At 40.4% G+C, this 57,671-nt stretch carries 46 protein-coding genes (1 of these 46 running past the window's edge); 18 read left to right on the plus strand and 28 right to left on the minus strand.

Translation table 11 applies throughout. The annotated features are described in order from the left end of the window. A protein-coding gene (locus PESP_RS06795) for a universal stress protein (RefSeq protein WP_089347339.1) crosses the window boundary here: on the plus strand, positions 1 to 687 show its 3' portion. The gene continues 177 nt to the left of window position 1, outside the view; 687 of the gene's 864 nt are visible here — the last part of the coding sequence; its start codon lies beyond the left edge, outside the window; its stop codon occupies positions 685 to 687. Between the two features lie 137 nt (positions 688 to 824). Continuing rightward, positions 825 to 1,694 (plus strand): alpha/beta fold hydrolase, encoded by an 870-nt coding sequence (locus PESP_RS06800; protein WP_089347340.1) that lies wholly within the window; start codon positions 825 to 827, stop codon positions 1,692 to 1,694. A 66-nt stretch (positions 1,695 to 1,760) separates the two neighbouring features. Here PESP_RS06800 and PESP_RS06805 read toward each other — a convergent pair whose 3' ends face one another. Beyond that, a complete protein-coding gene (locus tag PESP_RS06805; protein WP_089347341.1) occupies positions 1,761 to 2,153 on the minus strand; it encodes a DUF2750 domain-containing protein in 393 nt (130 codons plus the stop codon). A 220-nt stretch (positions 2,154 to 2,373) separates the two neighbouring features. Here PESP_RS06805 and PESP_RS06810 point away from each other — a divergent pair, with 220 nt between their 5' ends. The 8 genes from PESP_RS06810 (at position 2,374) to PESP_RS06845 (ending at position 18,482) form a co-directional block, all read left to right on the plus strand. Then, positions 2,374 to 3,417 carry an alkene reductase gene (locus PESP_RS06810; RefSeq protein WP_089347342.1) on the plus strand — a complete coding sequence of 348 codons (1,044 nt, stop codon included), beginning with the start codon at positions 2,374 to 2,376 and terminating at the stop codon, positions 3,415 to 3,417. Positions 3,418 to 3,612: 195 nt separating this feature from the next. Beyond that, positions 3,613 to 5,886: a TonB-dependent receptor domain-containing protein gene (locus PESP_RS06815; RefSeq protein ID WP_089347343.1), complete on the plus strand. Its 2,274-nt coding sequence runs from the start codon at positions 3,613 to 3,615 to the stop codon at positions 5,884 to 5,886. Positions 5,887 to 5,946: 60 nt separating this feature from the next. Next, entirely contained in the window at positions 5,947 to 6,939 is a 993-nt protein-coding gene (locus PESP_RS06820; protein ID WP_245852157.1) for an alkaline phosphatase D family protein, read from the plus strand. A gap of 159 nt (positions 6,940 to 7,098) precedes the next feature. Beyond that, positions 7,099 to 10,401 (plus strand): exodeoxyribonuclease V subunit gamma, encoded by a 3,303-nt coding sequence (gene recC / locus PESP_RS06825; protein ID WP_089347345.1) that lies wholly within the window; start codon positions 7,099 to 7,101, stop codon positions 10,399 to 10,401. Beyond that, positions 10,388 to 13,951 carry an exodeoxyribonuclease V subunit beta gene (recB, locus tag PESP_RS06830; RefSeq protein WP_089347346.1) on the plus strand — a complete coding sequence of 1,188 codons (3,564 nt, stop codon included), beginning with the start codon at positions 10,388 to 10,390 and terminating at the stop codon, positions 13,949 to 13,951. Before recC ends, recB begins: the two co-directional genes overlap by 14 nt. Further along, positions 13,948 to 15,909 (plus strand): exodeoxyribonuclease V subunit alpha, encoded by a 1,962-nt coding sequence (gene recD, locus PESP_RS06835; RefSeq protein WP_089347347.1) that lies wholly within the window; start codon positions 13,948 to 13,950, stop codon positions 15,907 to 15,909. The genes recB and recD overlap by 4 nt, the downstream gene beginning before the upstream one ends. Before the next feature lie 333 nt (positions 15,910 to 16,242). After that, entirely contained in the window at positions 16,243 to 17,304 is a 1,062-nt protein-coding gene (locus tag PESP_RS06840; RefSeq protein ID WP_089347348.1) for a hypothetical protein, read from the plus strand. Between the two features lie 110 nt (positions 17,305 to 17,414). After that, positions 17,415 to 18,482: a hypothetical protein gene (locus tag PESP_RS06845; RefSeq protein ID WP_089347349.1), complete on the plus strand. Its 1,068-nt coding sequence runs from the start codon at positions 17,415 to 17,417 to the stop codon at positions 18,480 to 18,482. Between the two features lie 80 nt (positions 18,483 to 18,562). Here PESP_RS06845 and ttcA read toward each other — a convergent pair whose 3' ends face one another. The 11 genes from ttcA to ccoN all read right to left on the minus strand — a co-directional run bounded on the left by ttcA (position 18,563) and on the right by ccoN (position 28,607). After that, positions 18,563 to 19,477, minus strand: a complete 915-nt coding sequence (ttcA, locus tag PESP_RS06850; protein WP_089347350.1) for a tRNA 2-thiocytidine(32) synthetase TtcA — start codon at positions 19,475 to 19,477, stop codon at positions 18,563 to 18,565. Positions 19,478 to 19,580: 103 nt separating this feature from the next. After that, positions 19,581 to 20,507 carry a universal stress protein UspE gene (gene uspE / locus PESP_RS06855; protein WP_089347351.1) on the minus strand — a complete coding sequence of 309 codons (927 nt, stop codon included), beginning with the start codon at positions 20,505 to 20,507 and terminating at the stop codon, positions 19,581 to 19,583. A 108-nt stretch (positions 20,508 to 20,615) separates the two neighbouring features. Further along, a complete protein-coding gene (locus tag PESP_RS06860; RefSeq protein ID WP_089347352.1) occupies positions 20,616 to 21,353 on the minus strand; it encodes an FNR family transcription factor in 738 nt (245 codons plus the stop codon). Between the two features lie 65 nt (positions 21,354 to 21,418). Further along, positions 21,419 to 22,090, minus strand: coding sequence for a sulfite exporter TauE/SafE family protein (locus PESP_RS06865; protein ID WP_089347353.1), 672 nt, complete (start codon positions 22,088 to 22,090; stop codon positions 21,419 to 21,421). Next, on the minus strand, positions 22,083 to 22,250 hold the full coding sequence (ccoS, locus tag PESP_RS06870) for a cbb3-type cytochrome oxidase assembly protein CcoS (RefSeq protein ID WP_002963071.1): 168 nt from the start codon (positions 22,248 to 22,250) through the stop codon (positions 22,083 to 22,085). Before ccoS ends, PESP_RS06865 begins: the two co-directional genes overlap by 8 nt. Further along, the gene (locus tag PESP_RS06875) at positions 22,247 to 24,622 is read right to left on the minus strand and encodes a heavy metal translocating P-type ATPase (RefSeq protein ID WP_089347354.1); all 2,376 of its coding nucleotides are present in this window, start codon (positions 24,620 to 24,622) and stop codon (positions 22,247 to 22,249) included. Before PESP_RS06875 ends, ccoS begins: the two co-directional genes overlap by 4 nt. Before the next feature lie 9 nt (positions 24,623 to 24,631). Continuing rightward, positions 24,632 to 25,123, minus strand: a complete 492-nt coding sequence (locus tag PESP_RS06880; protein WP_089347355.1) for a FixH family protein — start codon at positions 25,121 to 25,123, stop codon at positions 24,632 to 24,634. Positions 25,124 to 25,264: 141 nt separating this feature from the next. After that, positions 25,265 to 26,299, minus strand: a complete 1,035-nt coding sequence (ccoP, locus tag PESP_RS06885) for a cytochrome-c oxidase, cbb3-type subunit III (RefSeq protein ID WP_089347356.1) — start codon at positions 26,297 to 26,299, stop codon at positions 25,265 to 25,267. Then, positions 26,296 to 26,481: a CcoQ/FixQ family Cbb3-type cytochrome c oxidase assembly chaperone gene (locus PESP_RS06890; RefSeq protein ID WP_004588824.1), complete on the minus strand. Its 186-nt coding sequence runs from the start codon at positions 26,479 to 26,481 to the stop codon at positions 26,296 to 26,298. Before PESP_RS06890 ends, ccoP begins: the two co-directional genes overlap by 4 nt. Positions 26,482 to 26,486: 5 nt before the next feature. Further along, the gene (gene ccoO, locus PESP_RS06895) at positions 26,487 to 27,161 is read right to left on the minus strand and encodes a cytochrome-c oxidase, cbb3-type subunit II (protein WP_064386484.1); all 675 of its coding nucleotides are present in this window, start codon (positions 27,159 to 27,161) and stop codon (positions 26,487 to 26,489) included. 12 nt (positions 27,162 to 27,173) lie between these two features. Then, the gene (gene ccoN / locus PESP_RS06900; RefSeq protein WP_064386483.1) at positions 27,174 to 28,607 is read right to left on the minus strand and encodes a cytochrome-c oxidase, cbb3-type subunit I; all 1,434 of its coding nucleotides are present in this window, start codon (positions 28,605 to 28,607) and stop codon (positions 27,174 to 27,176) included. 339 nt (positions 28,608 to 28,946) lie between these two features. On the opposite strand from ccoN, the gene PESP_RS06905 reads away from it, so the two are divergent. The 3 genes from PESP_RS06905 (at position 28,947) to PESP_RS06915 (ending at position 34,344) form a co-directional block, all read left to right on the plus strand. Then, positions 28,947 to 29,372, plus strand: coding sequence for a hypothetical protein (locus PESP_RS06905; protein ID WP_089347357.1), 426 nt, complete (start codon positions 28,947 to 28,949; stop codon positions 29,370 to 29,372). A 797-nt stretch (positions 29,373 to 30,169) separates the two neighbouring features. Then, positions 30,170 to 32,890: a TonB-dependent receptor gene (locus tag PESP_RS06910; protein WP_089347358.1), complete on the plus strand. Its 2,721-nt coding sequence runs from the start codon at positions 30,170 to 30,172 to the stop codon at positions 32,888 to 32,890. A 101-nt stretch (positions 32,891 to 32,991) separates the two neighbouring features. After that, a complete protein-coding gene (locus PESP_RS06915) occupies positions 32,992 to 34,344 on the plus strand; it encodes a hypothetical protein (RefSeq protein WP_089347359.1) in 1,353 nt (450 codons plus the stop codon). A gap of 53 nt (positions 34,345 to 34,397) precedes the next feature. On the opposite strand, the gene PESP_RS06920 is transcribed toward PESP_RS06915, so the two are convergent. The 8 genes from PESP_RS06920 to PESP_RS06955 form a co-directional block, all read right to left on the minus strand. Then, a complete protein-coding gene (locus tag PESP_RS06920) occupies positions 34,398 to 34,649 on the minus strand; it encodes a DUF3862 domain-containing protein (protein WP_089347360.1) in 252 nt (83 codons plus the stop codon). A 17-nt stretch (positions 34,650 to 34,666) separates the two neighbouring features. Beyond that, entirely contained in the window at positions 34,667 to 35,503 is an 837-nt protein-coding gene (locus tag PESP_RS06925; protein WP_089347361.1) for a peptidoglycan binding protein CsiV, read from the minus strand. Next, positions 35,503 to 38,976, minus strand: coding sequence for a transcription-repair coupling factor (gene mfd / locus PESP_RS06930; RefSeq protein ID WP_089347362.1), 3,474 nt, complete (start codon positions 38,974 to 38,976; stop codon positions 35,503 to 35,505). Before mfd ends, PESP_RS06925 begins: the two co-directional genes overlap by 1 nt. Positions 38,977 to 39,026: 50 nt before the next feature. Beyond that, entirely contained in the window at positions 39,027 to 39,920 is an 894-nt protein-coding gene (locus tag PESP_RS06935) for a carbon-nitrogen hydrolase (protein WP_089347363.1), read from the minus strand. Then, positions 39,917 to 40,972 (minus strand): agmatine deiminase family protein, encoded by a 1,056-nt coding sequence (locus PESP_RS06940; protein ID WP_089347364.1) that lies wholly within the window; start codon positions 40,970 to 40,972, stop codon positions 39,917 to 39,919. The genes PESP_RS06935 and PESP_RS06940 overlap by 4 nt, the downstream gene beginning before the upstream one ends. 57 nt (positions 40,973 to 41,029) lie before the next feature. Beyond that, the gene (locus tag PESP_RS06945; RefSeq protein WP_089347365.1) at positions 41,030 to 41,638 is read right to left on the minus strand and encodes a PilZ domain-containing protein; all 609 of its coding nucleotides are present in this window, start codon (positions 41,636 to 41,638) and stop codon (positions 41,030 to 41,032) included. A 259-nt stretch (positions 41,639 to 41,897) separates the two neighbouring features. Next, positions 41,898 to 42,665, minus strand: coding sequence for a haloacid dehalogenase type II (locus tag PESP_RS06950; RefSeq protein ID WP_089347366.1), 768 nt, complete (start codon positions 42,663 to 42,665; stop codon positions 41,898 to 41,900). Beyond that, positions 42,665 to 43,315: a peroxiredoxin-like family protein gene (locus PESP_RS06955; protein ID WP_089347367.1), complete on the minus strand. Its 651-nt coding sequence runs from the start codon at positions 43,313 to 43,315 to the stop codon at positions 42,665 to 42,667. The genes PESP_RS06950 and PESP_RS06955 overlap by 1 nt, the downstream gene beginning before the upstream one ends. Positions 43,316 to 43,437: 122 nt before the next feature. On the opposite strand from PESP_RS06955, the gene PESP_RS06960 reads away from it, so the two are divergent. Then, positions 43,438 to 44,325, plus strand: a complete 888-nt coding sequence (locus tag PESP_RS06960) for a LysR family transcriptional regulator (protein WP_089347368.1) — start codon at positions 43,438 to 43,440, stop codon at positions 44,323 to 44,325. Here the strand turns inward: PESP_RS06960 and PESP_RS06965 are convergent. Beyond that, positions 44,305 to 44,820, minus strand: coding sequence for a DUF2937 family protein (locus PESP_RS06965; protein WP_089347369.1), 516 nt, complete (start codon positions 44,818 to 44,820; stop codon positions 44,305 to 44,307). The two genes, PESP_RS06960 and PESP_RS06965, sit on opposite strands and share 21 nt — an antisense overlap. A 119-nt stretch (positions 44,821 to 44,939) precedes the next feature. Between PESP_RS06965 and PESP_RS06970 the strand changes: the two genes are divergently transcribed. From PESP_RS06970 to PESP_RS06980, 3 genes are read left to right on the plus strand one after another with little or no spacing between them, the layout of a single operon-like run. Continuing rightward, positions 44,940 to 45,515, plus strand: coding sequence for an RNA polymerase sigma factor (locus PESP_RS06970; RefSeq protein WP_089347370.1), 576 nt, complete (start codon positions 44,940 to 44,942; stop codon positions 45,513 to 45,515). Further along, positions 45,512 to 46,588 (plus strand): FecR family protein, encoded by a 1,077-nt coding sequence (locus PESP_RS06975; RefSeq protein ID WP_089347371.1) that lies wholly within the window; start codon positions 45,512 to 45,514, stop codon positions 46,586 to 46,588. The genes PESP_RS06970 and PESP_RS06975 overlap by 4 nt, the downstream gene beginning before the upstream one ends. 8 nt (positions 46,589 to 46,596) lie before the next feature. Continuing rightward, complete coding sequence (locus PESP_RS06980; RefSeq protein WP_089347372.1) at positions 46,597 to 49,632, plus strand: TonB-dependent receptor plug domain-containing protein; 3,036 nt, start codon at positions 46,597 to 46,599, stop codon at positions 49,630 to 49,632. Between the two features lie 82 nt (positions 49,633 to 49,714). On the opposite strand, the gene PESP_RS06985 is transcribed toward PESP_RS06980, so the two are convergent. The 7 genes from PESP_RS06985 to PESP_RS07015 form a co-directional block, all read right to left on the minus strand. Further along, complete coding sequence (locus PESP_RS06985) at positions 49,715 to 50,104, minus strand: ExbD/TolR family protein (RefSeq protein ID WP_089347373.1); 390 nt, start codon at positions 50,102 to 50,104, stop codon at positions 49,715 to 49,717. A 294-nt stretch (positions 50,105 to 50,398) separates the two neighbouring features. Continuing rightward, the gene (locus PESP_RS06990; protein ID WP_089347374.1) at positions 50,399 to 50,842 is read right to left on the minus strand and encodes a ferritin-like domain-containing protein; all 444 of its coding nucleotides are present in this window, start codon (positions 50,840 to 50,842) and stop codon (positions 50,399 to 50,401) included. Positions 50,843 to 51,018: 176 nt separating this feature from the next. Next, positions 51,019 to 51,957 (minus strand): LysR family transcriptional regulator, encoded by a 939-nt coding sequence (locus tag PESP_RS06995; protein ID WP_089347375.1) that lies wholly within the window; start codon positions 51,955 to 51,957, stop codon positions 51,019 to 51,021. Positions 51,958 to 51,974: 17 nt separating this feature from the next. Then, entirely contained in the window at positions 51,975 to 53,693 is a 1,719-nt protein-coding gene (gene aceK, locus PESP_RS07000) for a bifunctional isocitrate dehydrogenase kinase/phosphatase (protein WP_089347376.1), read from the minus strand. Positions 53,694 to 53,889: 196 nt separating this feature from the next. Beyond that, positions 53,890 to 54,369 (minus strand): DUF4124 domain-containing protein, encoded by a 480-nt coding sequence (locus tag PESP_RS07005; protein WP_089347377.1) that lies wholly within the window; start codon positions 54,367 to 54,369, stop codon positions 53,890 to 53,892. 82 nt (positions 54,370 to 54,451) lie between these two features. Further along, on the minus strand, positions 54,452 to 55,948 hold the full coding sequence (locus tag PESP_RS07010; protein WP_089347378.1) for a DUF3413 domain-containing protein: 1,497 nt from the start codon (positions 55,946 to 55,948) through the stop codon (positions 54,452 to 54,454). Positions 55,949 to 55,953: 5 nt separating this feature from the next. Further along, on the minus strand, positions 55,954 to 56,166 hold the full coding sequence (locus PESP_RS07015; protein ID WP_004588923.1) for a YejL family protein: 213 nt from the start codon (positions 56,164 to 56,166) through the stop codon (positions 55,954 to 55,956). Between the two features lie 62 nt (positions 56,167 to 56,228). Here PESP_RS07015 and yejK point away from each other — a divergent pair, with 62 nt between their 5' ends. Then, entirely contained in the window at positions 56,229 to 57,245 is a 1,017-nt protein-coding gene (gene yejK / locus PESP_RS07020; protein WP_089347379.1) for a nucleoid-associated protein YejK, read from the plus strand. The last annotated feature ends 426 nt before the right edge of the window (positions 57,246 to 57,671 follow it).

Genomic DNA, 57,671 nt, shown 5'->3' on the forward strand with positions numbered 1-57,671 from the left:
GTAAAAGAGTTAGACTCAGTAGCAGGGCGTTTTGCAAGTACAGAGTCGGCTAATTTAAAAAGTGAATTTATTAACTTATGCGCCGAGCAAAAAGTAATATACACCGACACTAGCACCACGCATTTAACCCACCCAAGTGCTGCGTGGCACATAAATTTAGGGCTACGTAGCGAAATAATTGCAGAGCAAGGCAAAGTGGCCGATTTAATTATTATTCCGCAGTCTAAAAGTGGTAAGTCGACTTCTACCTTTGAAGCCTCGGTTATGCGAAGTGGTAAACCTATATTGCTTGTGCCAAGGCAAATGACTAACTTTGATATAAAAACAGTCGTGATTGGCTGGAACGCCAGTACCGAAGTATCCCGTGCGCTCACTTACAGTTTACCGCTTTTAAAACAGGCTACAAAGGTCGTTATTTGCACCAGCGCGAGCAGTGCCGATAAAATGCCAAACGGCCATGAGGTGGTTAAATATTTAGCCCAGCATGATATTAAAAGTGAGTTTGTCACTTTTAATAATGGCAGGCAATCAACCGCTAAAGCGTTTATGTCGGTAGCGCAAATGCATAATGCCGATTTAGTCGTTATGGGGGCGTTTACACATAGGCGTATTCACGAACAAATTTTTGGAGGTATGACTAACTACATGCTTGCAAACACCACACTACCGATATTTATGGCGCGTTAGTGCTTTAAATTAATTAACTACATTTTACCCAAAAGCCGATATTTACGTTCAATATCGGCTTTTTATTTTTAGTGACTCTAAAGCTCACTGTGATAAAACTAACCATTATAATAATAAAAATTAATGGGTAGCGGCCTATGTATACGCTTTCGCAGTGGCAAACGAACGGGCAGTTTATTGATATAAATGCCAATCAAATTTTTACTAAAACAGCGGGGGATGCAAATAACCCCGCGCTACTTTTAATTCATGGATTTCCAAGTGCTAGCTGGGACTGGGAAGGTATGTGGGATGAACTTACTAAACACTACTTTTTAGTAACACTTGATATGCTGGGGTTTGGGCTTTCGGATAAACCAATAAACGCGACTTATAAAATTACAGAGCAGGCTGATTTATACACGCAATTTTTAAAGCGTTTAAATATTACCGATGTAAACATACTAGCCCACGATTATGGTGATACCGTGGCGCAAGAGCTATTAGCAAGACAAGTTGCTGCCAAAAGTGAAATACGCATACACAGTGTATGCTTTTTAAATGGTGGGCTATTTCCACAAGTACATAAACCCTTATTTATACAAAAGCTGCTACTTTCAAAACTTGGTTGGATAGTCCCTAAGCTAATGAGCAAACAAAAGTTTGCTAAAAACTTAACCACTATTTTTGGTAAACACACGCCACCAGCCCCTTTGGTAATTGATACGCTTTGGGCACTGTTAATATATAACAATGGTTTACGTGTTATGCCCAAGCTAATTAAATATATTACACAGCGAAAACAAAACGAGCAACGCTGGGTTGGGGCCATTATTAATAGCGATATACCAGTTACGTTTATTGCAGGTGAGCAAGACCCAATCTCAGGTAAACACATGCTTGAGCATTATAAAAAGAAAGTACCAAATGCGCGCGTACAAGGGTTTGTTGAACTTGGGCACTACCCGCAAATAGAAGATGCTAAGGCTATAACTGTGGCTTATTTAAATTTTAGAAACCAGTTATAAAAAACGCGGCTTAAGTGAAGTAAGCCGCGTTTTAAACTTTAATTAAGCGTAATTAAATACGTTCTTTTAATACTTTCTTTTTTTAGGTACTTTTAATTGGCTTTCAAATTCATCAGGAAAAAGCACGGTACCGTCGTCATCTTCGGTAGGGAACACCGCAATTAGTAAATCGTCCTCTTCAAGGCCGGGTGTCCAGCGGCTAAACCAATCTTTAGTAGGGATTGCTTTTGGTGTACAGCCTTCCCATTCACCTGTGGCCCAAGCTTGTGCAAAATCGCGGGTTGGCCATACTGGTACACAGTCGTCATCTTCGTTAGCTAGCATTACGCAGCCATCGTCGTCGTTTAAAATCCACACTTGCTTATATTGCTGTACGGTTTCAAACATAAAAGCGAGTCGTTTTTTTGCCCCTAGCCCTAAAATTACAGTTTGTTCTTCGGTTGCATTTGCAGTTGTCATAATTGGCTCACTCTTAATTGCTGTAGTTTTACTGTTACCAGTATATCGAGTTATATGACAGTGTGTTGAAAAGTTATTATTTAATTTTATCTGTGCAGATCTAATTTTAAGATTAAACAGTATAAGCTCTCATAAATTTGAGCGATCATTCAAAATCACTCTTGAATGTATTTAAAACGACCTCATCTCATACACATACTTTAAAGAAGGATTGAAAAGAATGACTACTGATTTACTTTCACCGTTTAAACTAAACGACACACTTGAACTTCAAAACCGTGTACTTATGGCGCCTTTAACACGTTGTATGGCCGATGATAATTTAGTGCCTACCCAAGATATGGTTGAATATTATGCACGCCGCGCACAAACAGGTTTAATTATTAGCGAAGCCACTATTATTCGCCCAGATGCGCAAGGTTACCCAAATACACCGGGGTTATTTACCAGTGAGCAAATTCAAGGTTGGAAGAAAGTAACTGACGCAGTGCATGCCAATGGCGGAAAAATGTTTGCACAACTTTGGCATGTTGGCCGTGTTGCGCATCCTCACTTTTTTGATGGCGATGTATTGGCGCCATCGGCAATTGGTGTAGAAGGCTCTGTACCACGTATGCGTGAGCTTACTTACATTACGCCAAAAGCTGCAACAACTGACGATATAAAATCGCTGGTTGCAGATTTTGCTAAAGCGGCCGAAAACGCAATGGAAGCCGGTTTTGATGGCGTAGAAATTCACGGCGCAAATGGTTACTTAATTGACCAATTTTTACATTATGAAGCTAACGTACGTGAAGATGAATATGGTCAAACACCTGAGAATATGTCGCGTTTTGCTCTAGAAGTAACGGATGCTGTAATAGCTGAAGTGGGTAATGAGCGTACCGCATTAAGGTTAACTCCAGGCGCTTATTTTAATATGAGCGAAGATAGCCGCGATAAGGCCGTATTTGACTACCTATTACCAGAGCTTGAAAAAAGAGACCTAGCGTATTTACACGGCGGTATATTTGACGACAGTACGCGTTTTGACTCTTTAGAAGGCAAAACAACGTCTGAATTTTTAAGAGCTGGCTATAAAGGTACGTTAGTTGGCGTAGGTAGTTACAGTTTTGAAACTGCAAAAGAGGCAATTAACGATGCTAAGTTTGATTTAATCGCCATTGGCCGCCCGCTTATTGCTAACCCAGACTACATTAGCAAAGTTGCAAACAATGAAGAGCTTGTTGCTTATAACGACGAAATGCTCGCTAAACTGATTTAAAATAGTCTAGTTTTAAATAATACAGCCTAGGATTTAAGTCTTAGGCTGACATCTCCACGACATAATTAAGCCATAAAACTCCCACAATTTTTTAACACCTCTGTCAATAAACTTCATTTTTGTTGTCATATTTCAAAACCATACTGTGCCCGCTTTCATAATTACTTTTGATAATTAAAACCAAACGGGACAACAATGTACGCTTTAACAAATAAATCAGTTTTGAGTCTGGCAATTGCTATGGCTGTATCATCAACCGCTTATGCTAACGACAACGAAATAGAAGAAATTACCGTTACTGCCAAACCAACCAGTTACGCAAATAATGTGATTGAGCCTGCAATGCTTGATCAACAAACAACGGTTTCGAGTGTGTTATCGGTAATTGATAACTTACCTGGCATTAGCATAAACGAAGGCGATGCATTTGGTGGCGATGATTGGTCTACAACCATTACTATGCGCGGTTTTAGTATTGACTCAAACCAGCAGCAATTAGGGATGACCGTTGATGGTATTCCTAATGGTGGCTCAAACTACGGCGGGGGTGCTAAAGCTAACCGTTACCTAGATACCGAAAACCTAGCCACTGTAGAAGTAGGGCAAGGCACTTCTGATATTAAATCGGCCTCGCTTGAAGCGCTAGGCGGTACATTTAACTTTGTAAGTAAAGCGCCAAGCCTTGATAAAAGCACTACATTTGCTTATACCTCAGGCAGCCACGATGCAACCCGTTATTACGTTAAGCACGAAACCGGCACTATTTTTGACAATACACAAGCGTATGTAAGTTACTCGCAAACTGATACCAGCCGTTGGATTGGCTCGGGCAGTAATGGGGGTAAAGACAACCAACACGCGGAGCTTAAATTTGTAACAACGCTTACAGATTTAACCATTACAGGGCGTTTATCTTACGATGATGTAAGCGAGACTAACTATAACAGTGTAAGCCTTGAGCAATTTGAACAAACACCAGAGTGGGATCAGCTAACGTGGAACTGGACAGGCGTACCACATTACGACCAAATGTTTGCCGAGGGCTGGGGTACACTTCGAGAAAATACCTTAGCGTATTTAAAGTTTGAATATGCACTTTCGCCAACATCGCTTATTACAGTGAGCCCTTATTATCATAATAACTCGGGCCGAGGCGATTGGATCCCACCTTATTTAACGACCCCAGTAGATGAAAACGGTGACCCAACCACTGAGGGCGGCACTAACGCGCTCTCGTATGGTTTTGTAGATAGCGATGGCAATGCACTTGCGCCAAATGAAGGCTGTACGGCAAGCTTAAGTTGGCCGTGGGAGTCGGGCCCTGGTTTAAACCCTGCGTGTTACGATGATACCGCAACGCCTGTTATGTCGTACCGCCATACACATTACAAAAAAGACCGCCTAGGTGTAACAGCTAACTACCAAGCTACCTTTGGCATGCACGATATAGAAGCCGGCTTTTGGTATGAGCAAAGCGACCGTGATGAATCACGCGATTGGCACAAAGTCATTAATGCCAGCATTTACCACCATTTTGATAGCACACCATACTGGACGCAGTATAAAAACACGTTTGAAACCGACACGCTAAAATGGTACGCGCAAGATTCAATGGCGCTTGGCGATTTTACGCTTAACTTAGGTGTTAAAAAGTACCTTGTTGATATTGAAAAGTACGACCATTACCAAAATGCCACAACAGCTAAAGTTAATAGTGACTCTGATGTGTTATTTAGTGGCGGTATTTTGTATCAATTAAATAATTCAACCGAGTTATTTGCCAGTTACAGTGAAAATTTTGCAGCCATAAAAGACGGTGTACTTGAGCGCGATAGCTCTGATTTATCAGCGATTGAGCCAGAAACCGCTGAAAACATTGACCTAGGTGTACGCTATCAAAACGACGCGCTAAAACTCACGGCAACAGCGTACTCAATAGAATTTGATAACCGCATAACCTTTATAGCACCAGGTAGCGATACCGGCGGTATTGATTACACCATAGGAACAAATGGCTCTTACTTAAATGTAGGCGGTATCGAATCAAAAGGTTTAGAGCTTGCGGCAAGTTATATGCTTAACGAGCAGTGGAGCGTATACAGCTCGTACACAAATAATGATTCAGAATATAAAGGCGATGCACCCGGCTTTGAAGCAGGTGAAAAAGTAATAGACTCAGTTGATGACTTGTTTGTGCTCTCTACAGACTATTACAGCGGCGATTTTCGTTTTGGGCTATCGGCTAAATACACAGGTGAGCGAGGAGATGTTGATGGTTACACTGTGGTTGATTTAAATGCTGGTTACTCAGCTGATGTAAATGCAGGCCCATTTAAAGCTGTGGATATTGCTTTTGTGGTTTATAACATCACTGATAAAAGCTACTTAGCGGGCGGTACGGGCAATGGCAGCACTTATTATATTGGTGCGCCACGTACAGCAGCGGTTACGTTAACTGCAACGTTTTAAACCAATAAACCTATTTTATGCACTGCAGTTGCCTTAAGTTTTGTATTTAGCACTAACAGTATGGCTGCACCGTCTAAAATTTTATTTGGCTCGTGCGGGCATCAAGATAAAGACATTCCAATATTTAATACCATTAATAAAGAGCAGGGCGATTTATTTATATTTTTAGGTGACAACATATACGGCGATACCAACGACATGGCAGTGCTTGCCAATAAATACCAAAAATTAGGTGCAAAGCCTGGTTTTAAAGCGCTGAAAGAGCAAACGCCCATCATTGCGATGTGGGACGATCACGATTTTGGCCAAAACGATATTGGTAAAGACTACCCACATAAAGAGCAATCGCGCCAAATTATGCTCGATTTTTGGGATGAGCCCGCTAATTCTGAGCGCCGAACACGCGCTGATGGTATTTACACCTCTTACATGTATGGAGAAGGCAAGCAAACGGTGCACGTTATTATGCCTGACTTACGCTGGAACCGTGATGCACTTAACCCTGTAAGCGAGCTTGAATATTACACAAAGCGCAAACTTAATAACCAAGGCCCATATAGCCCAACTGAAGTTAAAGGTGCCTCTATGCTTGGCGAGGCGCAGTGGCAATGGCTAGAGCAAGAACTTAAAAAGCCAGCGGCTATAAAGCTAATTGCCTCAAGCTTACAGTTACTACCCGATTTTACAGGGTGGGAGTCGTGGGCTAACTTTCCGGATGATCGCAACCGTTTATTTTCGTTAATTAAAAAGCATAAAGTAAATGGCGTTGTTATCATCAGTGGCGATACGCACTGGGGTGAAATATCAAAGTATCAGCAAAATCTTGATTACCCATTAATAGAAATGACCAGCTCAGGCTTAACTGAAAAATGGAAAGACGTAAGCCCAAATAAACACCGCGTTGGCGATTATACCCACAATGTGAATTACGGCGATTTAAGCATAGATTGGCAACAAGCCGACCCCGCCATATCACTTAAACTTAAAGGGATTGATGGAAAGGTAATAATGCAAAGCGCATTTAGCTTATCAAGCATTAGCCCTTATAAATAAACGGCCTTATAAATACAACGCACAGTGGTTAAAATTAATGCTGTGCGTTTAAACCACCTGCTAACTCGCTGATTTATTAGTGCCAATTTACCGATTGCGCTACCCCTATAAATGAAAATATCTTAAACTGGTTTTACTTCAAGTAAGGACTCCAGTCGTATGCTCAATATTATTCAATCAAACCGTATGGAAGCGCTGCAAGCACAGTTTAATCAGCTGTTAAAAGTAAATCCGTTGCAAAGCCCATTCGATAAAGAAGTGGTATTAGTGCAATCGCCCGGTATGTCGCAGTGGCTAAAAATTGGTTTAAGTGAAGACTTAGGGCTTGCCGCTCAGGTTGATTTTCCGCTGCCCTCAAGTTTTATTTGGCAGTTGTATCAACAGCTATTGCCAAATGTACCTAAAGAGTCGGCCTTTAATAAGCCAAACCTTGCTTGGAAACTATTTGCAATACTGCCAAGCTGTATTGATGAGCCACTTTATTTGCCATTAAAAACCTATTTAGAGGGCGATATAGACGGGCAAAAAACGTTTGCGCTGTGCGAAAAAATTGCCGATGTGTACGACCAATATTTAATGTACCGCCCACATTGGATTGCCACTTGGGATAGCGGCAAAGATGAACTTGATGATGTAGACGTAAGTATTGCCCCGTGGCAACCCGATTTATGGCGAAAGCTGGTGGCGCACAGTAAAGTGCTTGGGCAAAGCCAGTTTCATCGTGCCAATATGCAAGGGCAGTTACTGGCTGCACTTGAAACTATGGATAACAGTTTATTGCCTAAGCGTATTAGCTTATTTGGTATATCGGCCATTGCCAGCTCACAACTTGAAGTGTTTGAGGCATTAAGCAAAAAAACCGAAGTGTTTTTATTTTTTTTCAACCCCAGTGAGCATTATTGGGGCGATATTGTAGATGAAAAAACCGCTGCAAAAATAGCAGCAAAATACGCCAAAATGCCGCTTTTAGAAGCACAGCAAAAAAAACAAACCAACCCCGATGAAGAGTATTACTTTATTGGCAATCCGCTTTTATCATCGTGGGGTAAATTAGGGCGCGACTATTTTGAGCAACTTGTGCAACTTGATGCCCGTTGGATAGATGGCTTTATTGATGCCTTTGACGACACATTACTTGGCCAAGTACAAAGTGAAATTTACCAACTTGCGTTTAAAGGGGAGTCCCTGACCGATAATAAAGAATGGTTTATAAACGATAAAGGCAAACTACTAATAAGTGAAAACGACACCAGTATAACGCTCAGTGATTGCCATACTCCCCTTAGAGAAGTAGAGCGTCTGCACGATTATTTGCTTAATTTGTTTAATCAAAACCCTGCGCTTACCCCCAAAGACATTATCGTTATGATGCCCGATGTTGGCACGTACAGCCCGTATATTGAAGCCGTTTTTGGCGGGGCGCAAAACACCAGCCGTTTTATTCCTTACGCGCTTGCCGATTTAGCCATAGAGCAAGAAAAGCCAGTACTGAGCTCGTTTGCAAGTTTGGCTAATTTACCGTTTTCGCGCTTTGGCGTATCAGATATTCTCGATTTACTGCAAGTGACGCAAATTGCCGAAAAATTTGGCCTTGAAGCGCACGAGTACGAGCAAATTCAATATTGGCTTGAACGCGTTGGCGTAAAATGGGGCATAAATGCTGAACATAAAAGTAGCTTTGACTTACCGGCAATCGATTTAAATACCTGGCAGCATGGGCTTAATCGTTTATTGCTAGGCATAGCGCAGCGAGATGAACAATGCCCGTTTAACGGTATATACAGTGCAGATGAAGTAGAAGGCATGGCGCTAGAAACGCTTAATAAGTTGGTGCACTTTATTGATGTGCTACAAACTTATAAAGAACACTTAACCCCTGATGACACTCTTAGTAATAAGGCGGCTATTTTATCTGAACTAATTGGCGCGTTGTACCACAACGACGGCGACGAAAGCTGGGACTTGCTGATACTACAAAAGGTACTTGAGGAGCTGCAAAAGCATGACGAGAACGGCGATTACAGCCAAGCTGTTTCGCAGCGTATTGTTAGTTACTTAATAAAACAAGGCATTCAAGAAAAAGGCGTAGGACAGCGGTTTTTAGTCGGCCAGGTTAATTTTTGTACGCTTATGCCCATGCGCGCCGTGCCATTTAAAGTAGTGTGTATGCTAGGTTTAAATGATGCTGACTACCCGCGTACCGTGCAACCTATTGGTTTTGATTTAGTGCCGTATTCTAAAAAACAAAAAGGTGACCGTTCACGTAAATTAGACGACCGTTACTTATTTTTAGAAGCGCTACTTAGTGCCCGCGAAAATTTATACATGAGCTATATTGGCCGCTCGTGTTTTGATAACCAACCGCGTATGCCATCAACCTTAGTCAGTGAGCTTTTAGAATATATAGGGCGCAGTTTTACGTTACCTAAAAACAGCATTAACACCTTGCCAGCGTGTTTAATTAACCAACAACACTTACAGCCCTTTAATAGCACTTATTATGCAAAAAGCGATCAGCAAAATAGTGCGCTCAATAACCACAGTTATAACCCAATTTGGCTGCCAAGCGAGACAATTTTACCGCAGCCGCTAAGCGCTATTGATGTAGCAGCCCCAGAGCAACTTGAGCTTGATGTATTTATTCGTAGCGTGTGTAACGCACAAGAGAGCTTTTACCAGCAAACGTTAGGCTTACGCCTGCCCGAATTTAACGAAATAGCAAAAGATGAAGAACCCTTTAGCCTAGATGCGCTGCGCCGCTACTTTTATTTAGATGAAATACTCGAGGCAAACATTAACGAGCAACCACTAAGCACCGAGCAAATACTACAACGTGGTGAGTTGCCACAAGCTAATGTTGGTAATTTAGTGTTTGAAAGCATGGAGCACCGCGTTGATGCCCTTGCAGGGCAAGTAAAAGAGCATATAAAAAGCGGAAAAACCGAGCCAGTTGAGGTCTCGCTGCATATACAAGGCACCACAATTGAGGGGTGGCTTAATCATATTTACTTGCAAAAACAAGTGTTTTACCGCAGTGCCAGTATAAAAGCTAAAGATTTAATTAAAGGCTTTATCTACCACCTTGTAGCGCAAAGCATGGGGCAAAATGTAGAAACCTTATTACTGGGTCTCGACAAGCAAATTAGCTTTGCACCGCTGAGTAAAAGTGATGCAGATAAACACCTTAATGAGTGGTTTGAGCTATACCAAGCGCTGCGTAAAGAGCCCGTGGCGTTTTTTCCGGTAAGTGGCTACGAATATGTAAAAAGCGGCGGTGACATTGGCAAAGCCATTAGCAAGTTTAGCCCACAATATATTGGGCGTGGCGAAGGCGAAAACCCGTATATTCGCTTAACAGTGCAATCGCTCAGCGACTGCCAAGACGAATTTATAAAGTGGAGCGATAAGTTACTTGCACCATTGTTTGAACACGCAAAGGAGAGTGACCATGCAAGCGCTTAACCCACTAACTATGCCACTAACCGGGCAAAGCTTAATAGAAGCCAGCGCCGGTACTGGTAAAACCTATACTATAACAGGCCTTTACTTGCGCTATTTATTAGGGATGCAAATAGAAGGTGAGCTAAATACGCCATTAAGTGTTGAGCAAATATTGGTGGTGACATTTACCGATGCCGCCACGCAAGAAATTAAAGACCGAGTACGCAGCCGAATTATTGCTGCGCGCGATGCACTACTTGGCCAAAACCCAAAAGATGAGTTAATCGAAGGTGTAATAGCCGCAGTGGATGATAAACACCGCGCCTTTGATTTACTTGATGCCGCAGCTAAATCGATGGATGAGGCTGCCATATTTACCATTCATGGTTTTTGTCAGCGAATGTTAAAACAACATGCGTTTGAATCGGGGGTGGCATTTAATCTTGAATTTATTTTGGATGAGCGCGACATACTGCTCGAAACCATAAAAGATTTTTGGCGTGCATTTGTATACCCGCTCAATAAAGAGCGCACCGATGCGATTTTAGAGGTGTTTGCCGCCCCTGAGTCGTTATTCAGCCAAGTAAGTAGTGTGCTTAATAAAGCTAATGCGCATATTACACCGCAGGTAAACCTAGATGATGTATGGCAAGCCCGTGATGAATACATTAATAAAATACCTGCCTTTAAAAAGGCGATATTAGATCAAGAATTTATTGCCGCGCTTAAAGGCTCTGGCTTAAGTGGCTCAAAAACACCAGGTAGAAAGGGCAGCCTTGCAGCACTTGAAGCCTTTTGTGTAGGGGACGACTTATTTTTTCAATTTGGTACTAGCAAATATTCGTTTGAGGTATGGAGCAGCGAAAACTTAAGTGATGCGGCTAATTATAAAAAAAATCAGCCATTATTTACACACCCATTACTGAGCCAGTTTGATGAACTTACCGCCCTTAACAACACCATAAACCAAGGGCTTAAAATTGCCATAGTGCAAACCGCGGCTAAATGGGTAAAAAAAGCCATTGTTAAGCGCAAGCAAGAACAAAGCGTGATCACCCCAGATGACTTACTCACTAATTTATACAGCGCACTTAACAACGAGCAAGGTGATGCACTAGCGCAAAAAATAGCGCAGTTATTCCCTGTCGCTATGATAGATGAGTTCCAAGATACCGATCCGATTCAGTATGGTATTTTTAGTAAAATATACGGCCAAGCAAACACCACGCTTGCCATGATAGGCGACCCTAAACAGGCAATTTATGGCTTTAGGGGGGCTGATATTTTTACCTACATTGGCGCAAAAGAGGCGGTACAAACAGAGCAACAATTTACGCTTGGTACTAATTTTCGCTCAAGCACCGATATAGTAAATAGTGTAAATAGTATATTTGGTAAACACGCAAACAGCTTTATTTATAACGACGCCATACCGTTTAACGCAGTGGCTGCAAAAGGTAAAAAGGCAGAAGACTCTTTTTTAATAGATGGTAAACCGGCTACTGCATTTGAATTTAATGTATTTGTAGATGAAGCCGCTGATGAAAAAAACAAACCGACCAGCAAAGGAGTAGGGCAAGGCCATTTAGCCAGCTATTTTGCAAATAAAATAGTGACCCTGCTTGAGCAAGCCGAGCAAGGGCGAGCGTGTATAGGTGAGCAAGCGGTCAGTGCTGCCGATATTTGTATATTAGTGCGCGACCGTGTTGAAGCACAAATAATGAAAAAAGCCCTCAGCAATGCCAATATTGCCAGTGTGTATTTATCGCGCGAGAGTGTATTTAACCAAGAGCTCAGCCATCACTTACTTAATTTTTTAACCGCGCTGCATGGGCAATATAACGAATCGTTATTACGCGGCGTATTAGCAGGGCCCTTATTTTGTTTAAGTTATAACGAAATTTACGCCCTTGCTGATGATGAAAATAAATGGCAAGAACATCTAAACTTTTTTGCACAGCTTAGTCATATTTGGCACAAACAAGGTGCTATGGCCATGCTTGAGCGCCTATTAAGTCATAATCAACTTAGCGCTAAATGGCAGGGGCTGGGTTATAACGTAGAGCGTTGGCTAACCGACTTTAGGCACCTAGGCGAAATACTTCAGCAAAAACAAATAGAGCTTGAAGGTACGTTACGTTTACTGCGCTGGTTTGCACAAAAGGTAAGTCAACAAGATGGTGAAACCGTACAAGTACGCCTAGAAAGCGATGCCAACTTAGTTAAAATTGTAACAATGCACGCATCAAAAGGGCTTGAATACCCGCTGGTGTTTATGCCCTTTGCAAGTGGCTATCGCGAAACCAAAGAGGCGCTTTATCATGACAAAGGTAAATTGGTTTACGATTTAAGTAAAAATGAAGACGCAATGCAAAAAGCAGAGCAAGAGCGCCTTGCAGAAGATTTACGATTACTGTATGTAGCCCTTACTCGGGCAGTGCATTTTTGCTCGTTAGGCGTTTATAACTTAGGACAAGGACAAAGTAGCCGCTTAGCAATTCAAAGCAGTGCGCTTGGCCATGTTTTATTTTCGGGGCTTGAGCTTAGTAGTAGCCAAATATGGCGCACGCATTTAAGTGAATTTTGTAACGAACATACCTCAATGGTGTATCAGCAATTTACAGCTGAGCAATTAGCACAGCAAGGGCAATTAAGTCTTAATAGCGCATTGCCACAAGGCCAAACGTTAACAGTTAATACAGTAACAGCCAATATAGAGCGAGATTGGCGAGCCACCAGCTTTAGTGCGCTGAGCTTTAAAAAGCACACCGACCATATAGAGCCTGGACGCAGTGATGAAGATCACGAAAAAGATGAGTTTGCCAATACGCAAGATGAAATCCCGTCACCGTATAGTTTTCCAAAAGGGGCTAAACCAGGTAGCTGCTTACACGAAATTTTTGAGCAAATTGATTTTACCAGTGCGCTTGAACACCCGACCAACCAAGAGCAAAATTTATCAGAGGTGGTTAAACACGCGCTTGATAAATTCCATATAAGCGAGAGCTGGCAAGGTGTAACCGAGCAGTGGGTACTTGATGCGCTGCATTGCCCGCTCGATAATCATGGACTCAGCCTAAGCCAATTAGCTCCCAGTGATTGCCTAGTTGAGATGGAATTTAATTTACCGCTTAGTAGCTTAAGTGCGCCAAAGCTTAACGAAGTGCTGGTTAAACATTTTGGTTTTAGCCATCGTGCGCTTGAATTTAACCACGTTAAAGGGCTTTTAAAAGGCTTTATAGATTTAATCTTTTGCTACCAAGGCAAATATTATATTTTAGATTACAAATCTAATTACTTAGGCAACACACCGAGCGACTATGAAAGCGAGCAGCTAGAGCAAGCGATGAGCAGCCATCAGTACCATTTGCAGTATTTAATTTATACTGTTGCACTGCATAGGTTATTAAAACAGCGTGTTGCTGATTACTCAATAGAGACCCATTTAGGTGGCGTTTACTACACCTTTTTACGAGGTATGCCGGCTGGTAAAGGGGTGTATTTTAAAAAACTGACCTCGGAGCAAGTAAATATATTAAATGGCTTATTTAGCCAAGGAGCCATGCTATGAGCGACTACCCGCAGCAACAAAGCTTATTTGATGAGCCATCAGCGCCACTGTATCCTTTAAATACCATTGAGCTACTTGATTATTTACTTGAACAAAACCGCATTAGAATGGTGGATGTAAAACTTGCGAGTATGCTTTGCGATAACCAGCAAAAGGAGGTGTTTTATATCGTATTACTGCTGTGTTTGGCTCAGCAAAGCCAACATAGCTGTTTAACATTACGTGAGGTAGATTGGCAAAACCCGTTTAATTTACGCCAAAGCGACTTTACTAAAAATGAAGGCAACATCCCAACAACTGCCAGCCCTTTTAATGAAGGCTTTTGTGCTACCGATGCACTTAACTTATTAGCTAATCATAATAGTGTAGGGCCTAGCAAGCCGCTCCAATTATTTAATGAACGGCTTTATTTTTCGCGCCTTGCTGATTACGAAAATACCCTTGCAACGCGTTTACTTGCAATGAGTGAGCGCCAGTTAAATATAAATACAACACTGCTCAGTGAGCTTCTTAGCGAATACTTCCCAGCCAATCCCGCAATAGACACCGATTGGCAAAAAGTAGCTTGTGCTATTGCCGCAACAAAGGGCTTTAGTGTGATCACCGGCGGGCCAGGCACAGGAAAAACAACCACAGTCACTAAGCTATTGGCTATTTTACAATCTCTTTATAAAACGGCGCCGTTAAGTATTAAGCTTGTGGCACCTACAGGTAAAGCGGCTGCTAGGCTAAGTGAGTCAATATTAGGAGCTAAAGATAAGCTCTCTGTGATATCTGAAGATTTAAAAGCCTTGATCCCCGATAGCGCGCAAACAATTCACCGCTTATTAGGGGTTAAGCCATTTACCAATAAATTTAAGCACAATAGCGCCAACCCTCTGCACTTAGATGTGCTGATAATAGATGAAGCCAGCATGGTCGATTTATCGCTCATGGCTAAATTAATAGAGGCATTACCAGCACATGCGCGGCTTATATTATTGGGCGATAAAGACCAACTTGCCTCGGTAGATACCGGCAGTGTAATGAGCGATTTATGCCAAGGTTTAACACTTGGAAAAACACCAAGCTACTCAAAAGCGCGGTGCGATGAGCTCAATGCTTTATGTTTTAATAACACGCCTAAATTAGTGGCCAGTACTCATAGCGACTTTAAACTTGCTGATTGCATTGCGTTTTTGCAGCACAGTTATCGGTTTGATGCACAAAGTGGTATTGGTCAACTTGCCCTTGCAGTTAACACCAACAACAGTGGTGTTTTAAAATTTGTAGAGCAAGAAAGTATTGAGGGGCGCTTTAACGATGTGATTTTAGATTACGACTTTGTAGCTAAACCGATTGAAAAGCTTGTTAAAAATGCCGCGACTCACTACGCACACTACTTAAACTTAATTACCCAAGGAGCAAGTGTTGCACAAGTGCATGAAGCGTTCACTCAATACCAATTACTTGCAGCAGTACGCGAGGGTGATTACGGCGTAAATAGCTTAAATAGCCGAATTGAACGCGCCTTAGGGCAACAAGGTTTAATATCGGTGAGCCCTAATCAGCGCCATTACATTGGTATGCCTATTATGGTGAGCCAAAACGATTACCAGCTTAAACTTTTTAATGGAGATATAGGCATTTTAATGCTTGATGCCAGCGGGCAATTAAAAGCGTTATTTATTGACGAACAAGGCAATGAAAGAGCGTTTTCGCCTGCGCGTTTACCCGCACACGATAAAGTGTATGTAATGACTATACATAAATCGCAAGGCTCAGAGTTTAGCTACACAGCCATGGTACTACCGCCTTTAAAACAAGCCAGTATGGGTATAAATCGCCAATTAGTGTACACCGGTATAACCCGCGCTAAAAACACCTTTGAGCTGGTGGCCGATAAAAAAGTGTTGCAGTTGGCCATGAATAAAAGCGTATCAAGAGCCTCTGGTTTGTATGAAAGGTTAAAACACTAATTAGTGTTTATAATCAAATCTTTGTAATTAATCGCTTTTAAAAAACCTAATGTATTTTTACCTTAGGTTTTTTAACTCCACATTTTCACTCGTTTATTAAATCCATTCATAAACATGTAAAATAATTTCAGATATTGCAATTATTATAGCTGTAACCCACTGATTAATTTATAAGTAAAAAGCTGCTGGTTAATACTTGATAATAAATTGTTGCATTTTTAAGCGTTGTTCCTAATACTGGTCAATGCATGTGCGCTTGCATATGCATAAATGAATACCTTAAGTCATGCCTTTGGCATAAAAATAACACACATGAATATTTTAAGGATTTATATGAACAACAATAAACGCACACACATGCTTAAATACTTACTTTGCGCTGGTTTAGCCGCGTTAATGAGTTTTTCTGCAGCGAGTAAAGATCACAAAATTATACTCATTCACGGCTTACAAGTGTCACAAATAACCAATAAATCGGGCAGTGATGTCGTAAATGACGGCGAAACTTATTGGCAAACATACTGGAATAATCGGGCCGATGAGCGCATTGATTGGCCAGCGTATGAGCGAATTGAAGGCAAAATTGCAACCGATTGGGTATGGCCTAAATTAAAGCAAATGTCGCGTTCTAACTTATGTGCTGATGGCTGTGTGTTAGTTACACATTCAACAGGAGATTTAGTTGCTCGCCATATTATTGATAACCAAGCTAACTGGCTTGAAAACGCAGGCCTTGAGCCACTTAATATTGTCGCTACCTTTGATTTAGCGGGGGCTGGTGGTGGTAGCGAACTGGCTGATATTGCTGTAAGTGCATTAACTGGCGCAGCATGGAACTTTGCAGTAGATGCTGCACTCAAATGGTGGCTAGGCAGTGATGTGACTGAAGCCGTTGGTGTTTTACATGATTTAAAAGTAAATAACGCACGTAAAATATCGCCATTTCCTGATGCACGCACTCCACGCTTGCGTTTTATAGCTGATGGCAATGCATACCTAGGTTTAACAGGCGGGTTTTTAAAAGGCAATGATGATTCAGTAGTGGCTTCGCACTCATCGTGTGGTGCAAGTACGGCCAAATCGTTTGGTAGTTGTAGTAGCAGTATTGATACTAATGGGCAGTTAAAGTCGCAAGGCGACGCGGTTAAAAGCTTTATGCCACACCATTACCCAATGATGATGAGTGATAGCTACAGCCATAACGAAATTCACAACGCTCAGCGCAAAGGTAACGTCACCATAGCAATGAATAACATTAATGTTGATGGCCAAAATGTAGGCTTTAATACGTTTGATGAAACAACGGGTAGTTGGTTTTGGAAAAAACAATACCGTTATATTAAGGACTCAAATAACAATAGTGCGTCGGCACTTATATACAATGTGATCCCTTAATAGTCCCAACACTTTTAACATCATTACGTAGCAGCTAATGCTAAGCGTAATGAAAGCCGCGTGTGGTAACTGTTGTTTGTTACTACACGCTTATAAAGGATTTATTTAACATGAAAAAGTTTTACATTGGTGCTGCTTTAGTCAGTGTAGTAATGTTTTTATTGTGGTTTATTAATAAAAATGAAGTTAAAACACTCAAGCCGCCAGCAGCTTTAGTTGTTAAAAATGAATCTGACCTACAAAGCCCAGATAAAAATACCGTAATAACCATAAATGTACCAAAGCAAAAGCAATCTAAACCTAAGCCTATAAAAAAGTTTGATCAAAACTTAGCAAATGCCGCAGAGCATGTTGCTATGCAATACCAAAGTGCGCTTAAATTTCCGCCTTATTCTCAGCCATTGAGCCCGCTTGATGAAGACCGCTTAAAGCCAAATCAGTTTTACCCTGTTTCAAGCCCCATAGGTGAGTCGGGGAATGCATTAACCGTGAGCTTAGCGCAATACAGATTTGTATACCCTGAGGATATTACGCTTAATATTACTGCACAAAACCTAGGTAAAGTAAGTGTAGAGCTTGCAAATACCGATACAAAAGCAGAAATCAGTTCAAAAATATCGAGCGCAAACAACGATGCCGCATCAGTCACGTTTAAAGGCGATGAAAGTTACCCCCGAAACCTACAGCTTTTTGTTGAGGCAAACGTAGCAGGTAAAACCATTCCGGTGGTGGCGCAGATACAATATATGCCCCCAAGCGCTACGCTAATTGATTTTGATAATGCATACCCTCTAAACGACAATATGATAACCACTGCGCATTTAAAGGTAGCTAAAAGCGGCATGTACCGTGTGCGGGCTAATTTATATAGCGATACAACCCCATTAGCGCATTTAGTCGCAAAGAAAAAGCTTACAAAAGGGAGCCAAACGTTAGATTTAAAAGCGCATTGGTCAGTGTTACCTGAAGGTGTTACTAATATGCGTTTAAGTGATTTTGTTATTGAGCGCATGTCACCAAGCCCAGGCGAGCTAAATAGCTTTGGAAACACTGAAATTACTGAATTTGAAATAACCGACTTTGCTTACGATAGCCTGCAACAACTGCCGTATCAAGCTAATGAGCAAGAGCGCATGAGTTTAGAGTTTTTAAAAGGCCTAGCGAATGAGGGCGGGTAATAAATAGCTTAATTAAGCCGTTTGCCATACATGTAGGCAATAAAAAAGGGTTTTGAAAAACCCTTTTTTATTTATAAGCACTAGCTTAAATTGATGGTAACAACATCAGCGGGTTGCTGGGGTTCATCATCTTCGGTCACTGGTGCTTTAGGAATATCGGGCTTATCAAGGGCAATATCGCCGCCATCAATGACATCACCGGTTTTTAAGTTTTCAAAATCAAATAGCTCAGTATCAGCTAAGTGCGAAGGCACAACACTTTGCATTGCTGTAAAAATGCTTTCAATGCGACCAGGGTGATCTTTGTTCCACTGCGCTAACATATTTTTAGTATGTTTACGTTGCAGGTTTTCTTGAGAGCCACATAAGTTACACGGAATAATAGGGTAGCCTTGGCTAAACGCGTATTTGCTTATGTCGGCTTCTTTACAGTATGCCAATGGGCGAATAACCATGTGCTCACCGTTATCGCTCATTAATTTAGCGGGCATGCTTTTAAGTTTACCGCCGTAAAACATATTTAAAAATAGTGTTTCGATCATGTCATCGCGGTGGTGACCAAGCGCTATTTTAGTTGCGCCCATTTCTTTAGCAGTGCGATATAAAATACCACGGCGCAGGCGAGAACACAGCGAACACGTTGTTTTACCTTCAGGGATTATGTCGGTCACAATACTGTAGGTATCTTCTTCTACAATTTTGTACTCAATATCTTGTTTATCAAGGTACTCAGGTAAAACATGCTCTGGGAAACCTGGCTGTTTTTGATCGAGATTAACAACAAATAAATCAAAATTAATAGGTGCCACGCGCTTTAAATGCTTAAGCATATCAAGCATGGTGTAACTGTCTTTACCACCCGATAGACACACCATAATACGGTCGCCTTCTTCGATCATGTTAAAGTCCATGACGGCTTGGCCAGTAAGACGGCGTAAACGCTTTTGTAGCTTATTTAAGTTGTATTGAGCTTTGGCTTGAGCTGAGTGAGACACTACGCCCCCTTATAAAACAATGCGGCAAATTATTTGCTGAAAATAAAGGGGCGTATTATATACCCAAGTACTAGGGGTATTAAAGCGCTAGTTAAGGCTTTGTTTAACTTTTGGCAAGTGGGCTTACATAGCCATCGGGTTTTAATGCTAAAACATCGCAATCTAGGCTATCTATAACATGCTCGGCAGTATTGCCGACTAAGGCTGCGCTTAAACCGGTTCGCCCTACAGTGCCAATAACAACTAATTCACTGTTTAAGCGACTCGCAACATCAGGAATTACATCTTCAGGTAAGCCTTCTTCAATAAAGCATTGCTCGTTAGTTAAACTAAACTCGTTAGCCAGAGCATTAGTTGACTCTATATGATGTTTTTTAACTGATTCGTTGTAAAGCCCTGGGTTAAATTCTGGGATTTCAATGGCTATATTAATGGGTGTAGCTGGGTAAGCGTTGACCAAATTAAGCTTTGCATTGGCAAGCTCGCATAAAAACTGTGCATCTTTAATAATGCGCTTATTAAGTGCTACGTGTTCATCGTTTTCACTTACTGCATTAACCGCGGCTAAAATATTCCCATTTTCTGGCCATGCCATTTCTTTGACGAATAAAACAGGGGTAGGGCATTTACGTACTAAGTGCCAATCGGTTGGGGTAAATATTACAGACTTAAGTGCGCCATGTTGGTGGGTACTTTTTATAACTAGGTCGTAGTTTTGCTCTATAACAGTATTAATAATGGCTTCAAAGGGGCGATTGTGCCAAACAACTTCGGTGGTTATGTTTATGTCGGTATATGAGGAAATTAAATCTTTTAACCACATTTCTCTGTCGTTTATAACGGCTTTACGCATGGCTTCTCGCTCATCAAATGAGAGCATAGTGGTCATTTCGTAGGAAAAATCGTAAACAGTCATAAAGGCTGTGATACTTGCGCCAGATTTTTTTGCTAAATCAATCGAGCGAGCTAAACCGTGTTGGTCGTCTTTGGTAGGGTCAATAACGGCTAAAATACGTTTAATAGTGTTCATGTGCTACTCCATTTTTTTAACTTACTTTCAGTGTAACGTAAATACACAGCAGTTAAAGGGGTAGCACATAAATTGTTGTTCTAAATCAAAGTTACAGCGAGTGTTAGCTTAGCGAGGCTTAATAATTGCAGCGGCTTTTGCTAAACCATCACTTTCTAAAATAGTGATAAATTTGCCTTCTACTTTGATAAGTCCCGCTTTTTGAAAACGGCTTAGTAACCGGCTTATGGTTTCAACCGTTAAGCCTAAATAGTTACCTATTTCGCCGCGGGTCATAGTAAATCTAAACTCTTTACGTGAAAAACCACGCTCACCAAAGCGCTCAGAAAGGTTGTAAATAAAGCTTGCTAGGCGCTCTTCTGCTGATTTTTTATTTAGCAGTAATAGCATTTCTTGATCGTAGGTAATTTCGCTGCTCATTAAGCGCATAATTTGCTGGCGCAGTTTAGGTAACTTACCTGCAAGTTCGTCAAGGGTATCAAATGGGATTTCACACACCATTGAGGTTTCTAGCGCCTGAGAAAAGCTTTGGTGCGCCATTTTGCTAATAGCATCAAAGCCCACTAAATCGCCCGCAAGGTGAAACCCCGTAATTTGCTCATCGCCTTGCTCAGACAATGTATAAGATTTAAATGACCCAGAGCGTACAGCATAAATTGCGTTAAGCGGGGCGCCAGATTCAAATAAATAATCGCCTTTATGGAGTGGTTTTTTTCGCTCAATGATTTCGTCAAGTTTATCCATTTCTTGGCCATTTAACGAAAACGGCAAACACAACTGGCTAATACTGCAGTTATTACAGCTAATAGCACAGTTACTTTTAGCGCGACTTTGAGAGAAATCCATAATTTAATCCGTTTTAATTTTTATAAACTGAGGCAAATAAACCATAAGGCTTAATAGTCTAAAGATTAATGTACTAGTTTGTCGGTGGCAATAATCAATAGGTAGATACCATACCAAATAATAATACTGCCTAACACAATGCGCGTCCATGGATGGTTAATTATACTGTTAAGTTTTTGAGCACTAAGCCCAACAGTAATCATCGCCGGAAAAGTACCAAGCGCAAAACATAACATTACAATTGCGCCATCAAAGGCACTTGGGCTGGTCATCGCCCAGGTAAGTGCTGAATAAACTAAACCACAGGGGAGCCAGCCCCATAAAGCCCCATAACCAAGTGCTTTAACTGGGCTGTTTATTGGCATTAAATACTTATTAAACTTAACCAAGTGTTGCCAAATAAGAGTTTTACCTATTTTTTCGAGCCACTGCAGCGTAGGGCCAAGGCGCATTATATACACACCTACTAGCAACATAAAAATGCCCGCAATAAAAGAAAGCGACATTGAAATAGCGGTATTTTGTTTAGCAAACTCACTACTAATCCCCGCAACAAGAGCGCCGGCAAGCATATAACTTAATGCTCGGCCTATATTGTAAGCGAATGAATAGGTGAACGTTTTACGTTTGTCACTGGCAAGTTGTAACGAACTGGCAATACCTCCGCACATGGCAAGGCAGTGGCCACTACCAATTAGGCCCATTAAAAAAGCACTAATAAAAAGAGGGTCAATCATTACTTTTGTTATGTTGCTCTTTGTCGTCTTCAAACAAAATACTGTGACCTTGTTTGTTTAAATCAGAAAATTGTTCACTTTTAACAGCCCAAAAAAACACACCTATGGCAATAATGACGAACAATATAGCAATGGGGATCAAAATATAAATTATGCTCATAACTTTAAAAGCCTTAATGAGTTGCTAATTACAATAATTGAGCTGGCAGACATGCCAATAACCGCCATCCACGGGGCTACAAGGCCCAGAGCTGCAAGCGGTAATATTGAAGCATTGTACAACAAAGACAAGGTTAGGTTTTGTTTAATAATACGCCGAGTTTGAATAGCCACATTTAATAGCTGATCAATGGAAGCTAAATCACTATTTAATAGCACTACGTCGGCGCTATTTTTTGATATATCAGCGCCGGTTTCCATGGCAATAGATAAATGAGCACTGGCAAATACAGGGCTGTCGTTAATGCCATCGCCGACCATTGCAACCACTTCATTTTGTGATGCCCATTGCTTGACTGCTGTTTGTTTATCTTTAGGTGATAAGCCCGACTTTACACTATCAAGTTTGAGCTGCTTTGCAATTTTTTGCCCCGCATCGGAGGAATCGCCTGTTAGCATATGGCAGCTTAAATTTTGCGACTGTAAAGAGCTAATCAGTTTTGTTGCATCAGGTTTAACTTTATCTAAAAAGTAAAAACGCGCTACTACGCGTTTGTTAATGTATAAGCTGGCTTGTGCATTTGTTTTTTTACTTTCAAACCATCCGCTTTTGCCTATGGCATAGTGGTTTTTATGATCCTGTGCGCTAATTCCCATACCTGGGTGTACTTCTATATTTTTAAGTCTAAGCTCAGCGTTAGCAAAGCCTGTAAAAGCACTCGCAATGGGGTGTTCAGAGTATCGCTCTAATTGTGCTGCAAGGTTAAGCACTTCTTCTTTAGAAAGGCTTTCATCAAGTATATCTACGGCATCTAAGCTAAATTTGCCTTGGGTAAGCGTGCCTGTTTTATCAAACGCAAATAATGTTAGTTTTGAAAGCGTTTCGAGTACGTGAGCTTGTTTTATCAATATGCCTTTACGAGTAAGTGTTGCCACAGCGCAAGTAAGGGCTGTAGGAATGGCTAAACTTAGTGCACATGGGCACGTGGCTACGAGTACCGAAATAGTGATCCAAAAGGCATGCTCTGGGTCTATTTGATACCAGCCAATAGCTGTAATAGAGGCAAATATAAGTAAGCAGGCAATAAACCATTGAGCAACTTTATCGGTTATCTCTACTAATTTAGGGCGCTTGGTTAACGCATTGTGTTGCAAGCGAATAATTTGATTTAAAAGCGTGTTTTGGCCAATTTTATTTATTTTTATTTCTATTACGCCGTCGTGATTAACACAGCCGGCATAAACATTGTGGCCTATAAATTTATTCACCGGCTCATGCTCACCGGTCATCATAGACTCATCAACAGTGGTTTTACCATTCACCAGCTCACCGTCGGCAGGGATAGTCTCGCCTGCTTTTATAAGTACTATATCGTTTAATTTTAGTTTTTTTGCAGCAATAATGTGCTCATTGTGGTTTTCATCAAGTGTGCGTGCAGTAAGAGGTAATAGCTTTTGTAAATTGGCAGTGAATTCGCTAGCTTTTAAGCGAGCTCTAAACTCAAGGTATTTACCCAGTAACAATAAAAAGGTAAACATACAAATGGATTCAAAATAAACCTCGCCCACTTGCATTAAGGTGGCGTAGCAACTTGCCCCATAGGCACCAAATATAGCCAACGAGACCGGTAAGTCCATGTTGAGTTGTTTGGCTTTTAAGCCATTAATGGCATTTGTTAAAAAGGGCAGGGCACTGTACAAAATAACGGGCGAGGCAAGTACTAAGCTTATCCACCTAAAATATTGCTCAAAGTTGTTATCCATCCCTGAGAACATGCCAAAATACATGGCAAAGGCAAACATCATCACTTGCATGGTCATCAGCCCAGCAACACCTAATCGGCGTATATAGGCTTTTGCTGTTTGTTGCTTTTGCTGGGCTTCGTCATCTGCTTGAAATGGGTAAGCTTTATAGCCAATTTTAGCCAATGCGGTAATAATTTCGCTCAGCGGAGTTTGGGTTTTATCCCATTGGATCATAGCGCGGTTAGTTGAGGTATTTACATCAACTCGTTTTACCGTTTTTAAACTAAGTAACTGCTTTTCGATAAGCCAAGCACAGGCTGCACACGTTATGCCTTCAACACTTAGTAACACTTCTGAAGTGTCGTCGGTTGTGGCTATAAACTCATCTTGTATATCTTCGTTGTCGTAGCTTTTTATAAACGCCAGTTGCTCTGGTACTAATTGCTCTACTTTACCAGCACGAACAGTGCGGTATTTGTAGTAGTCGGTCATGCCTTGATCAACAATGTTTTGTGCAACCGCTTGGCAGCCAATGCAACACATTGGCTGGGGCATGTTATCTATTGTTACGGTTGCGCTAAATCCATTTGGCACACTTTCAAGGCAATGAAAGCAAGAAACGCTCATATTTACTTACTACTTATAATTAGGGGTAACTAATAATGGCTCAGTGGTAGGCAGTGTAATGTTCTCTTTTAACTTCCAGCTGCCATCGACTGGTTCTAAAAATACTGAGTATGCACCAGGCGTGTAGTTATCTAAAAGTGCAGTAAACTCTTTGTTAGCGTTTGGCGTAAGTGTTGCTTCGAAGTCGTGGGCTTTAATAGTACGGTGATAAAACGACAGTTTTAATGCATGTACGTTACTAAAGTCACCTTTAATAAAGGCAAAACTTGCGCGTTCATTGGTTACATTGAGGTTGCCGTGTAAAAAAAGCGCTTTAGCTTTTTCAAACTTAGAAAGTTCTAAGTTAATAGCTTTGCCTTTTTTGTAGTAATCGTCCACTACCATATCTGGGCCATTGCCCACAGCTGTAATAATTAAGGTTATGCACCCAATAATGGCCGCTAGCGGGAAAAAGATTAAAAACCAAGGCCAAAAATTTTTATACCACGGAGTAGGTTGCATAGTTGCTCTAAAATTAGTTTAGGAGGGAGTATTTTATAGCAAATATTTGTAAAAGACTAAAAAAAAGCCTCACAGTGGAGGCTTTTTTGATCTGGATTAATCTATTGAAATAATAAGATTAATTATTAGTTAACGCGGTGTTTATTTATCTTGCGATAAACTATAAACGTATGCTGTTAACAAGTGAATTTTGTCTTCACCTAAAATGTCTTTCCATGCTGGCATTACACCTGCGCGGCCATGGTTAAGTGTTTCTTCAACAGCACGTTGAGAACCACCGTATAACCAAATGTTATCTGTTAGGTTAGGCGCGCCAAATGGTAAGTTGTGAGCAACAGAGCCCTTACCGTCAGCACCGTGACACGCGGCACACATTGCAAACTTAGCTGCACCAGCAGCTGCGTCTTTTTGGTTAACAGTACGACCCGATAAGCTAAGTACATGCGCTGTCATTTCTTTAACGCCTTGCTCACCAAGTGCTGCACTCCAAGAAGGCATTGCGGCTACTCGACCATAAAGAAGTGTTTCTTTAATTTTGTCTACAGAGCCACCGTATAACCAGTCTTTATCAGTTAGGTTAGGGAAGCCAGTACCACCACGAGCATCAGAACCATGACACTGTGCACAGTTTTGCGAAAATAAACGCTGACCAATTTCAAGCGCTAATTGACCATCTGTTTGCTCGTGCTTGTCGCCATTTTCAAGGGCAACTTGCTGCGCTGCATCACCTTCAAATTTAGATTCAACTAAATCTAAAACTGGTACTTGTGCAAGTTTGTTAAAAATAGGACCAAAACGCTCTTGTGCCGCTTCGTACTCTTTATCAAGTTTTACATAGCGGCCTTCTTCGGCTGCTTGCTTACTTGCTTCTTTAGACTCAGCTAAAGACGTAATACCTTGGTTAGAGCTTGTCCATTTACCTAAACCTTCCCAGTTACCTAAACCTGGGTAAGCCGCAAGGTAATATACAGACCAAACAAAAGTTGCGAAGAACATGTACGTCCACCATTTTGGTAGTGGATTGTTCAGTTCTGTAATGCCGTCATATTCATGTCCGCAGTCTTCACCTTCTTTAACGCCAGCATAGTTTTTAAGGTTCCAAACTAATAAGCTAAAAATGATGATTAAGCAGGCTAGGGTTAATACAATAACCCAAATACTCCAAAAGCTAGTCATTTTTCAGACTCCTTTTCCTCGTTAGAGAGTGTGTTGTTATGTTTTTTTTCATCTTCGAAAATGGCATTAGCGGCGTCATCAAAACGATTTTTGCTACGCTTGCTGTATGCCCATACAACAATCACAATAAACAATACTAAAATTACCAGAGTCAAAATGCCTCTGTATGTTCCGTAATCCATAATAATTACTTCAAGTGGGTGCCAAGTTGCTGTAAATACGCTATTAGGGCTTGCATTTCTGTTGCGCCTTCGCCGTTGTTCATAGCGTTAACTTTTTCAACATCTGCTTGAAGCTCTTCGTCGCTGCCATAACCTAAACCCGGGTGTTTTGGGTTTTCTGGGTTGATAGCAAAAGTATCACGGAAAATTTGTAGTTTTTTCAGAGTTAGGCTGGTATCAACCTTTGTCTCTGCTAACCAAGGAAAACCTGGCATGTTCGACTCAGGAACCACAGCACGTGGGTCAACTAAGTGAGCATAATGCCAATCGTCCGAGTAACGGTTACCTACACGTGCTAAGTCAGGACCAGTACGTTTAGAACCCCATTGGAAAGGGTGATCCCATACTGATTCGCCAGCTACAGAGTAGTGACCGTAACGCTCAACTTCGTCACGAAAAGGGCGAATCATTTGTGAGTGACAGTTGTAACAACCTTCACGTACGTAGATATCACGGCCTTCCATTTCAAGCGCGTTAAGCGGGCGCAGGCCTTCAACAGGCTTAGTTGTATCGTCTTGGAACATTAGCGGAGTAATTTCAACTAATGCACCAAAACTAATAGCAAAAACAGTCAGAATAGCCATTAGGCCAACGTTCTTTTCTACTATTTCATGTTTGTTTTGTGAATTTTTATTGCTCATCATCTCACTCCGTTATGCTAATTGTGCTTGCGCGTCTAACTTCAGTGATTCTTTTTCAGCTGAAATTGTACGGAAAACGTTATAAGCCATAACTAACATACCTGTTACGATGAATACACCGCCTACAAAGCGCATAATGTAGAAAGGATGCGATGCTTCTAAAGACTGAACAAAGCTGTACATTAATGTACCGTCAGAGTTAACTGCACGCCACATTAGACCTTGCATAACACCTGAGATCCACATTGCAACAATGTAAAGTACAACACCTACCGTGTGTAACCAGAAGTGGGTGTTAACCAATTTAACGCTGTACATACGACCTTGTGCGAATAACGCAGGGATAAGGTGGTAAATAGCACCAATTGAAATCATAGCAACCCAACCTAGTGCACCTGAGTGTACGTGGCCGATAGTCCAATCTGTGTAGTGAGATAAAGCGTTTACAGATTTAATTGCCATCATTGGGCCTTCAAACGTAGACATACCGTAGAAAGACAATGAAACAACTAAGAAACGAAGTACTGGGTCGGTGCGAAGCTTATGCCAAGCGCCTGAAAGCGTCATAATACCGTTAATCATACCACCCCAAGATGGAACGAATAAGATAATAGACATCACCATACCTAAACTTTGCGTCCAATCAGGTAGCGCAGTGTAATGAAGGTGGTGAGGACCTGCCCAAATGTATAATGAAATAAGTGCCCAAAAGTGAACAACCGATAAACGGTAAGAATAAACTGGGCGACCTGCTTGTTTTGGTACAAAGTAATACATCATACCTAAGAAACCAGCAGTTAGTAGGAAACCTACAGCGTTATGACCGTACCACCACTGAACCATTGCATCTACTGCACCTGCGTAGATAGAGTATGATTTAGTTAACGATACAGGCACTGCCATGCTGTTTACAATGTGAAGCACTGCAACAGTAATGATAAAGCCAGCGTAAAACCAGTTAGCAACGTATATATGAGATACTTTACGTTTGATCAGCGTACCAAAAAATACTACTGCGTAAACTATCCATACTACCGCGATTAAAATATCGATTGGCCACTCAAGCTCTGCATATTCTTTAGAGCTGGTAATACCTAGTGGTAGTGTGATTACGGCTAATACAATTACAAGCTGCCATCCCCAAAAAGAGAATGCGGCAAGTTTGTCTGAGAAAAGACGCGTTTGACAAGTACGTTGAACGACGTAATAAGACGTCGCAAAAAGTGCACTGGTACCAAATGCGAAAATTACTGCGTTCGTGTGTAACGGACGTAGTCGAGAGTATGTTAACCATGGTGTATCAAAGTTAAGTGCTGGCCAAGCTAATTGGGCAGCAATCAGAACCCCAATACTCATGCCAACGATGCCCCAAATCACTGTCATAATAGCGAATTGGCGTACAACTTTATAGTTATACTCAGTTTGTGATGCTACTGTTTGGCTCATTTTCTGGCTTCCGCTGCAATAAATGCGTTTAGAAATGAATTACCCACCGTTTAAAGTGGGGCCTACTATTTTCCCCAAGCGTGTTACCTAAAACGTTCAAAGCCTGAATGCTTCAGAAAACAAACTCGAGAAACCCTTATTTTTTGCGGGTGAAATGATAAATTTTTTGGCCTAAAAAAGATAGGTCAATTACATAAATTTATGACATCAATCAAAGTTTGTGAGTTTGTTGTTTAATTTTTGATACAGATTGTACCTATATTAACCAAACAGGTCACTGCCTATTGTTATTTCAAACCATGCTAATTAAGATTTGTTTTTATTTAGCGTGGACTTGTTATGCATATATATAGATTTACTTTGTTTTTGATGCTTATTTTTGTATTAACAGGGTGTGACAATGCTAATCAAATAAATCAAGAAGCCCTTCAAAAAAGTAATTGTGACGCAAACCAAGCGTGCATTTACAGCTCGGGTGTTAAAGTATGGTTAAGTAATGAGACCATCTCGCCAGAGACCCCGTTTAGTATTAACCTCGATTTACCAGAGCACCTGAAAATACAAAGCGCTAAGCTTGAAAGTATAACTATGTATATGGGTTTTATCCCTCAAAAGTTCACTAAGCACGAAAGTATTTATAAAAGTGAGACCATGGTAGGTATTTGCTCAGAAAAAAATATGCTGTGGCAATTAGTACTCAACTTAACTAACACGCAAACCGGCGAGCCGATCACCCACTTTTATAATTTTTATGTTACTTACTAAGCCATAAAACTAAGGTTTAATTAGCTGCACTTATAATTAGTAACCCTAAATTAATATTTAAACTTTAGGCCTATTATACTTAGCTTACTATTTGGTCCTTCTTGATTTTGGCACTCTTTAATTTCACTTAGCAAAAAATGAATAATCCTCACCATTAGTGTCTTTTAAACCACCCCCATCGTGTTAGATTTTATACAGTTAACCAAGCACCGTTAACTGTGCTTAAAAATATGCGCTTATTCATGTTTAAAAGTTCTTAGAACTGCCTTGGTGAGTTATTTATAGTTTTTTTATATTCGCGCTCTTTTTTAACTTTAAGTTTGATAGGTCATCATTTTGAAGCTCAACTGAATGAAAATTTTTGCCTGTTTTTTATGTTTTTTGACTAATTAAGACTATTTAATCGCGAAAAGTGCATATTTATGGTTAGTAATTTTATTACAGCTTTACAGTTTTAATAATGCACTGTGATTAATATGTTAATTTTTCTAAAAAGGGGATATTTTTCTATAAATTACATTTGATTACAATCTGCATAAGTTTGATTTCAAGTGTGTTTAATTTGTTTTTATATTACCTCAGGCTATTGATATAAATATGTTTTTTTAATTTAACAATGAAACAATCAATAACCTTTGTACCTATTATGGTTATTCTATTTTGTCGTAGTATATAAAGCGCTCTTTCGTTAAGTTTTTGTTCAGTTAAATCAGCCTAAGTTGCCCCCCTGACTCACAATTCTTATAAAAAGTGAGCATTACCAATTAAGGTAAATTTCCAACAAGTAGGGTTTATTCATGAAAAAATCAACTCTTGGTTTAGCTGTAATCGCAGCAATCCCAATGTTCTCAAGTATGCAAGTAGTAGCTGCCGAAGATGGCGCAAAAGCTATTGAAAAAATTCAAGTAACGGGTTCTCGCATTAAGCGTTCTGATATGGAAAACGCTAGTCCAGTTACTTTAATCGGTGCTGATGATATTAAAGCAATGGGTGCTACTAGCATCGATAGTGTATTACAAAAAATGACTGCCACTGGCGGTGCGATGACTAACCCAGGCATCAACAACGGTTCAGGTGGTAATGCGTCAATTGATTTACGTGGTTTAGGTTCACCGCGTACTTTAGTGCTTGTAAATGGCCGTCGCATGATCGCATCGGGCACTGGTGCTGCATCAACTGTTGACCTTAATACGATTCCAGTATCAATGATCAAATCTGTTGAAGTACTAAAAGACGGCGCATCTGCCGTCTATGGTACTGATGCGGTTGCTGGCGTTGTGAATATTATCTTAAAAGATGATTTCGAAGGCCTAGACATGAATGTAAATGCAGCAATCACTGGTGAAGGCGATGCACCTGAAAACTCTATCGATTTTACTGTTGGTACTTCATTCGATAAAGGTAACATTGTAATCGGAATGCAGTATACTGACCGTGGTAAAGCAAAACAGTCTGATCGTGACTTCTCAAGCTGTCCAATTGCTGAAGGTGCGAATGGCTTAAACTGCTATGGTGGTTCGGTTTATTCTGAAGGTGGTCATATTTGGCAAGATAGCGTAATTGGTGATGTGAACTCAGATGGTGAGTCTGTCGATGGTGATGGGAATCCAATTACATCAGGTCTTGCTATTGGTGATAATGGTTTAAGTGGTCAAGGTGGTCTTCACCCATTTACTGATGCAGACCGTTATAACTTTGCCCCAGCTAGCTACCTTTACACGCCAATGGAGCGTTTAAACCTTACGGGTATCGCTACATATGAATTAAATGATGATACTAATCTTTTTACTGAATTTACTTACACTAAACGTTGGTCAGAGCAGCAAATGGCTGCACAGCCAGTATGGTTTGGTTTTGAATACAATGAAGCGATGGGTGATTCACTATTAGGTCAATCGTATAACAGTAAAGTTGACCGTGATGGTGACGGTATCGCAGATCGTGATGCCAATGGTGATTACATCACAGAAAGTGCTAATTACGCTTATGGTGATGATATTTTCTACGGTCGCCGTATGTCGGATACAGGCGCTCGTTACTTTGAACAGACAGTTGACACTGTGCGTGCTGTAATTGGTGCTGAGGGCTTTGTAGGTGATTATTCTTGGGATGTATCTGCTAACTTTGGTCGAAACGACTCAGTAGATAAGCTAAGCAACCTGCACAACATGGGTGCAATTCAAGATCAAATCACTGCGGGTACATTCAACCCACTTGATCAAGCAGCATGGACGACAGAAGACTTCCGTAAAAATGTTTACACTGAAGTAAATAACGGCGGAAGCCAACTATTTATCTTGGCTGCGTCTGTATCTGGGGAAATGTTTGAACTTCCTGCGGGCTATGCGGCCTTTGCAGCCGGTGTTGAACGTCGTCAAGAAAAAGCATGGTACACGCCTGATTCATTGACAGCTCAAGGTTTAGCGAACGATCCTGCAGTTGAGCCAACAGCTGGCGGTTTTGATGTTAGCGAAGCATACGTAGAATTTGCAATTCCATTACTCGCTGATGCTCCATTTGCACAAAATGTAGAGTTAAGTGCTGCACTACGTGCTTTTGATTACAGCACTTTCGGTTCTGATGAAACTTGGAAGCTAGGTTTAACGTGGAAAGCAAATGATGAGCTAATGTTCCGGAGTGTTGTTTCAACTGCATTCCGTGCACCAACAGTTTCTGAACTTTATTCTGGTAACTCACCGTCGTTTGAAAATGTTGATTATCCAGGTGCTCAAACCCAAGCAGAAGTAACTGTAGGTGGTAATGACCAGTTAACACCAGAAGAAGCTGATACATTAACTGCTGGTATCGTATATGAGCCAGAGTGGTTTGAAGGCTTATCAATGACACTAGATTACTATGACATTGAAATTGAAAATGCCATTGTGACAGTTGATAGTCAATACATTGTTGAGCAGTGTGTAAATAATGAACCTAACGCTGATATAGCTTTATGCCAATCAGCTAATGCATCAATTGATGGTACTGGCCGTATAATTTTCAACAACCAGCGTCAAAACATTGGTTCAGAGAAAACATCTGGTTATGATTTAAATCTAGCTTACAGTTTTGAAGCTGCGGGCTTAAACTTTAAAGCAGGTCTTGATACTACATACTTAGAAGAGTATGTAACACAAGTAACAGGCGACCCAACTGATTATACCGGTGTTATTACATCTAGCTCAGGTGGCTATGCTGAAGTTAAGTCAAACTTATCACTTAATGTAGCTGGCGATAACTGGGACGCTCAGTACCAAGCTCGTTATATCTCAGGCATGGATAGCTTTGCATGTATTGGGAAAGAAGATACATGCTATGCACCTACTACGCCTTCAATTGTATATCATGATATTAGTGGCACATACCTTTTAAATGAGACAATTACTCTATCAGCAGGTGTTAATAACTTGTTTGACAAGCAACCTCCTTACTACACAGGAAACAACGACTCAAATACAGACCCGTATACATACGATGTACTTGGCCGTCGTTTCTTCGCAAGTTTAAACTTTAAGCTTTAATAAATATTTAGTATTAAAAGGCTCAGTGTTTACTGGGCCTTTTTTATTGAACAAAATTAAGGAGACACGTACACTTATACCTTCAATAAAAGGAGAATTGTTTGATAAAACAAGACGAAAATTTATCTTTTGTCATTGAACCAGAGCTAAACCCTCGCTCTGAGCAGCGTATTGACCTGTACTTTTCTATTCCCAACGAAATGGGCATTAACGCGCAAACTTTAAGTGAAGAGTCTTACTTTAATAACCATTTTAAATCGCATTTAGCCTATAACGCGAACAACATCCACTTACCGCTAGTACGTAGCCGTTTTGTCAGTAAAAATAAAGGCGAGCAACAAGATTACCGTCAAAACCTTAATCTATTTTGCTACCAAGTTCGCCTAGCCCTCGATGCCGATATTAAAGACGCTTTAAAAATTAAAGAAGTAGACGATTTTTATGCCCGTGCACAAGAGCTATTTGAGCAAAGCGAAGGGCTGTTAAAAAAACTGCGTCGGTATACACCTGATGATGAAAAGTTAGTTCCGTTTTACACCAATGCAGATAACTATTTAAGTTGGCATGTTGAGCAGTCATTTTTAAAACTACTTGATGAAGGCCCGCGAAGTAGTGACTTTGCAAAAGAGCGAAACGACTTACTGCAATTTTGTAAAAACGAAAATACGTACCGTTTTGAGCAAAATTACAACTCAGAAACCACATTGCAAGATGGTAACCGCATAACAAACAAAATGCGTTTATTACAGCGCCTCATTGAGCACGGTGTAATTTTGCACCGCAATACCCGTTACTTAAATAGCTACTTAAAGCGATTAGTTAAAGGCACTGTTACCGCCGTTATAATGGCTTTTGTGATGGTGGTTATACTTAATGCGCGCTCTACATTTACCGAAGTAACAGCCACACTTATATTAATTTTGGGCGTTATTTACGGGTTACGTGAAATATTTAAAGAAGACATTACCCGTGTAATTTGGCGAGCTATTGTGCGCGGTCGCCCTAAATGGCGGTTTGTATTTAAAAATAGTATTACAAAAGATAGGGTCGCGAGTCAGTTTGTTTGGCTTGAATACATGCGTTTTAAAAAAATACCTGATGAAGTGAAGACTATTTTTTCAAAGCGTCGTCAGCAAAATAAATTAGCGGCGCAGTGGCTTCATTTTGCCAGCGAAACGCGTGTTACGGCCAAAGAGTTTTTACCAGGCTACGATACGTTACAACAAAGTATGCGTTTTAACTTAGCGCCGTTTGCACGCTATTTAAAGCGAGGTGAGGGTAAGCTGTATCACCTTGATGGTAATAAAATATCTAAGCAAGCGGTTGAAAGGCGCTATCAGTTAAATTTAGTAATGGTGCTTAACGATGATGAAAAAACCCTTTATCAGCGTTACAAAATTACACTTAACCGCAGTAAAATAGTAAATATTGAACTTATTTATTCTAAAAAATAAAAAGGGATAGCCTAGGCTATCCCTTTTTAAAAACGTAAATACAGGCGTTAGCGTTATTGTGTAATACCGTGCTTTGAGTAAATAGTTACTTTGTCAGAAACCAAAGTAATTTCGATATTTTTAGACTCATCGCCCCATACACAGTTAGTATGCAGCGTTTTTTCTACACAATTATCGGCAGAGCCTAAGATAGCTTCTACCTCAGTTTTGTCCATACCTACTTCAATTTTTTCGTAGTTTTCAAGGCTTACTTTAGAACAAGCAGCCAGGCTAAGTGTTGCTGCTATGATCAGGAATTTTTTCATTGTTATGTCCTATTGATTTAGTGTTTATACTTTCGTATTTGTACAATCATGCCCATACGAGGATGATCAAAGTAATGAATTTCACCGCTTATGACACGTTTAAACTGTGAAAAGCGGGCCGACTCTAAATCCCCATTGGGTAATTTTTCGTTTACATCAAAATCGGCTGTTATATATAAATAATGACGTAAATGTATTTTAAATAAGCCGTCTAGCTCCCAGTAGCTCAACGGCTCTTCTGAGGTATTAAAAAGCTGAGGCTTACTTTCAACTAAGCTTATAAAGTCGGGGTTTGAGTAATTAGGCGCTGTGTTTATGTCGCGCTTTATATGCTCCCCTGAAATTAAATGTACACTTGGCGCGCGCGATTTACTTGCGCCTTCAAAACGCCAGCCGGTATGCAGCAGTGGCGATAAACCCTTTCGGTCAAGTGCTGCGCGCTGAGCGTTAAATTTTAATTGGTCAGGTGAGAGTAAATAGGTCTCATCCATGGTGTCTTGTGCTGGTGCTAATGGCGTAACAGGGAGCTTATCGTAACTTTGTATAAAGTCGATACTGTTGTCACATACGCCCGATTGCGGGTTAGCATTAACTAACGAGTCCGTGAATGAGCGTTTTTGAAAGCGGCTATCACCATCAATACACGCTTGCATAGCTTGCTCGGTATATAACGGAGTTAGCAGCTCTAAGGTATTGTTATCTTCAATAGGCTCATGCTTTAAGCTAAAGTCTTCTTGTAAATAGGGGGCTGGGCGCTGTTTAAATATCAGCACTTCTACTTCAAACCAACGTTCTGCCAATGCAGTGCTACTAAATAAGCAACATAAAACAATAAGCGATTTTTTTAGCAACATTAATGGCTAACCTTTTTTTCGAAATCTGCAATCATTGCAGTGACCATTTTTAAGCGTTCACGAGGGTTTACCTCATTAATTGCAAAGCGCAATTTATTTGCGCCATCCATTTTGTACACATGGGGTGCACTTTGTATCAAGCCTATGATGAAGCTAGGATTAACCTTAGTGGTTTGGCTAAATTCAAAGTAGCCTCCTTTAGGATTTGCCTCTATTTTTGTAATGCCTAAATCGCTGGCGCGCATTTTAAGTTGCTGCATGCTAAATAGGTTTTTAGTGGCATCGGGTAATAAACCAAAACGATCTATTAGCTCTACTTGTAGCTCATCCATATCGGCAAGGTTAGCACAACTTGCTATACGCTTGTACATACCTAAACGTGCATTAACATCGTGTATGTAATCATCAGGCAATAAGGCTGGGAGTTTTAAGTCTACTTCGGTTTGTTGCTGAAGCAGGTTTTCAAGCGTTGGCTCTTTGCCATTTTTAAGCGCATTAACCGCTTGCTCTAGCATTTCCATGTACAAACTAAAACCAATGGTTTGCATTTGCCCTGATTGGTCATCACCTAATAGCTCACCGGCACCACGTATTTCTAAATCGTGGGTCGCAAGGGCAAAGCCTGCACCTAAATCTTCAAGTGATTCTATGGCCTGTAAGCGTTTAGTGGCATCTTTAGAAAGCGCTTTAGCATCGCCGGTTAAAAGGTATGCGTACGCTTGATGGTGGCTACGTCCTACACGCCCACGTAATTGGTGTAACTGTGCAAGGCCAAGTTTATCGGCTCTGTCCATAATAATGGTATTTGCAGTGGGTACATCAATACCGGTTTCAATAATGGTGGTACATACCAGTACGTTGTACTTTTGATGGTAAAAGTCAGTCATTATTTGCTCAAGCTCTTGCTCGCGCATTTGCCCGTGCGCAGAGGTAACACTGGCCTCTGGCACCCATTCGCTAATTTCTTGCGATACGCGCTCAATGGTTTCTACATTGTTATGTAAAAAGTAAACTTGGCCGCCGCGTTTTATTTCACGCAGTATGGCTTCGCGAATTAAATCACTATCTCGTTGGCGTACAAAGGTTTTAACCGCTAAACGCTTAGCCGGTGGGGTAGCAATAATCGATAAATCGCGCATGCCGCTCATGGCCATGTTTAATGTGCGCGGAATAGGCGTAGCGGTAAGCGTTAAAATATCTACATCGGCACGCAGCGACTTTATTTTCTCTTTTTGGCGAACGCCAAAGCGGTGTTCTTCATCAACAATCAGTAAACCTAAATCACTAAATTTAATATCTTGTTGTATGAGTTTATGAGTACCAATGACGATATCGAGCTTACCATCGGCCATTTTTTCTAGGGTGTCTTTTTGCTCTTTAGTTGAGTTAAAGCGCGAAAGCACGCCCACTTCGATAGGGAAATCGGCAAAGCGGTCTTTAAAGTTTTCATAGTGTTGCTGAGCAAGTAGTGTAGTGGGTACTAACACGGCTACTTGTTTATTATCGTTAACCGCTACAAATGCGGCGCGCATGGCAACTTCTGTTTTACCAAAGCCTACATCACCACACACTAAACGGTCCATTGCGAGCTTTGATTGCATATCGCCAAGGACGGCTTCTATTGCATTACGTTGATCGTCGGTTTCTTCAAACGGGAAGCTGTCGCTAAATTGACGGTAGCTTTGGCCATCAAGTGCAAATTTATTACCCGGCTTTGCTTGGCGCTGTGCGTAAATATCTAATAGTTCTGCGGCTACGTCGCGTACTTTTTCGGCGGCGCGTTTTTTAGCTTTTTCCCAGGCGTCTGAACCCAGTTTATGTAGTGGTGCGCTTGCTTCTTCACCGCCAGAATAACGGCTAAGCATGTGCAGCGCCGATACCGGCACATACAGCTTTGCTTCACCTGCGTACGTTATGGTTACAAATTCAGTAATTACACCGGCGGCATCGATTGTTTGTAGCCCTTGGTAACGACCCACGCCGTGATCGAGGTGTACAATTGGCTGGCCTTCTTTAAGCTCGGCTAAGTTACGTATAAGCGCATCTTGGCTGGCTTCGTATTTATGTTTACGGCGCCTGCGCTGCGATACTTTAATGCCAAGCAGTTCTTGCTCAGTAATTATAGACAGGCTCGGCTTACTGCCTAATACCACGCTTTGCTCAAGCGGGCTTACAATTAGACCTACATCGCTTTGGCTTTGGGTAAACTGAGTTAAATTTTCAAACTCTTTAAATTTTAAGCCGCTAGGTTTAAGTACACCTAATAATGATTCGCGTCGGCCATCAGACTCAACACTGAGTAATATGCGGCTTTTTTTCTTTTTTTGCGCTGCAACATATTCTATAAACGCGCCATAGGGTTCGTGTTGTTTATGATCGATTCTTACAGCTGGGAGCTCGTTTACATTTAAGTTTTTATTACCCGCTTTAGTGGGTAATTTAGCTTGCGATAAACGAATACGTGCAAATTCACCTAAATTAGAAAATAGCTCGTTTAAAGGTTGATATAACTCACTAGGCGCTAATAGTGGGCGTAGTGGGTCTACTTTACGGTTTTCGTAGCGTACGTTTACATCGTGCCAAAAGGTATCAGCGGCGTGCTCTAAATCACCTAGCTGCATTACTGTTGTGGTGTTTGGCAAGTAATCAAAAATGGTGGCAAGTCCATCAAAAAACAGCGGCATATAGTATTCAATACCCGCAGGCCACGTGCCTTTACTTACTTGCATGTATACAGAGTCTTGCTCTGAACTTGCGCCAAATTTATCGCGATAATTTATTCTAAAACGCTCAACGTCAGCTTCGTTGGTTGGAAACTCATGCGCAGGAAGTAGCTCAATTTTATCTACTTTTTCATCAGAACGTTGAGTTTCTACATCAAATAAGCGAATTGAGTCGAGCTCATCATCAAAAAAGTCGAGCCTAAATGGGTGTACACTGCCCATTGGGTATAAATCAACAATAGAGCCACGTATGGCGTATTCGCCATGCTCCATTACTTGCTGAACGTTTAAATAACCCGCTTGTTCTAAGTTACTGCGCAAGTTATGGGTGTCTAGCTTATCGCCTACTTTAAAATTAAGGGTAGAGCCGTATATAAACGAAGCAGGGGCTGTACGTAGCATCAATGTTGATACCGGTACAATTAGTACACTTTGTTGCTCGTTTTTTAACGTGTTAAGTGTGGCTAAGCGCGCTGAAATAATATCTTGATGAGGAGAGAAATGGTCGTACGGTAGGGTTTCCCAATCAGGAAAAACCATAACAGGGTTATCGGGTAGTAAGTACTCGAGCTCGGTTTCAAGACGAAGCGCACTTGGCGTATCCGGCGTAACAATGAGCACTAAATCGTTTTGTTGTTTAACACCTTCTGCAATGGCAATACTTAAACCACTACCAGTTAGCTGCCCCCATTGAATTTTATCTTTTTGAGATTTTACCCAAGGCAAGGCTGCCCATTGCTCAAACGCCATTTAGTGCTCCATTTTTTATTGGCGCTTGAGTGCAAGCGCCATAATATTATTTAGTCTCGGTAAATTTTTGTTAAGTCTTGATAATGATCAATTCTACGGTCGCGTAAATACGGCCATATACGTCTTACGTTTTCAGACGCTTTTTGATCAAGTTCTACCACTAAAATTTGCTCATCGGTATTATTGGCCTCTGCGAGCATTTCACCTTGTGGGCCTGCAATAAACGAATTACCCCAAAATTGAATGCCTTCGCTTTGTGCACTTGGGTCACTCTCTAGGCCTACTCGGTTGCAACTAATAACCGGCACGCCATTAGCAACAGCGTGGGCACGTTGACTTATAACCCAAGCATCTTTTTGGCGGGTTTGTTCATCGCTTTCATCACGTGGGTCCCAACCAATAGCGGTTGGGTAAATTAATACCTCAGCACCTGCCATTGCCATTAAGCGTGCAGCCTCTGGAAACCATTGATCCCAACATACTAGTACGCCTAATTTACCTACCGAGGTTTGAATAGGCTCAAAGCCTAAATCGCCTGGGGTAAAGTAAAATTTTTCGTAAAAGCCTGGATCATCAGGAATGTGCATTTTGCGATATTTACCGGCAATAGTGCCGTCTTTTTCAAGCACAACAGCCGTGTTGTGATAAAGCCCGGTGGCGCGCTTTTCAAATAATGAAGCAACAATAACGACACCTAACTCTTTGGCTAATTCACCAAGGGTATTGCTACTTGGGCCAGGTATGGTTTCGGCTAAATCAAATACGTTTACGTCTTCGGTTTGGCAAAAATACAAACTGCGGTGTAGCTCTTGTAAAACTATAAGCTGTGCGCCTTGTTTTGCTGCATCACGAATACCAGCAATAGACTTTGCCATGTTTTGCTCGGCGTTATTGCTGTTAGTTTGTTGTACTAAGGCTACATTTAATTTTGCAGGGCTTGTCATTGTGCTGCTCCAGCTAAAAATCCACGAGGTAATTGCATGGTAATACAATGCAAACTACCAAATTGTTCAATAATGGGTAGGCAGTTAATGCCAATAATTTTGTGCTTTGGGTACGCTTTTTGTATTTGCGCAAGAGCAAGTGCGTCGTTGTCATCATTATACGTTGGTACAAGTACCGCATTGTTTATGATTAGGTAGTTAGCGTACGTGGCCGGTAAGCGCGTGTTTTCATCGTCAAACACAGGTTTTGGCCAAGGCAAAGCAATTAAATTATATGGGGTGTTATTTTGTGTTTTAAAGCTTTGTAGCTGATTTTCCATCGCATTTAATGCGCTGTAGTGCTCATCGGTTTTATCATCACATTGAACATAAACCAGTGTGTTATTAGGCGCAAAGCGTACTAACGTATCTATGTGACTGTCGGTATCGTCACCGGCTAAATAACCATGATCAACCCATAAAAAATCAGTTGCGCCTAAATGCGTTTTTAAAAGTGTTTCAATATCAGTAGGGGATAAATCAGGGTTACGGTTTTTATTAAGTAAACACTCGCTAGTTGTAAGTAAAACGCCGTGTTCGTTAATTTCTATTCCGCCGCCTTCAAGCACTACATCAAGCGCTTGGTAGTGATTAGCTTTATTACCTAGCTCGTTAATCAGTACAGCATTAATTTTGTTATCAAGCGCACTTTCAAACTTATTGCCCCAACCGTTAAATATAAAATCATACACTTTTAATTGGCGGGCATCGCAAGCACTGGCGCAGGTAATAGGGCCATGATCGCGCGCCCATGTATCGTTAGTTGGTGTAACAACACACTCCACTTTGTTTAAATCTACGTTAGCTGTAGTTAATAGCGAGATAATATGACTTTTTAAATCGTCATTATGAGCCACAATAACAAGGTGTTGTACAGCCGTAATATGCGTAGCAAGCTCAACATACACAGGCTCTACGCGTGTGAGTGTGTCGGCCCAATCGGTTTGGTCGTGTGGCCAAGTAAGCATTACAGCGTCTTGCTCGGCCCATTCTGGTAAAAGTCTAAAGTTCATGAAGTTTTGATACAAATTAGGGTGGCGCTAGTTTAGCATTTTACATGGATATGTCAGCTATTTATCACTGCTTGAATCGTCTTCGGTTGGCTCAAGTTCTTGGCGTTTTTTTAGCTGGCGAGTTTGTGCATGTAAGCTGGCGCGTACCACTAACTCTTGGTCTGTGGTTCTAATTGCGGTAAACAAAAGAGTGTATTGATAGTGTTCGCTATCTTGTTTTTCAACGGCGACTACTTCTGTGTAGCAATACACCGCTGAAGCCTCGTGGTGTAAAAACAGCTTAGTTCTAAATGCTTGGCCAATTGCATACACATCTGGCGAGGTAAATCTAATACCGCCACCACCGTAACTATCGCACTGAATGGCGTTATCTTGTGCTTGTTCAGAGGCTAAAATATGGCTCATTATTAAATCAATTTTACGTGATTGCGCTTGTAAAAATGCTGCTAACTCTTGCGCCAAATCGCCTAAGTTGCGCAGTGGCCTCAGAGATGCTTGCTCAAGCTCGCTTACCTCATTGGCAAGTTTAAACAAGGGTGGAATGTCATCTTCAAGAGCGAGTTGAGATTGCGGCACTAACTTATTATCTACAGCAAATAGGTTAACCCGTATGCTCTCATTGATTTGAAAGTATTCTTCAAATTCACTTAATCTTTGACTATTCATAATTATCTCCACGGCGTGTTAACTAAATAGTAGCGCTGTGAAGGGTAAATTGCTAGCAGTTAAAACCGCTAAACACTTTGTTTATAATACTAATTCGTTTATTTAAATAATAGGTATTACGCCAGCCTGCCATGCGCTAATACCTAAAAATAATTAAGTATTAGCGTAAATAAGGATACGTTTTTTAGGGCATAAAAAAGCGGCCAACGTCATCCTGACATTGGCCGCTTGGGTATTGATTAATTAGCGCTGAATGTGCTTATTTAAGTAGAGCGACTAATTCATGTAAATCTTTCACAACATGGTCTGGTTTTTTCGCAAGCGGGTAAAGAGTTTTACCTGGGCGTGCAATAAACGTTGTTTGTAATCCGGCTTCTTTAGCGCCTGCAACGTCCCAACCGTGTGCTGCAACCATCATTGCTTCATTTGCTTTTACATTTAATTTAGTTAACACCCACTCATATGCACGTAAGTCTGGCTTATAAATTTTAATATCTTCAATGCTATAGCGCGCATCAAAGTACGACATTAATCCAGCGCTTTCAAACTGGGCTTTTACACCTTTGTTTGAAGAATTCGTCAGGCTTACTAACTTATAGCCCCGTGCTTTGAGTTTTGCCAGTCCTTCTTTAACATCGCCATGCGGTGGTAGGGTTAAAAGTGGTGTAACAATGGCTGTTTTTGCTTGCTCGCTTGTTATATCAATATTGTTATTTTTAGCGACCATAAGTAACGAAGCAACCCCTATTTGGCCAAAGTCGTGGTAGTTTCCGCTTACTGTATCTACTAGCGAGTGATGCAACATAGTAGAAAACCACAATGGCAATAAATCTTCGCGACCGCCCAATGCTTTACCAATAGAAGTACGCATTGACGTTAAATCAAGAAGTGTTTCGTTTACATCAAAAATAAGTACTTTAGGTTTTACCTGTGAAGGCTTTTCATCAGCATGTGCTAAACCAGAAACTAAGCTGCCACCTACAAGTAGTGAAAGAGTGAACGTTTTTATAGATTTTAAAATAGACATTATTTGTGCTCCGATTCTAGGGCGGCCATTACATCAGCAGGCTCCGCGCGTAGGGTGTAATCTTCATTTAAAAATGCGTAAGTAATAATACCTTCTTGATTAATTACATACGTGGCTGGCAATGGCAGTTTATAACTTTTATCACCATAATAGTGCTCAAAATCAATACCAAATTGCGTATAAAGCGCTTGAATACGCTCATCAAGTGTAAACAGTAAGCCAAATTGATCAGCCACTTTATTACTCACATCTGAGAGTACATCAAATTCAAGCGCATTTTTTTGCGTTGTAGAAAGTGTTTCGTCAGGTAATTGCCCTGATATAGCAATGAGCTGAGCACTTTGTGTTTTAAATTGCGGCAAGTAGTCATTTAGTGCTTTTAGCTCTAAATTACAATATGGACACCATCCGCCGCGGTAAAAACTAATAATTACCGGGCCTTTATTAAGTAAATCAGTAAGCTCAATATTTTCGCCGTTATGGTTACTTAAATTAAAGTTACTTACTTTAACGCCTACTTGTAAGGCGTTATTTTTAATGTGCTGGGCAATCAGCTCTTCATTTGTGGTGTCCATTAAGGCCAAAACATCAGCCGGTAATTTGGCTTCTTTTTGCACGTTATAGGCATCTATCTGTGCTTTTAAACTCATTATTAAACCTCAACTTTATAGGTGTTGTGATTATGAGTGTTCTAGTTATTTAAAAAAACATTGCAAAACTGAAAGCTTCATTCGAAAATATTAAACATTAAAATATATTCTTAAGTTCAGTTATGTATAACCTAAGTGATTTAGAAACCTTTATAGCCGTTGTAGAAAACAAAGGAGTGCTAGCCGCTGCGCGCGAACAGCGCTTGTCGCCTGCAACAGTAAGCCATAGGTTAAGTAAGCTTGAGCGAGAGTTGTCGACCGTTTTAGTGTTTAGAGACAGCAGAAGAGTAAGGTTATCACCAGCAGGGGAGTTGTTTTATAGCCGAGTAGGCGCAATTATTGAGGCTTTACACGACGCCGAACATAGCATAGGCGCACGTAGCTCATCGGTGAGTGGTCTATTGCGCGTGACTATGCCGCCGTGGATTTTTTCAAAGTATGTCATGCCAAAACTCACAGAATTTGAGAGTAAGTACCCAGAGCTTAAGCTTGATTTTTTAATAACCGATCACTTTGTAAATGTTGTTGATGATGCGCAAGATGTCGCAATTAGAGTAGGGCAATTAACCGACTCAGGTTTGCTCTCACGTAAAATAGTAAACAACTCACGTATTTTATGTGCCGCACCTAGTTATATAAAAAAGCATGGAATGCCTACCACCCTAAGTGAGCTGAGTAATCATTATTGGGTGTGTTTACCCTGGCAGCGACAATTAAAGCTGTATGATGAAAATAAAAAAATACAGACCTTTAATGCAAAAACGCGCTTTACTATTTCTAACTCAGATAACATGACCCAAGCAGCATTAGCGGGGCATGGTTTAGCGATTAAATCTAAAATAGCAATTAATGATGAACTTAAAGCGGGTAAGTTAATAGAAGTAATGCCAAATGTTATGGCTCAAAGTGATGCACCAGTATGGTTTTTGCGTGCGCAAAATAGTTTAACAACCCGAAAAACAGACGTATTTTACGAATTCATGAAATCATTATTTTTGAGCTGCGAATAACTTGGTATAACTTTTTTTAAGTGTGAATAATAATACAAAGCCAATAAGCTCTGCCAACATAGCAATGAAAATTGCACTTGCAATAGCCGCAATTATAGAATCTTTTTTGAGTACAATTTGCCCTTCAAAGCGCTGCCATACTTGCTTTTTTATACTGCTAAAGTCACTCGTTAGCGTGTACAAGTAAGGGGCTTTGTTATAAGCATTAACAGCATCTTGCAGCGACTTCTCTCGGTTATTAAGTGTGTTTATATGATTGGCACCTTTACCTACTATACTGTCTCCAATATTTTGATAATGGTTAATAAGCTTGTTTATATCATTATCAAAGTACTGCTTGGCGTCGTTTTTAAATGGCGCTATGGCTTTATTTGCTTCTAATAAATGCGCGTTTAACGCATGCCCGTAATCGCTAACAAAGGCCGGTATTTGTACCCCTAATAGCAAACCTGCAGCAAAAAAACTGAGTCTTATGTAATCTAATAGTTTACTCATGCGATCTCCTGTTTACGCAAAACCCACCTAAACAACGCTAAATTAACATTTGCGCTTGTTTTTATGCCAAAAACTCGTAATCTATCGGTAATAATAATAACACTAGGCATATGTTAAGGATGACTACCAAAGTAAATATGACATCAACCTTTGTTGATATTTCAAAGCAGCTAAAACGCTTTGTATCGCGTATTGTTCAGCCCGATGACGTAGACGACATTGTGCAAGAAACCTTTATTAAAAGCTATGAGGCTGATTTAAAGCAAGATATTCAGTTTACCCGCAGTTACATGTTAAAAACTGCCAAGCATTTAGCGCTTAACCACATAGCAAAGTGGGATAATAAATTTAACGATTCATTAGAGCATGACAACGAACTACCACCGTTGCTTAAATCGTCTCAATTAGAAGACGAATACACATCAAAAGAGCGATTTTTACTTTTTTGTAGAGCAACAGAGCAATTAAATTCATCAATTCGTAAATGTTTTATATTTAAAAAAGTTTACGGTATGAGCCAAAAAGAAATCGCCCAGCAAATGCAGTTAAGTGAAAGCACAGTGGAAAAGCACATTGCCAAAGGTTTACTACAAACCATGTTATACATGAAAGAACATGAACAAAATCATAACAAACCTGCGGTTAATTACTCTGCATCTAATCAGGCTCTACCAATAGAGAGGGCTGCAAAATGAGTAACGTACATCAATTTACTTCAAAAGATTTAATTTTAGAAAAAGCGTGTGAATGGATAAGCGCGATAGACAGAGGTTTGAGCGAAAGCGAAAAAGAGCAATTTAAGCTCTGGATGATGCAAAGCACAGCGCATCAAGATGCCGTTTATGAGCTTGCCCAGCTATGGGATGAACTTGCTGTATTAAATGAGCTAAGTAGTTTGTTTCCTCATAAAAACGCAAAGCCAAATAAAAAAAGGTGGGCGTTTTCCAGTGCCATTGCTGCTAGCTTATTTGCAGCCTTGATGGTGTGCAGCTATTTATTAGTTAACTTAGAAAACGGCTACAACGCTGAGCTGGCAAAAATAAATTACACCAAAATTTATAAAACAAAAGTGGGTGAGCAGGCAACCTATGTACTCCCCGACGGTACTATTGTGCAATTAAACACAAATAGCTTATTAGAAGTTGCCTACAGTAAAGGACGCCGCCAATTACTACTTAGTAAAGGTGAAGGGCGCTTTAATGTAGCAAAAGATGCATCACGTCCATTTAGTGTAATGGCAGGTGATAAAAGCTTTACCGCACTTGGTACTGTGTTTAATGTGCAGCGCAATACTTCATCTGACTTAGAGCTTGTAGTAACCGAAGGTAAAGTGATGATCACCGACCCAAGTGTTGCAGTGAGCGCTAACGACTTTAAAGATTACCAATTAGCAGATAACAACGCTAAAAATGTGCGTAATATAAATGCAAATATAGTTATATCTGGTGAAAAAGCAGTTATTGAGCAAAGTGTTACTAAGCCTATTACACAGTTGTCAGTTAATGACGTACAACGCGATTTAGCGTGGCAAAATGGCATGCTTATATTTAATGGTGAGCAATTAAGTGACGCTCTACACGAAGTAAGCCGCTATACCTCAACACGTTTTGAGCTTTCGAGTGCTGAGCTTGCCAATATAAAAGTGGCAGGTGTGTTTAAAGCAGGCGACGTTGAAGGTTTGCTAGAGAGCTTACAAACTAATTTTGCAATCGAGCACGAGCGTTTAGGTGAACATCTGGTAAGTCTTGTACAGCAAACTAAATCATAAGAAATGTTATGCATATCAAACAAATGTTAGGTGAAGTTGCATCTTTAAATGTTATTAGTAAAAAAAAGTTTAAAAAAAAGATAAAAAACTATAGAGGAATTTTGTTTGTCAGCTGTTTATATAAATTGCGCAGTAACCAAACGCATTTATTGAGTGGTTTTAGTTTCCTTGCTCCGGCTATTTTTAGCTTAAGTGTGCAAGGGGCAACGCAAACCACTGGGCAAATGGTGCAATTTGATATCCAAGCGCAGCGAGCAGACAAAGCCTTAATAGAATTTGCTAAGCAAACCGAGCAAACCGTGGTGTTTTCTTATGAGTTGGCAAAAAATTACCAAGCAAATTCGGTATATGGTTTTTATACCCAGCTAGATGCACTGCAAGCATTATTAGTGGGGACTGAGCTCGATGCGGTTGTCGATCAAAATGGTTTACTGAGTATAAAACTCAAACAAATCAATAGGAAAGATAACAACATGATGAAGCTTTCAGGGGTTAGTGCAGCGATATTACCAGCATTACTTGCAGCAAATTCACAAGGTGTGAACGCAGCAGAGGACGTTGCACAAGAGAAAATAGAAAAAATTGCGATTGTTGGTAGCCGTGTAGCAGGGCGCTCAGTAGAAGATTTACCCGTACCCGTTGATATTTTAAGTGCTGAGGCACTTGAAAACACAGGCCAAACCGAAGTTGGCCGTATGTTGCAATCTATTGCACCTTCATTTAACTTTTCAAGCTCGTCAATTAGTGACGGCACCGATGCACTAAGACCCGCTACTTTACGTGGCCTAGGTCCAGACCAAACTCTTGTACTAATTAATGGTAAACGCCGTCACCAAGCAAGTATTATTCATATTAATACTTCAGTAGGACGTGGTACAGCGGGCACCGACATGAACGCCATTCCTGCCTCAGCAATTAAACGTATAGAAGTATTACGAGACGGAGCCGCAGCGCAATACGGTTCTGATGCGATTGCTGGTGTAATTAACATTGTACTAAAAGATGGTAGCGAAGGTGGTAAAGCTGCTATTAATTATGGTGAGTATTCAGAAGGCGATGGCGAAACAGTCAACGTTGATTTTAACAAAGGCTTTGCCTTAGGTGATGATGGTTACTTAAACGCGACAATTAACTACCGCGACCGCTCGCCAACTAACCGTGCGGGTTTACATGGCTCGTGTCAGTTTTACGGCTGTACTGAGCTAAGCGACGGCACATTATTAGCTGGCGATCCGCGTGAGCTTACTGCCGATAGAGATACCTTTAGAATTGGTGATGCTGACTCGCAGCAATTTGGTTTAACTGTGAATACCGGTTATGAATTAGGTGATGGCGAGCTGTACGGCTTTATTACGTATTCAACCCGCGATAACGAATCTGCAGCGTTTTTCCGCCATAATGCAAATGCGGGTGGTAACCCAGTATTACAAGATAACGACGCGACTATTCCGCTAGGTTTTTTGCCAAAAATTAACACCACCATCGATGATATTTCTTACAACTTTGGTTATAAAACCGACTTTGATAACGATTCAAGTTTAGACCTGTCGTACACCTACGGTGAAAACAGCATTGATTACACAACAAGCGATACAATTAACGCCTCGTACGCTAACTTTTTACGCTACGACCAAGGTTTAAGTGCTGCTGATATTCGTACAACAATTCCTCGTGAAGCGTATGCGTATGGCATGGAGTTGTCGCTGCAAACTATTAATATCGATTTTACGCAAAACTTTGATGATTATTCACTCGCAATGGGTGCTGAAATCCGTACCGATGAATACCGTATTTTAGAAGGTAGCGAATACGCATACCGTGATTACGATACGTTAAACGGCGTAAGTATTTACAGCGGTTTGAGCGGTGGCGTGGGTTCTGAAGACGCATCAGGTGGTACACAAGGCTTTGGTGGTTCATCGCCGGCATCTTCAGTTGATGAGTCGCGCGATGTGATTTCGTTTTACCTAGATGCAGAAACATACATTATAGAAGATGTTATTTTATCGGGTGCACTGCGTTACGATAACTACAAAGGCTTTGGTGATACAGTAAACTTTAAGCTGGCGGGTAACTGGGCAATCACTGACGACGTATCACTGCGTGGTGCATTAAGCTCAGGCTTTAGAGCGCCTTCTATGCAGCAATTGTACTTTAACAACATTAGTACACAGTTTGTTGTAGCTGAAGACGGCTCACTTGTTGCCGAAGAAGTGGGCACATTTAGAAACGATTCAACACTTGCGCAAAGTTTAGGTATTCCAAAACTTAAAGAAGAAAAATCACAAAACCGCAGTTTAGGTATTGTTTACAACGTAACAGACAACATTAATGTAACGGTAGATTACTACTCAATTGATATTGACGACCGTATTGTAATTAGTAACCGTTTAGGCAAGGGCTTATCATCAAGCTTAGATGCTGCACTACTTAGCTCAGGTGCTGGTGCAGGGCAGTTTTTCTTAAATGGGGCCGATACAGAAACATCGGGAATTGATTTTGTTGCAACGTGGAATACAGAAGGTTTAGGCGGCACGCTAGATTTTACTTTAGCGGCTAATTTTACTGAAACCGAGGTTGTATCGTTATTTACACCGTCGGGTTCAGGCCTAGAAACTGTTCCGGTTGAAGACGTATTCTCAGACCAAGAAATTTCAATTATTGAAGAGTGGCAACCAGAAGATCGCATTAACTTAAGTGCGCTTTATCAAAGTGGCGATTGGACAGTTAATTTGTCGCTTAACCGCTTTGGTGAATACACAGTAGAAGATGGCGGGCGTCAAACATACGGTGCTGAAATTTTAACTGACGTTAAAGTTAACTACTTTGTTACCGAGGATTTATCGGTAAACATTGGTGCGAACAACTTGTTTGATGTGTACCCAGATAAAAATGAAATAGGTAACTCGCGTTCTGGCACTATTGTAGATGCAAACGGCAATACAATTGTAAGCAGTGAAGGTGTATTTGAATACTCTCGCCGCTCTGCACCATTTGGTTTTAACGGTGCATACTACTACGTAGGTGCAGAATACCGCTTTTAATAAATAACACTCCCTTATGTTATTTAAGTTCAAAGGGCCGTAAGGCCCTTTTTTTGGTTTACCATAAATTTATATAACTACGTTATTTAGATACTAAGCTAATAGTGTAATCTTCATACTCTTTAATATTATTCATTACTCTCATTAATGTATTATGTTTACTGTTTTCGTGAGCCTTAATAAGTACAGCGCTTACTTTGTATTTAGCAGCAAACATCGCAAGATTATTGGTCACTTGTTCTAAATCTATTAACCTGCCAGAAAAATACACCGCATTATGTTCATCAATACTAAAAGTGGCACTTTTAGTTTGTTTATTGATGGTGGGTTTATCAAGTGGTCGTAGTATTTCAATGGCTATAGGTTTAACAAATGAAGTAGTTACAATAAAAAATATCAATAAAATAAATACGATATCTAACATTGGTGTCATATCTACATCAGCATTATTTTGAGCTGTTTTATTTTTCATATTGGACCTTAACGTTAATTAAATGCTGCGGCGCCACAGCAAGGAATTAGGTACCTATTACTAAAACTAGCACAGTAAAAATAGTGTGTGGTTAAATAAGTATTCTATTAAAGTTAATAGTTTGTATTGTTAATGTGTGTTTATTAGGGGGGAATGGGCTAATAGTTGCTTCCACATGATCAGAATAAGTAGAAGCAGAGCAAGGGTTTGTGTTCTGCTCACGACATTACTTATATTTGTATCGGCAATAAAAAACCCAGCTAAAAAGCTGGGTTGTAGTTTAAGCTAATACTTTTAGTGTTTTTGCATACGGCTCATTTCTGTATGGCAGCTTTGCATGGTTAGTAAAGTTTTTGCTAATGCGGCTTCGCAATCAGCAGGTTGGGGCTTATCCATGGCTGCTTTTATTTCTTCAAGGGTTTTATCTTCGACTTCCTCAAGCTCTTTAACGTATGTGCTATCGTTATGTGAGCTAAATGAAGTAAGCAGCGCTGTGTAAGCTCTACGCGCTTCTACAGCAAATGAAGAGCCGTCTTCACGCTCACCTTTTTCATTAATTGCGTATGGTTGTAGGCGCTCTACGCTTACTTTGCGTGCGTCAATCATGCGTTGAAATAATGCGCCGATGGCAGGGTCTTCTACTTTTTCTTGCGCTTTTTGGTAAAAATCGATGCCACTGTTCATTACTTGGATGATGTCAGTAATATGAGTTGCTTCTGTTCCTTGATGGGTATTCATAATGACCTCTCTATACATGAATTTAAATTTCATAGTAGATAGAGCAAGGGGCATTCCAACTTACAGTTATTTTCACAACCATTTGATAAGTAAATGTATTGTTTTGACTTGAGGGTGCGAGGTAACTTTTTCTCAAAAGAAACCTCGCAAATTTTACATGGCTTTTTGTAATAAGGTTATTTTAGCTCTTCAGCTACTTCGGCAACTTTTTGTCGTAACCAAATATGGCTAGCATCGCGGTGCAATAAAGGGCTCCAGATCATATCAAGCTCAAAGGGTGGAATGGGGAATGGCGGCTCTAAAATTTTAAGGCCTGCGTCATCTAAATATATGTTAGCGGCTTTTGAAGGTAAGGTTGCGACTAGGTTTTGCTCTTTAGCTAAATGAATTGCAACATGGTAATTACGCGTAAATGTGGCAATGTTACGGTGTTTACCAAAGTGTGCAAGCGCTTCGTCTACCCAGCCGAGTTTTTGTACATCTTTGGGATCCATGCCTACCCCCACACCAAACCCTGTTTTACTTACCCAAATGTGGCGTGCTTTTAAGTAGCTATCGAGGCTAAAGTTTTCGATTATTGGATTATCGGCTTTAACTAAGCAGCAAAAGCTATCTTTCCAAATACGTTTATGGTGAAACGACTGCGGTAAGTTTTCAAAGCGGTTAATGGCCATATCAACCTTACCGTTTTCTACATCATGGAATGTTACATCACTAGGAGTAAGTATATCTAAGGTGGTGTCGGGCGCTTCTGCGTGGAGCTTACTTAACAGCTTTGGTGCAAGCGTACTTGCAGCGTAGTCACTGGCCATTATTCTAAACACACGTTTACTTTGGCTTGCTTCAAATTCGCGGTTAGGGGCAAGTGTTTCTTCTAAGGTCATTAATATGCCACGAATAACGGGCTGTAATTCAATAGCACGCTCGGTAGGTACCATGCCTTCACTGGTACGTACTAAAATGGGATCGTTAAATAGGTTACGTAAACGTTTTAAGCCGTTACTCATTGCAGGTTGTGTAATGCTTAACTGGTTTGCTGCGCGGGTTACGTTACACTCTCGTAATAGTGTGTCGAGGTAAACGAGTAAATTTAAATCTATTTTACTTATATTCATTGTGTGTCCTTTAACGCTTACCAGTGATGAATAAAACGTTGTGCTGTCGGGTATGGATATATGTGGCTAACATGACCATTTTTTATATTGTGTTGAGCTTGCTTCCAAAAAGATACATCGACAAGCTCAGGGTGTGTGCTGAGTAAAAACTGTTTGTACTTAGGGTTTGGCATTACAAAAGTACACAGTTGCTCAGGAAATACATCTTGTGGCGCTACCGAGTAACTTTGCTCGTCGGTTAAGTAGTCGTCGTAGCTTTTAGCCTTAGGTAAGGCTCTAAAGTTCATATCGGTGAGGTATTGAACCTCATCATAATCGTAAAAAATAATACGTTTGTGTTTACTAACGCCAAAGTTTTTTAGCAGCATGTCGCCAGGAAATATATTAACGGCAATCATTTCTTTTAGTGCTTGGCCGTATTCTTCTATGGCGTCGGCTGCACTTTCGTCATCTGCATTTTGTAAAAACAAATTCAGCGGCGTCATACGCCGTTCAATATACAAATGCTTGATGATAAGCCAGTCACTTTCTATTACCATAGATGAGCCAATAGTTTTATGTAACTGCTCAAGTAAGTTGCTATCAAAGCGCTTTAAAGGAAACACAACATTAGAATACTCTATGGTATCGGCCATTCGGCCAACACGGTCGTGGCTTTTAACTAGTTGGTAGCGCTTAAGTACGGTATCGCGGCCAAAGGGCTTACTCTCGCCAAATTTATCTTTTATTATTTTAAATACATAACCAAAAGAAGGCAGTGTAAATACCATCATCACCATGCCAGGCGTACCTGGGGCTATAATAAAGTTATCATCGGAATGAGACAAGTGATGTAAAAACTCACGATAAAACTCTGTTTTACCTTGTTTATGAAACCCAATAGCGTTGTATAGCTCTGCTAATGTTTTATTGGGCATGAGTTGATTTAAAAACCGTACCATAGCCGATGGAGCATGAGTTTCTACCATAAAGTATGCGCGAGCAAAGCCAAAAATAACCCGCATTTGCGAAGACTTAGTAAGGAGGGCATCAAGGTATAAGCCTTTGTCTTCATGATGAAGCACGGCAATAATAAAAGGTTGTACGCCACTTTGAGATACAACGCGACCCACTATATAAGCCGCTTTATTTCTATAAAACGGCGTGTGCAAAATATCAAAGCGCATTTGCCAAGGCTGATGGTGGGTGTCGGGTGCTTGTTTATAAAACGCCTTTACTAATAAACGTATATCGCGTTCTAAATTTACAAACGGGGCCTTAAAATCAAAATGTTCAATAATACGTTTTATAGTCGGTTTTAATCCATCAACTACAGGGAAGTAGCTTCGGTATTCGGCCTCAACAGGAATGGCAGGCGCATCTTTTAGTGTGGCTTGCACAAAGATAAAGTCATTATGAAAATAGCGCCTGTGGTATAGGCGGCAAAATACCGAGTTATAAAATGTTTCAGCAAGCTCTGCCTGAGGGTGAAAGCATAAAAAACGTTGGTATAGTATTTTTACTTCTAGCCAAAGCTGCTCATTTAATTGATCGGTAGGGTGCTCTTTTTTTAATATTTGTGTAGTTTCGTTTACCCTCTCGTCGTAATAACTAATACGAAGCCGACTAATATCGTTAATAGCTTGCCAATCTCGCTTAGCAAATGCCAGTGGTGCTTTAGCTGTGGTTTTTTGAAATAGCTGATAATGCTTTTTAAAACCCGTTAAAATTAATTCGGCAATATGGCGTGGCTGCATAAACACTCCTTAATAAAGCGCATATAACGTTATTAACAGCGGTTTTATGTTTGTTGTGCTGCTATTTTATATGCGTTAGAGCTTTAGCTCTATAGTTGTTAAGGTTATGTTATTTTAAGTTTAAAACCAAGATAAATATTATCTGATTTTATACATTGCGGCTAAAGTATAAGTGAGTGTAATGGCACTGTTAGCATTATTGATAAGAGGCTATTTTTTTCTCTAATTTTTTGATTCGTTTTTCAATATTACTCGATTGCTTTTTATGATCTTTACTAATGATTTTTAATTGCTTGGTAATATCTTTACTAATTAGCTTTTTATCCTCGTCATCCAAAATACGATTTAGGCGCTGTTGTTGATTATACTCTGCGCGGTCTTTATCGCGTTTAAGGATGGCCAGTTTATGATTGTTACTTCTCAGCTCAGCTTTTAAATCAAGTACTATACGCTCGCGCTCCAGGGCGTTGAGCTCTTTTGTGTAATTTTGAGAGGGTGCATTGTTTATGCCCGATACCGTATTAATAGTATAAGCCGTGGCAGTATCGTTACAGGGGAACTGAGAAAATGTGGTGCCGTTTTTAGTAACACATTTATAGTAGGTCGTTGCTTTTTGAGCATGCACCTGCAGTGAAAATAAAACGCACAAAAATAAGTAAAGAGGTGTTTTTAGCATTGAATTCATCCCTGAGTGTTACTTTAATTAAAGTAAATATAACCTAGCTTGGCGTTATAGCAAGCTAGGTTAAGGGATACAGTTATTGGGTATACGTTTTAAGCTTTTTAATGCTTTGCACTAAAAATGGGATATCAAGGCTTTGCTCAATAGAAAAACCCTCTGCAGCCGATATATTTTTATAGTTACCGTCTGAATCAATAAGTGTAATTCTATCTTTTTTGTAAGCAATAACCACGCCTTGCGAATAGTTAACCCCAGTGTCGTTTTTCTTCTTGTAGAGGTTTTCGCCCAGCATGGTTTGACTTACAACCGACTTACAGTTTAGGTATTGCCCTACACTGGTTGCAATTAAATCACTTGGCTGAATAAGTCCATCTACTTTAGAAATACGTTTATCTGAGCTGTATAACACCGATGACGTTACGACATCTGCGCTATTATTAGCGAGGCTAAACGCAAATATATGGGTATCTTCACTTCGTGGAGTAGGGTTGCTTTGGCCTTTAATAATTTTAATTGCGCTATTTGAATGCGCACGATCGTTTATAAAGTCGAGTTTTTCAATGCCACTTAGCTCCACGCTTCTGCGTTGGCTTTGCCATGCAGGTAAAGTTTGCTCAGACAAAATTGCCATTTTATAAAATGAAGGTAAACCATACACTAGGCTAAATAAGCTATCGCCGTGGTGAGTTGGCTGTAAAAACTGCTCTGTTTTATATAATTTATCTTGTTTTGCAACAAAGTTATTAAGTTGTTCTGGTGTATCAAATACAAATATATCAACTTGCTGCTGCGTATAGTCTTCGCATTTTTGTAGTGGAGCTGGTATTTGGTAGTTAATATTTTGGTTATTTATTCGTACATCATGGGCTTGTTTATAGCTTTCAATATCAAGTAAATCATTTTTAGCTAACAGGCTTTTAGCTGTAGTCGGGTAAGAAAGCGGTAGTACGTTATCTTGTTTAGTAATGTCAAAATTAAGGTTGGCATCAGCCCAAATATGAATACTGTGGCTAAGAGCAAAACAAAGCACTAAAAATGAGCTCGCAAAACGGGCAAATTTAAGTTGTTTTAAACGCGCTAAGTGGTGCCACGTAAAGTTACTTACAACTAACTGAAAACCTAAAATAAGTAAAACTATGCCGCCAGCTAATAAAGTAGTTAGGGTAGGTGAGCTGGTTAAACGGTGCCAAAGCAATGAAATAATTTCGGGCAATGCCGATGAATTTAAGTGATAACCTAAATTAACGTATACATAGGCATCAAGTGTTAAAAGTGATGCACCAAGCGTAGCTATAACCGCAGCCATGCCACGAATATGGCGAGGGTAAGGAAACACTAAACTTAAAGGAAATATCGTCAGCACAAACGCTAAAAAAGCAATAAAGCTCGTATGGCTTAACCAAGTCACTAGCATATAGGTAATACCCATAAAGCTAGTTGGCGGTGAGTCAGCAAATAAAAAACTTAGGCTAATAAAAAGCGCTAAACCAATATTTGCAAATGTGAACCAATGGCCCCAACTTAACAACTGACTCGCTTTAGACGAAAACTGATTGTGCTGCGATAAATTCATATAATTTATTTAACCGACTGAGCAAGTGCTTTAGCAAAGTTCTCAGTTACGGCTTGTCTTTTCCCTGCAGGTACATGCTCTTTTAGGATATGCGTGATAGAATTTCCTAAACACATAAGGCTTAAATCAACCGGCGCATTGTGTTGTGTTAGCACATCAATGAGCTGATCGACGATTTGTTCTACTTCTTCATTAGAGTATTTTGATAAGATTGGCATCAGTTGGTTCAATAAAAGAGTTATATTCTCGTATTTTAACACCAGAGGCGTGAAAAACAAAGATGACAACAGACGTTAAAAAATTAGTCGTTCATTATGTAGACAAAAAAGACGACGATACGCAAATTCACCTACGAAATGACGAAATGGTGATTAACGATAAAGTCGCTGTTTTTATCGAACAACTTCATCATGCATATAATGGCAAGCCAGGAAAAGGCTATTGTGCATTTAGTGGCGATAAAAACAGTGTTGTAGCATCGGCAATGCAAAGTTATCGCAATGACGAGCTGGGCTTTTGGCACATGACCGAGCAAGCTTCTACTGTTTTAAAAGAAGAACTTGATAAGTACGCATTTAGCGAAACGGGTTACTTAGTATTTTGTCATTATCAATATGTTGCTACCGATTACATGCTTATAGCCATGATCAACATTAAAGAGCATTACTCAATGACCTCTGAGCTTGATTTAGCTGCATCACGCCATTTAGATATATCGCGTATGCAGTTAGCTGCGCGCATTGATTTAACAGCTTGGGATACACAAGCTGACGATAACCGCTATATTTCGTTTATTAAGGGCCGTGCAGGGCGTAAAGTAGCTGACTTTTTCTTAGACTTTTTAGGGTGCGAAGAAGGTATTGACCCTAAACAACAAAGCCAAGTAATGCTTAGCGCTGTTGAAGATTATTTATCTGAACAAGAATTTGATAAATCAGAAAAAGACGATTTACGTAAGCAGGTATTTGATTACTGTAATGACTGCGTAACGACCGGTGAAGATGCAAGCGTAAGTGAGCTTTCGGCAACACTTACTAAAGGCGATGACAGCCCGTTCGACAGCTTTTGTAAAGAGCAAAGCTATGACTTAGAAGAGTCATTTCCGGTCGATAAAAAAACCGTAACCAGCATGGTTAAGTTTTCAGGCTTAGGCGGCGGTGTAAGTGTGAGCTTTGAGCGTAAACATTTAGGTGAGCGCGTAACTTATAACGAAGCAACAGATACACTGGTTATAAAAGGCATACCGCCGAATTTGAAAGATCAACTCCAGCGTTTTATGGAAAATGAAAGCGAATAAACTTTATTAGTTTATTTAAAATTGATTTTAAAGCGTGGTATTTGTATCACGCTTTTTTATTGCCTGTAATTTAGTTTTATTAATGCTCTAAAGCGCAGCGCCTCTAATCCTCTTTGTGAAAAAATCGGTTATTACGGGCTTTGTTTGCCACGCCAACAAGTTGGGCGTCACAAGTAAGTAATAGCCACGATGTTAAATTTTGGTTTTAGGCGCAAAGCTTGCTTGCGCGAGAGGCAACGTTTCTGATTATTTATTTTTTGCTAATAAAACTACTTAAAGAGCGATTGCACAAGGAGAAGTGAAAGAGGAGTAAATGAGAAAATACATGTAGCACAGCTTTTTCAAATTAACTCGGTTTAGCGTTATTACTAAGCATATATAAGCCTGTTGCTATTAAAATAAAACAAAAAAGCCGCGCTATTTTTA

This window comes from Pseudoalteromonas espejiana DSM 9414 (assembly GCF_002221525.1).
Lineage (GTDB): Bacteria > Pseudomonadota > Gammaproteobacteria > Enterobacterales > Alteromonadaceae > Pseudoalteromonas > Pseudoalteromonas espejiana.

Coding starts and splice junctions, on each gene's coding strand:
- PESP_RS06800 (WP_089347340.1), top strand. CDS start 825: ATGTATACGCTTTCGCAGTGGCAAACGAACGGGCAGTTTATTGATATA.
- PESP_RS06805 (WP_089347341.1), bottom strand. CDS start 2,153: ATGACAACTGCAAATGCAACCGAAGAACAAACTGTAATTTTAGGGCTA.
- PESP_RS06810 (WP_089347342.1), top strand. CDS start 2,374: ATGACTACTGATTTACTTTCACCGTTTAAACTAAACGACACACTTGAA.
- PESP_RS06815 (WP_089347343.1), top strand. CDS start 3,613: ATGTACGCTTTAACAAATAAATCAGTTTTGAGTCTGGCAATTGCTATG.
- PESP_RS06820 (WP_245852157.1), top strand. CDS start 5,947: ATGGCTGCACCGTCTAAAATTTTATTTGGCTCGTGCGGGCATCAAGAT.
- recC (WP_089347345.1), top strand. CDS start 7,099: ATGCTCAATATTATTCAATCAAACCGTATGGAAGCGCTGCAAGCACAG.
- recB (WP_089347346.1), top strand. CDS start 10,388: ATGCAAGCGCTTAACCCACTAACTATGCCACTAACCGGGCAAAGCTTA.
- recD (WP_089347347.1), top strand. CDS start 13,948: ATGAGCGACTACCCGCAGCAACAAAGCTTATTTGATGAGCCATCAGCG.
- PESP_RS06840 (WP_089347348.1), top strand. CDS start 16,243: ATGAACAACAATAAACGCACACACATGCTTAAATACTTACTTTGCGCT.
- PESP_RS06845 (WP_089347349.1), top strand. CDS start 17,415: ATGAAAAAGTTTTACATTGGTGCTGCTTTAGTCAGTGTAGTAATGTTT.
- uspE (WP_089347351.1), bottom strand. CDS start 20,507: ATGAACACTATTAAACGTATTTTAGCCGTTATTGACCCTACCAAAGAC.
- PESP_RS06860 (WP_089347352.1), bottom strand. CDS start 21,353: ATGGATTTCTCTCAAAGTCGCGCTAAAAGTAACTGTGCTATTAGCTGT.
- PESP_RS06865 (WP_089347353.1), bottom strand. CDS start 22,090: ATGATTGACCCTCTTTTTATTAGTGCTTTTTTAATGGGCCTAATTGGT.
- ccoS (WP_002963071.1), bottom strand. CDS start 22,250: ATGAGCATAATTTATATTTTGATCCCCATTGCTATATTGTTCGTCATT.
- PESP_RS06875 (WP_089347354.1), bottom strand. CDS start 24,622: ATGAGCGTTTCTTGCTTTCATTGCCTTGAAAGTGTGCCAAATGGATTT.
- PESP_RS06880 (WP_089347355.1), bottom strand. CDS start 25,123: ATGCAACCTACTCCGTGGTATAAAAATTTTTGGCCTTGGTTTTTAATC.
- ccoP (WP_089347356.1), bottom strand. CDS start 26,299: ATGACTAGCTTTTGGAGTATTTGGGTTATTGTATTAACCCTAGCCTGC.
- PESP_RS06890 (WP_004588824.1), bottom strand. CDS start 26,481: ATGGATTACGGAACATACAGAGGCATTTTGACTCTGGTAATTTTAGTA.
- ccoO (WP_064386484.1), bottom strand. CDS start 27,161: ATGAGCAATAAAAATTCACAAAACAAACATGAAATAGTAGAAAAGAAC.
- ccoN (WP_064386483.1), bottom strand. CDS start 28,607: ATGAGCCAAACAGTAGCATCACAAACTGAGTATAACTATAAAGTTGTA.
- PESP_RS06905 (WP_089347357.1), top strand. CDS start 28,947: ATGCATATATATAGATTTACTTTGTTTTTGATGCTTATTTTTGTATTA.
- PESP_RS06910 (WP_089347358.1), top strand. CDS start 30,170: ATGAAAAAATCAACTCTTGGTTTAGCTGTAATCGCAGCAATCCCAATG.
- PESP_RS06920 (WP_089347360.1), bottom strand. CDS start 34,649: ATGAAAAAATTCCTGATCATAGCAGCAACACTTAGCCTGGCTGCTTGT.
- PESP_RS06925 (WP_089347361.1), bottom strand. CDS start 35,503: ATGTTGCTAAAAAAATCGCTTATTGTTTTATGTTGCTTATTTAGTAGC.
- mfd (WP_089347362.1), bottom strand. CDS start 38,976: ATGGCGTTTGAGCAATGGGCAGCCTTGCCTTGGGTAAAATCTCAAAAA.
- PESP_RS06935 (WP_089347363.1), bottom strand. CDS start 39,920: ATGACAAGCCCTGCAAAATTAAATGTAGCCTTAGTACAACAAACTAAC.
- PESP_RS06940 (WP_089347364.1), bottom strand. CDS start 40,972: ATGAACTTTAGACTTTTACCAGAATGGGCCGAGCAAGACGCTGTAATG.
- PESP_RS06945 (WP_089347365.1), bottom strand. CDS start 41,638: ATGAATAGTCAAAGATTAAGTGAATTTGAAGAATACTTTCAAATCAAT.
- PESP_RS06950 (WP_089347366.1), bottom strand. CDS start 42,665: ATGTCTATTTTAAAATCTATAAAAACGTTCACTCTTTCACTACTTGTA.
- PESP_RS06955 (WP_089347367.1), bottom strand. CDS start 43,315: ATGAGTTTAAAAGCACAGATAGATGCCTATAACGTGCAAAAAGAAGCC.
- PESP_RS06960 (WP_089347368.1), top strand. CDS start 43,438: ATGTATAACCTAAGTGATTTAGAAACCTTTATAGCCGTTGTAGAAAAC.
- PESP_RS06965 (WP_089347369.1), bottom strand. CDS start 44,820: ATGAGTAAACTATTAGATTACATAAGACTCAGTTTTTTTGCTGCAGGT.
- PESP_RS06970 (WP_089347370.1), top strand. CDS start 44,940: ATGACTACCAAAGTAAATATGACATCAACCTTTGTTGATATTTCAAAG.
- PESP_RS06975 (WP_089347371.1), top strand. CDS start 45,512: ATGAGTAACGTACATCAATTTACTTCAAAAGATTTAATTTTAGAAAAA.
- PESP_RS06980 (WP_089347372.1), top strand. CDS start 46,597: ATGCATATCAAACAAATGTTAGGTGAAGTTGCATCTTTAAATGTTATT.
- PESP_RS06985 (WP_089347373.1), bottom strand. CDS start 50,104: ATGAAAAATAAAACAGCTCAAAATAATGCTGATGTAGATATGACACCA.
- PESP_RS06990 (WP_089347374.1), bottom strand. CDS start 50,842: ATGAATACCCATCAAGGAACAGAAGCAACTCATATTACTGACATCATC.
- PESP_RS06995 (WP_089347375.1), bottom strand. CDS start 51,957: ATGAATATAAGTAAAATAGATTTAAATTTACTCGTTTACCTCGACACA.
- aceK (WP_089347376.1), bottom strand. CDS start 53,693: ATGCAGCCACGCCATATTGCCGAATTAATTTTAACGGGTTTTAAAAAG.
- PESP_RS07005 (WP_089347377.1), bottom strand. CDS start 54,369: ATGCTAAAAACACCTCTTTACTTATTTTTGTGCGTTTTATTTTCACTG.
- PESP_RS07010 (WP_089347378.1), bottom strand. CDS start 55,948: ATGAATTTATCGCAGCACAATCAGTTTTCGTCTAAAGCGAGTCAGTTG.
- PESP_RS07015 (WP_004588923.1), bottom strand. CDS start 56,166: ATGCCAATCTTATCAAAATACTCTAATGAAGAAGTAGAACAAATCGTC.
- yejK (WP_089347379.1), top strand. CDS start 56,229: ATGACAACAGACGTTAAAAAATTAGTCGTTCATTATGTAGACAAAAAA.